A 56,871-nucleotide genomic window follows, 5' to 3' on the forward strand; every position below is an offset into this window, starting at 1 on the left:
GCCCACGGCCCAAAGCCGCCTAATCAGCCCCGGCGAACCTTCGTGGCCAACGCACTAGAGACCGGCGGGACGGCGGTCGGAGGGCGGCCGGAGGCCGGAGCAGTGTGGCGCGCGGGGTCGTCCGATTGGGGCGGGCCCGCGCGCTCTGCGTATCCTCGGGGCGTGCTTCTCTCAGACAAGGACATCCGGGCCGAGATCGACGCCGGACGCGTGCGTATTGATCCGTACGACGAATCCATGGTGCAGCCCTCGAGCATCGACGTGCGGCTCGACCGCTACTTCCGGGTGTTCGAGAACCACCGCTACCCGCACATCGACCCCGCCGTCGAGCAGGCGGACCTCACGCGGCTGGTCGAGCCGGAGGGGGATGAGGCCTTCATCCTGCACCCCGGTGAGTTCGTGCTGGCGTCGACGTACGAGACGATCACGCTGCCGGACAACCTCGCCTCGCGGCTGGAGGGCAAGAGCTCCCTCGGGCGGCTCGGGCTCGTGACGCACTCGACCGCCGGATTCATCGACCCCGGATTCTCCGGGCACGTGACGCTGGAGCTCTCGAATCTGGCGACGCTGCCGATCAAGCTCTGGCCCGGCATGAAGATCGGGCAGCTGTGCATGTTCCAGCTGAGCTCGCCCACGGAGTTCCCGTACGGCTCCGAGCGGTACGGGTCGCGTTATCAGGGCCAGCGCGGGCCGACGGCCTCGCGGTCCTTCCTCAATTTCCATCGGACGCAGGTGTGATGCCGGGTATGGGTGCATGGGTATGAGTGCTGTACGGGAGAATCTGACCTACGAGGGCTTCGGCAGCGCCGTGCGTGAGCTCGCGCAGACGATCGCCGACGACGGGTACGAGCCCGACATCGTGCTGAGCATCGCGCGCGGCGGCGTCTTCGTCGCCGGCGGCCTGGCCTACGCCCTCGACGTCAAGAACATCCACCTGGTGAACGTCGAGTTCTACACCGGCGTGGGGACGACCCTGGAGATGCCGGTCATGCTGGCGCCGGCGCCGGACGCGATCGACTTCAGTAACAAGAAGGTCCTGATCACGGACGACGTCGCCGACACCGGAAAGACGCTCAAGCTCGTGCACGACTTCTGCCTCGACCACGTGGCGGAGGTCCGCAGCGCGGTCATCTACGAGAAGTCCCACTCGCTCGTGAAGTGCGAGTACGTGTGGAAGCGCACCGACGAGTGGATCAACTTCCCCTGGAGCGTCCAGAAGCCGGTCGTCCGGCGCAGCGGGCAGGTCCTGGACGCCTAGGCGGGCGGCAGCGGAGAGAGCACAGAGGTACGAGAGGGCCCCGGCGCGGATGTCGCGCCGGGGCCCTCTTCGTGGGGTGGTGTCCGCGTCAGATCGTGCCGAGCTTGATCAGGGACAGCAGCGCCACCAGCTGGATCGCGGACGCGCCCAGCGCCTTCTGCCACGGCAGGTCGTGCGACTTGCTCACCATCGAGGTGAACAGGGCGCCCGCCGCCAGCCAGGTCACCCAGCCCAGCACCTGCACGAGACCGTTCTCGCCGCCCAGGAAGATCGCGAAGACCAGGCGCGGGGCGTCCGTCATCGACATGATCAGCATCGACAGCCCGACGGTCGGCTGCCAGGAGCCGTCGCCGCCGAGCTGGCGGGCCAGCGTGTGCGTCACCGCGCCCAGGATGAGGCCGCAGATGATCACCGCGACGCCGGTGGTCAGGACGTACGGGATGGCGTTCGACAGGGTCGCGTTGATGGCCTCCTCGCGCGCCTTGTCGAAGCCGAAGACCGCCAGCAGGCCGTACAGGAAGGTGACGACCAGGGCCGGTCCCCAGACCGGGTAGTCGCGCGTCTGCCAGAACGTCGGGCCGGGGCGCAGCACGATGCCGCTCAGCAGCTGCTTCCAGTGCAGGCGCGGGCCCGCGGGCGGCGCGGGGGTGTTGCCGGAGTGGTAGGTGCTGCCGTCGCCGTACGGGTCCTCGCCGATGCTGAAGGCGGTGGTGTGGCCCGGGTTGTTGTGCGCGGCGTACGGGTCACCGCCCCCGGGGCCGCTGCGCCCGCCCTGGCCTCCGTAGCCGCTCTGCCCGCCCTGGCCGTGGCCCTGGTGGGGGTGCGGCTCGCCGAAGTATTCGGGCTCGCCGTGCTGTCCGCCGTACTGCGGTGCCTGCGGCCACTGCTGCTGGCCGTACGGGGGCTGAGGCGATGGCGCCTGCTGCCCGTACGGCGGTTGCTGCCGTTGCCGCTGCTGTTGCCGCTGCGGTTGTTGTTGCGGGGTGCGGTTGTCCCGGCCGCGTCCGATCCTGAATCCAGCCACGTAATCGAACGTACCTGGTCCGGATGCGCCGTATGCCGGGCCTGCCGCAACAGGCCCGGCTTTGCGGCCGAGCTGTGACATCCCCTAGGGGGTCCCCGACGGGATGTCCCCCCGTGGTCCCCCCGTAGTCCCCCTGTGGGTCGACCTCCGGGCCGTCCTCCGTCGGGATTCCGCGGCCCGGGTGCTCAGTTGGTGGGTCCCGCCCCCGCGCCAGGTGTCGCCCCTCGGGCCGCTGTGCGGGCCGCCGGTGTCCGGTGGATCACGGTCGGTGTCCGCGCGGCGGAGTCCCGGGCAGGGCGTGAGGCCCGCGGGTGCGGGAGGACGGCGTCGTCCGTACGGTGCCTGCCCCCGCACCCGCCTGCTCGCCCGAGGCGCGTCAGCCCGAGATGTTCAGGCCCAGGACCGGGGCGCCCGCCGTCGAGATGCCGACGTCGGCCAGGCCGATGCCGCGGCCCGTCGTCGAGATCTTCGTGCCGTCGGAGCGGAACGCCACGACGTAGCCGTTCTCCGCGTTCTCCCACGGCACGCCGACCGTCATGTCCGCCTTGCCGTCGCCGGTCGTGTCGGAGAGGAAGACCTCGCCGCCGAAGCCGTCGAGCTTCTCGCTCGCGCCGGGGACGCCGGGGGTGTCCTGCTCGATCGCCTGCGCGCCCGAGGTGGAGAAGCCGCTCGGGGTGCCGTACACGACCGTGACCATGCCGGCGTCGGCCACGCCGCCGAGGTCCTCGTTGGGCGCGCCGACGGCCAGGTCCTGGAGGCCGTCGCCGTTGATGTCGCCGAGGGAGAGTTCCCCGCCGAAGAGGTCGCCCTTCTCGGAGCCGCCGGGGACACCGGGGCTGTTCTGGGTGATCGTGTCCGTGCCGCCGGTCGGGCCGCTCGCCGTGCCGTAGACGACGTGCACGGCGCCGCCCACGGAGACGCCCGGCTTCTCGTCCCAGGTGTTGCCGATGACGATGTCGCCGAATCCGTCGCCGTTGGTGTCACCGATGTCGGTGATGATGCCCGCCGGGAGCTTCTTGGCGTTGGTGGCGGTGACGCCGGACGAGCTGCCGGGGAGGTAGTAGTTGGCGTTGTACGAGTACTCGCCGGTGGAGTCGCCCTCGTAGCCGTCGACGACCAGGTCCGTGCGGCCGTCGTTGTTCACGTTGCCGGCGGTGATGTTGAAGATGTCGTGGCCCTGGACGGCGAGCACCGGGGTGGTGACCGTGTAACGGCCGCCGGTGGTCCCCGACTTGCTGATCCCGCCGCGGTAGACGTCGATCTTGTTGTTGTCGGACTTGGCGGCGAGGTCGGGCTTGCCGTCGCCGTTGAAGTCGCCCGCCGCCACGCCCGACCCGAAGTGGTCGTGCTGGGTGGGCGTCGGGTCGGCGACGGTGATGCCGCCGGTCAGGCCGGTGGCGCTGCCGAACACGACTGTGACCGTGCCGCCGTCGACGTCGGACCCGACGTCTTCCAGCAGCGCGCTGATGGCGAGGTCCGCGTAACCGTCGCTGTTGAAGTCGGCGGTGGCGGTGTGGCCGCCGAAACGATCCTGCTTCTCGGCGGAGCCCGGGACGCCCGGGGTCTCCTGGGTGATCGTCTGGATCTTCTGGGCGCCAGCGCCGGCCGGGGAGCCGTACAGGACGGTCACGGCGCCGGCGCCGCCGTAACCCTTGACGGTGGCTCCGGAGGCGGAGACCGCCAGGTCGCGGAAGCCGTCGCCGTTGAAGTCGCCCTGGAGCCCGGCGGGGGCGGCGGCGGCCGCGCCGGCTCCGGCGACGAGCAGCCCGCCGGTGAGGGCGGCCGCGGTCGCGACGGCGAGGGTGGTGCGGAGGGAGCTGTGCATGCGGAGTTCTCCTGCGGCATGCCGGGACACGGGGTGCGCGTCCGAGTCAATGGGGTGCGATCACCCGCGTTTGCCGGGAGTTGTCCTCTGGGACACGTGGTGATCAGCGCACAGGAGACCGCCGAGGGGCGCGGATGGTTGTACGGCGGTACGGATGGTTGTACGGCGGCCTCAGCCCTGCCCGGCGGAGAAGACGGCCGTGGAGAAGGTGATGGTCTTCCCGGCGGCCGAGGAGCGGTACGTGATGACGTCGGTCGTCTCGCCCCGGTGCGTACGCACCACCGTGTCGGGCTTGCTGTCGCCGTCGAAGTCGGCGTATCGCAGTACGTGCGTCACGGGTGCCTCCTCCCCGGCCGGCAGGTCGCCCGGCCGTGCCTTCACCGCCTTGAAGGTGTACGCGCCACCGGGGCGCCCGGGGCCCGCCGGGCCGCCGAGCAGCAGCGTCGCGCGCTCGGCGGTGCCGGGCTCGTGCGGGCGGGTGGCGGAGACCAGGTCGTCGTACCCGTCACCGTTGACGTCGGGCGCCAGGTCGGGGGAGACCAGCACCGGACCGGCGCCCGGGAGCGCTCCCGCGGCCGCGCGCGGGGCGCCGGCGCGGGTGAAGGGGCCGCGCAGGTGGCTGAGGCGGCCGCCGCTCGCCGTCACGGCCAGGTCGTTGGCGCCGTCGCCGTCGAAGTCGCCGCAGACGGGGTGGTCGGGCCACTCGTTGCCGAAGCGGGCGCGGTCGGGGATGCGGAGCTTGACCGCCTTGCCGGTGAGGCCGTCCGACCCGCCGAAGAGGATCTGGAGCGGCACGGGCGGCATGCCGGTCCCGTTGAACGGCGGGTCGGTGGTGACCACCAGGTCCGCGTAGCCGTCCTTGTCGAGGTCGCAGGCCGCCTCGGCGTCGAACGCGGCGGGCAGCACGCCCTCGGTGCGGGCCGCGTTGCGGGCGGGCGTCAGGAGTTGGCGTACGGAGGGGTCGAGGGCGCGCGGGGGCTTGGCGCCGTACACGACGCCGATGCCCGCGTCGTCGCCCAGCCGCTGCTCGGGGCCCTTGACCAGGTCGTTGAGCACGAGGTCACGGTGGCCGTCGCCGTTGAAGTCCTCGGCGACGCGGCTGCCCCTGCCGTGCGGTACGGGGTGGACGGGCGCGGCGGCCTTGGCGGCCTTCGCGGCCAGGGCGGTGGGGGAGGCGCCGGCGGCCGGGGCGTCGCGGTCGGGGGAGGCGCCGCAGCCTGCCAGTAGTACCGCGCAGCTCGCTGTTGCCACCGCGATCGCTCTTCGCATGACCTACCCCGCCCGTATCGCACGTTTCAGTTGCCACATGATGCTCTTTTTTGACCGCCGAGTTAAGCGGGCGTACGAAAGCGGCCGGACCTGCCCCCGAGGCAGATCCGGCCGCTTTCTCTTTGCGCGTACGCGCTACTTCGCCGGTTCGGGCTCCGGAGCGTCCTCGGACTGCGGCTCGTCCTCGGGCTCGGCCGGGGTCTTCACCGAGTCGAGGAGCAACTGCGCCACGTCCACGACCTGGAGGGACTCCTTCGCCTTGCCGTCGTTCTTCTTGCCGTTCACCGAATCGGTGAGCATGACGAGGCAGAAGGGGCAGGCCGTGGAGACGATGTCCGGGTTGAGGGACAGGGCCTCGTCCACGCGCTCGGTGTTGATGCGCTTGCCGATGCGCTCCTCCATCCACATGCGCGCGCCGCCGGCGCCGCAGCAGAAGCCGCGCTCCTTGTGGCGGTGCATCTCCTGCTGGCGCAGGCCCGGGACGGCCGACATGATCTCGCGCGGCGGCGTGTAGACCTTGTTGTGGCGGCCCAGGTAGCACGGGTCGTGGTACGTGATGAGGCCCTCGACCGGGGTCACCGGGATCAGCTTGCCCTCGTCGATGAGGTGCTGGAGCAGCTGCGTGTGGTGGATGACCTCGAACTCGCCGCCCAGCTGCGGGTACTCGTTCGCGATCGTGTTGAAGCAGTGCGGGCAGGTGGCGACGATCTTCTTCGACGCCTTGGGCTTCCTCGTCGACTCGTCCACGCCCCCGTCCTCGTCGAGGGACTCGCCGTACGCCATGTTCAGCATCGCGACGTTCTCCTGGCCGAGCTGCTGGAAAAGCGGCTCGTTGCCCAGGCGGCGGGCGGAGTCACCGGTGCACTTCTCGTCGCCGCCCATGATCGCGAACTTGACGCCCGCGATGTGCAGCAGCTCCGCGAAGGCCTTCGTGGTCTTCTTCGCCCGGTCCTCCAGGGCGCCGGCGCAGCCGACCCAGTAGAGGTACTCGACCTCGGACAGGTCCTCGATGTCCTTGCCGACGATCGGGACCTCGAAGTCGACCTCCTTGGTCCACTCGACGCGCTGCTTCTTGGCGAGACCCCAGGGGTTGCCCTTCTTCTCCAGGTTCTTGAGCATCGTGCCGGCCTCCGAGGGGAAGGCGGACTCGATCATCACCTGGTAGCGGCGCATGTCGACGATGTGGTCGATGTGCTCGATGTCGACCGGGCACTGCTCGACGCACGCGCCGCAGCTGGTGCAGGACCACAGCACGTCCGGGTCGATGACGCCGTTCTCTTCGAGCGTGCCGATCAGCGGGCGCTCGGCCTCGGCGAGCGCGGACGCCGGGACGTCCTTCAGCTGCTCGGGCGTCGCCTTCTCGTTGCCCTCCATGTCCTTGCCGCCGCCTGCGAGCAGGTACGGCGCCTTGGCGTGCGCGTGGTCGCGCAGCGACATGATCAGGAGCTTCGGGGACAGCGGCTTGCCGGTGTTCCAGGCGGGGCACTGCGACTGGCAGCGACCGCACTCGGTGCAGGTGGAGAAGTCGAGAATGCCCTTCCAGCTGAACTGCTCGACCTGGCTGACGCCGAAGACCGCGTCCTCGGCCGGGTCCTCCCAGTCGATCTCCTTGCCGCCGGACGTCATCGGCAGGAGCGCGCCCAGGGCGGTGGAGCCGTCGTCCTCGCGCTTGAACCAGATGTTCGGGAAGCCGAGGAAGCGGTGCCACGCGACACCCATGTTGGTGTTCAGCGAGACAGTGATCATCCAGATCAGCGAGGTGCCGATCTTGATCATCGCGGTGAAGTAGATCAGCGTCTGGAGTGTGGAGACGCTCAGGCCCTCGAAGGCGAGGACGAGCGGGTACGACACGAAGTACGCGGCGTCGTAGCCGTCCACGTGGTGGATCGCGCCTTCGAGGCCGCGCAGCACCAGGATCGCCAGGCCGATCGTGAGGATGATGTACTCGACGAAGTACGCCTGCCAGGCCTTCGAGCCGGCGAAGCGCGACTTGCGGCCGGCCCGGGAGGGCAGGTTGAGCAGGCGGATCGCCATCAGGACGACGATGCCCACGACCGTCATCAGACCGATGAACTCGATGTACATCTCGAACGGCAGGAAGCCGCCGATGACCGGCAGCACCCAGTCCGCCTGGAAGAGCTGGCCGTACGCCTGGGCGAGGGTCGGCGGCAGCGTCAGGAAGCCGATCGCGACGAACCAGTGCGCGACGCCGACGATCCCCCACCGGTTCATCCGGCTGTGGCCGAGGAACTCCTTGGCGAGGGTGATCGTGCGCTGCTTCGGATTGCCGGTGCGGCTGCCCGCGGGCACGGGCTGGCCCAGCTTGACGAACCGGTAGATCTGCGCGACGGCTCGGGCGATGAGCGCAACGCCGACCACGGTCAGGACCAGCGACACGATGATCGCGGCGAGTTGCATTGGGGGCTCCTCGGGCCTGCGAGGTGAGAAATACGGGGGACGGCTGAGCATCTGGATGGGATTACTAAGCGGTAACTTATTCAGCCCGTGCTGAGCGTACCCATTTATGCCGCCGCACTGTAGTTGGGCCGGCGGTGATCTGTGTCGCGTAAGGCTTCCCTCAGCGCCTGCCGGCGAGGGCGGCGGGAACGGTGCGGGCCAGGACGGCCAGGTCCAGGCCGAGCCAGTGCTGCTCGATGTAGTGCTGGTCCAGTACGTCCATCTCCTCCCACGGCAGTCCCGAGCGCCCGCCGACCTGCCACAGCCCGGTGACGCCCGGCCGCACCACCAGTCTCGCCCGGGTCGCCGACGGATGGCCCGGCGCCAGCGGGCACGGCCCGACCAGGGACATCTCGCCGCGCAGGACGTGCAGCAGGCGGGGCAGTACGTCCAGCCGCGTCCGGCGCAGCAGTCGTCCGACCGGGGTGCGGGGGTCGGTGCGCAGCGTCAGCATCGTGAAGGGGCGGCCGCCCAGGCCCGCGCGGGTCCTGCGTACGAACAGCGGGCCCGCCGAGGTTACGGCGGTGGCGGTCGCGGTGAGGAGCAGGAGGGGCGCGGCGAGCGGCAGCAGGGCCGAGGTGGCCACCAGATCGAAGATCCGCTTCGCGTGCATGGGCGTACCATTTCATGGGATTCGCCCCTGAATGGGGCTCCGCCGGTCGTGGGCGTGCCGTGCTCATGCCGTGCTCATGCAGATAAGGGCCGCATAAGAGTTGAGTCGACCCCACTCAGGTCTGTTGACGCGGCGGCCTCCGTCATGCATCCTTGAGCCTGTTCCACTCAAGTCAGCTGGAGGAATCGAAATGGCACGTGCGGTCGGCATCGACCTGGGCACCACCAACTCCGTCGTCAGCGTTCTGGAGGGCGGCGAGCCCACCGTCATCACCAACGCCGAAGGCGCCAGGACCACGCCGTCCGTCGTCGCTTTCGCGAAGAACGGTGAAGTGCTGGTAGGCGAGGTTGCCAAGCGCCAGGCAGTCACCAACGTCGACAGGACGATCCGGTCGGTCAAGCGCCACATGGGCACCGACTGGAACATCGAGCTCGACGGCAAGACCTTCAACCCGCAGCAGATGAGCGCGTTCATCCTGCAGAAGCTGAAGCGCGACGCCGAGGCGTACCTGGGCGAGAAGGTGGCCGACGCGGTCATCACCGTCCCGGCGTACTTCAACGACTCCGAGCGTCAGGCGACGAAGGAGGCCGGTGAGATCGCGGGCCTCAACGTCCTGCGCATCGTCAACGAGCCCACCGCCGCCGCCCTGGCGTACGGCCTCGACAAGGACGACCAGACGATCCTCGTCTTCGACCTCGGTGGCGGCACCTTCGACGTCTCGCTGCTGGAGATCGGCGACGGCGTCGTCGAGGTGAAGGCCACCAACGGTGACAACCACCTCGGTGGTGACGACTGGGACCAGCGGGTCGTCGACTACCTGGTGAAGCAGTTCCACTCCGGCCACGGCGTGGACCTCTCCAAGGACAAGATGGCGCTCCAGCGCCTGCGCGAGGCGGCCGAGAAGGCCAAGATCGAGCTGTCCTCCTCCACCGAGACCTCGATCAACCTGCCGTACATCACGGCGTCGGCCGAGGGCCCGCTGCACCTGGACGAGAAGCTCACGCGCTCGCAGTTCCAGCAGCTCACCGCCGACCTGCTGGAGCGCTGCAAGACGCCGTTCCACAACGTCATCAAGGACGCGGGCATCCAGCTCTCCGAGATCGACCACGTCGTTCTCGTCGGTGGCTCGACCCGTATGCCGGCCGTCGCCGAGCTCGTCAAGGAGCTCACCGGCGGTCAGGACGCCAACAAGGGTGTGAACCCGGACGAGGTCGTCGCCATCGGCGCCTCGCTCCAGGCCGGTGTCCTCAAGGGTGAGGTCAAGGACGTCCTGCTCCTCGACGTCACGCCCCTGTCTCTCGGTATCGAGACCAAGGGCGGCATCATGACGAAGCTCATCGAGCGCAACACCACGATCCCGACCAAGCGCTCCGAGATCTTCACGACGGCCGAGGACAACCAGCCGTCCGTGCAGATCCAGGTCTACCAGGGCGAGCGCGAGATCGCGGCGTACAACAAGAAGCTCGGCATGTTCGAGCTGACCGGTCTGCCGCCGGCCCCGCGCGGGGTCCCGCAGATCGAGGTCGCCTTCGACATCGACGCCAACGGCATCATGCACGTCGCCGCGAAGGACCTCGGCACGGGCAAGGAGCAGAAGATGACCGTCACCGGTGGCTCCTCGCTGCCGAAGGACGAGGTCAACCGGATGCGCGAAGAGGCCGAGAAGTACGCGGACGAGGACCACAAGCGCCGCGAGGCCGCCGAGACCCGCAACCAGGCCGAGCAGCTCGTCTACCAGACGGAGAAGTTCCTCAAGGACAACGAGGACAAGGTTCCGGGTGACGTGAAGACCGAGGTCGAGACCGCCGTCACCGAGCTGAAGGAAAAGCTCGCTGGTGAGGACACGGCCGAGATCCGCACGGCGACCGAGAAGGTCGCGGCCGTCTCGCAGAAGCTCGGCCAGGCCATGTACGCCAACGCCGAGGGCGCTCAGGCCGCGGGCGGCGACGCTCCCGGCGCCGAGCAGGCCAAGGCGGACGACGACGTCGTCGACGCCGAGATCGTCGACGACGAGAAGGACGCCGGCCGCCAGGGAGGCGCCGCATGACGGAGGAGACTCCGGGCTTCGAGGAGAAGCCCGACGTCCCTTCCGGCGCCACTCCCGAAGACGCCGAACCGCAGGCCGCCGCGCCCGACAAGGCGGGGACCGACTCCGTCGAGGAGTCGGGCCCGGCGGCCCCGGCCGGGGACGTACAGGACGTAGCTCTGACAGCGCAGCTGGACCAGGTACGCATGGCGCTCAATGAGCGCACCGCGGACCTCCAGCGGCTCCAGGCGGAGTACCAGAACTACCGTCGCCGCGTGGAGCGGGACCGGGTCACGGTCAAGGAGATCGCTGTGGCGAACCTCCTGAGCGAGCTCCTCCCGACCCTCGACGACATCGGCCGCGCGCGGGAGCACGGCGAGCTGGTGGGCGGGTTCAAGTCGGTGGCCGAATCGCTGGAGACGGTCGCCGCCAAGATGGGCCTGCAGCAGTTCGGCAAGGAGGGCGAGCCCTTCGACCCGACGATCCACGAGGCTCTGATGCACTCGTACGCGCCGGACGTCGACGAGACCACGTGCGTCGCGATCCTTCAGCCGGGTTACCGGATCGGCGAGCGGACCATCCGTCCCGCGCGGGTCGCGGTGGCCGAGCCCCAGCCCGGTGCCACGCCCGCCAAGGCGGACGAGCCCGCGGCCAAGGCCCCGGACGAGGAGAGCGGTGGCCCGGACGAGGGCTGACGTGACCGGTAGCGGTATCAGGTGTGGTAGCGGCAGCAGGAAGGAGGGACGTCGGGGATGAGCACGAAGGACTTCGTCGAGAAGGACTACTACAAGGTTCTCGGCGTCCCGAAGGACGCCACCGAGGCCGAGATCAAGAAGGCGTACCGGAAGCTCGCCCGCGAGTTCCACCCGGACGCCAACAAGGGCGACGCCAAGGCGGAGGACCGCTTCAAGGAGATCTCCGAGGCGAACGACGTCCTCGGTGACCCCAAGCGGCGCAAGGAGTACGACGAAGCGCGTGCTCTGTTCGGGAACGGCGGCTTCAGGCCGGGCCCGGGCGCCGGCGGCGGCACCTTCAACTTCGACCTGGGCGACCTCTTCGGAGGCGCCCAGGGCGGGGCCCAGACCGGCGGTGCCGGCGGGTTCGGCGGCGGCCTCGGGGACGTCTTCGGGGGCCTGTTCAACCGGGGCGCCGGCCCGGGTGCGCGTACGGGTACGCAGCCGCGCCGCGGCCAGGACATCGAGTCCGAGGTGACGCTCAGCTTCACCGAGGCGGTCGACGGGGCCACGGTCCCGCTGCGGATGTCCAGCCAGGCGCCCTGCAAGGCCTGTTCCGGTACGGGCGACAAGAACGGCACACCGCGCGTGTGCCCGACCTGCGTCGGCACCGGCCAGGTGTCGCGCGGCGGCGGTGGCGGGTTCTCGCTCACCGACCCGTGCGTCGACTGCCGGGGCCGCGGGCTCATCGCCCAGGACCCCTGCGAGGTCTGTAAGGGCAGCGGCCGTGCCAAGTCGTCGCGGACCATGCAGGTCCGGATCCCGGCGGGCGTCTCCGACGGCCAGCGGATCCGGCTGCGCGGCAAGGGCAGTCCCGGTGAACGGGGCGGCCCGGCGGGCGACCTGTACGTCGTGGTCCACGTCGGCGCCCACCCGGTCTTCGGCCGCAAGGGCGACAACCTCACCGTCACCGTGCCCGTCACCTTCGTGGAGGCGGCGCTCGGCGGCGAGGTGAAGGTCCCGACGCTGGGCGGCCCTCCCGTCACCCTCAAGCTGCCGGCCGGCACCCCCAACGGCCGCACCATGCGCGCCCGCGGCAAGGGAGCGGTCCGCAAGGACGGCACCCGCGGCGACCTGCTGGTCACCGTGGAGGTCGAGGTGCCCAAGGACCTTGACGACAAGGCCCGTGAGGCGCTGGAGTCCTACCGTGAGGCGACCGCGGGGGAGGATCCGCGGGCGGAGCTGTTCCAGGCCGCGAAGGGAGCATGAGATGGACCCGCGCATGCGTCGTAACCCGTACCAGCTGACCGACGAGACACCGGTGTACGTCATCTCGGTCGCGGCGCAGCTCTCCGGCCTGCACCCGCAGACCCTGCGGCAGTACGACCGACTCGGCCTGGTCTCCCCGGACCGCACGGCCGGGCGCGGCCGGCGCTACTCGGCTCGCGACATCCAACTGCTGCGCCAGGTGCAGCAGTTGTCGCAGGACGAGGGCATCAACCTGGCCGGCATCAAGCGGATCATCGAACTGGAGAACCAGGTGACCGCGCTCCAGCAGCGCGTCGCCGAACTCTCCGCGGCGGTCGACGGCGCGGCGGCCGCGCTCCAGCAGCGCGAGGCCCAGGTGCACGCGTCGTACCGGCGCGACCTCGTCCGGTACGAGGACGTGCAGCAGGCGAGCGCGCTGGTGGTCTGGCGGCCCAAGCGGCCGGCGGAGTAGTCCCGCCAGTACGGCGCGTACGCGAGGAAGGCCCGTCACCCACGACCCGGGGTGCCGGGCTTTCCGCTGTCGTACGGGCGCCCGGCCCGCGGGCGGCCCGGTCCGGCAGCCCGGACGTCAGGGGAGCGGATCGGCCTCGGGCGTCGCCGAGACCTCCGCCGACAGCGGCGCCTCGCCGCCCGCCGCGTCCACGGCCGCGACGGCGTAGTAGTACGTCGTCCCGTTGGTCACTTCCGTGTCCCTGAACTCGTTGTCCGTGGTCAGCGGCAGCGCGGTCGCGTTCTCCTTCGTGACGCCCGGCTCCGTCGCGCGGTACACGCGGTAGCCGGTGATCGCGGGCGCGTCCTCGTCGGCCTCCACGTGGTCCCAGACGAACCACACCATCCCGTCGTGGCCCGACACGTCGTAGATCCGGGTCGCGGCCGGCGGCCGGTGGGCCTGATGGACGGGCTTGAAGGAACCGGACGCGGGGGAGGCGACGCCGTAGCGGGTGACGGCGACGACGGCGTAGAACTGGTCGCGCTCGTCGGCCGGGACGTCGTCGACGCTCAGCGCGGGGTCCTGCGTGACGCGGTAGGGCTGCGCGTCGGGGCCGGTGGGGACGGGGCTGGTGGCGCTCCGGTAGACGCGGTACTCGGTGACCGGGACGTACGGGCCCGCCGCCCACGTGAGCTCCAGCCGTCCGCCGGTGAGCGTGCCGGTCAGCGCCCGGGGAGCGGTGGGAACCGACTCGGGGCCGACCGCGCGCGTGCCGGACACCCACGGCGTCCTGGCCGACTCGTTGCCCGCCGCGTCGACGGCCGCGACCCGGTAGCGGAAGCGCTGCCCCGCCTGACCGGTGGTGTCCTGGAGCGTCAGCCCCGCCGTCGTGCCGGCCTTCGTCTCGACGTCGAGGTCCTCTGGGGCGCGGTAGACGTGGTACGCCGTGGTGTCGGCGGGGGAGCCGCTCTGCCAGGACAGCGTGACGCCCTGGTCGTCCTCGGCGGTGACGGCGGGCGCGGTGGGTGGCGGGGGCGGCGTGGTGTCCGGGACCGCGACGGCCACGTGGGCGGCGTACGGCGACGCGTTCCCGGCCGCGTCGAGTGCCTTCACCGTGTACTTGTACGAGGTCACCGCCGGGTCCAGGGCGGTGTCGCCGTACGCCGGCGTCCCCACCGTCGCGACCTTCGTGTACGTGCGCGAGTCGCCGGCGGCCCGGTACACGTCGTACGTCACCGCGTCCGCGACGGCCGTCCAGGTGAGGGAGTTCGCACCGTCCGCGTGTTTCCCCGCGAGGCCGGTGGCGGCGGCGGGCGGTGTCGCGTCGACGGTGGTGACGGGCATGTCGACGCTGCCGGGGCCCTCGCGGCCCGCCTTGTCGACGGCGCGGACCTCGTAGTACCAGACCTGGCCGGTCGCGGGCGGGACGCCGGTGTACGTCGTGCCGGTGAGGTGGGCGGCGCCCGTGACGTCGACGTACGTGGTGGTGTCCTTGAGGCGGCGGAAGACGCGGTATCCGGCCAGGTCCATCTCGGCGTTCGGCGACCAGGTGACGGTGGCCCTGCGGGTGGCCGTGTCGTACGTCGTCCTCGCCCCGGTGGGGGCCAGGGGCGGCGTGGTGTCGACGTCCGGCGAGGTGCGCGGCGTGTAGGCGAAGGCGACGCTCGCGGAGCCGGTGAAGGCGGCGTAGTCGACGCGCAGGGTGTGGACGCCCTTGGGCACGGTGACGTTCACCGTCTTCTTCTGAATGGTGGTCACGTCCCGCCACAGGTCGATCTTCAGCTCCTCGTCGACGTACACCCTGATCCCGTCGAGTGCCTCGGCGGTGAGCGAGAACGGCCCGCCGGAGCCGAAGTCCCTGGTGAGGGACCAGCGGACGCCGAAGCCGTCGGCGGGGAGGGTCACGCCGGGCGGGTCGCCGGTGCCGTAGTTCTCGCTGACGGCGGCGTCGCACACGGTCGCGGCGGGCGTCCCGGAGAAGGTCGTGTTCGCGAAGAACCGCGCCTGCCACTGCGGCGACGGGCAGGCGGCGGCGAAAGCGGGCGGGGCCCCGAGGGCGCACAGCGTCGCGGTGCCCAGCGCGAGGGCGGTGGCGGCACTGAGGCCGCGCAGGGGGGTTCTGAAGTCCACGTGCACGGCTGGCGGCTCTTTCCGTTGGAGGAGAGGAGTCACAGACGTGGGGGGAGGAACGCTGACTGCAGGACCGAGAGTAGTGGCTGACGCCGGTCTTTTCAGGCCGAGTTGGAGGATTCGTCCGTGGGACGGACGGCCGTGGGCGGCAGTGCGGGGGCCGGGGTGAGGCCGGACTGGACGAGGAGTGCGCCCAGGTGGGTGCGGCCGGAGGCGTTGAGGGCCTGGGTGAGCTTGGCGATGTGGGAGCGGCAGGTCCGGACGCTGATGCCGAGCTTGCGGGCCGCCACCTCGTCGGTGTTCCCCTCGACCAGCAGACGCGCGATGCTGCGCTGCACGGTGGTGACGGGGGTGCCCGGGGACACGGCGGGCAGTTGCTCGGCGAGGGGGGTGGCCTGGGCCCACAGCACCTCGTAGACCTGGACGAGGTAGGTGACCAGGGCGGGGTGCCGGATTTCGAGCGCGACGTCCCGCTCGCGGGTGGCGGGGATGAACGCGACCGTCCGGTCGACGACGATCAGCCGCTCGATGCTCTGTTCCAGGGTGCGCACCTGCGGATGGCCGGGGGGAAAACGCGCCAGGTAGTCCCTCAGGTGGGGGCAGTAGCGCGCCGAGTGCTGGTACAGGTGCCGGACGGTGGCGCCCCGCTCGATGGCGGGCAGGGCGTGGCCGAGGCCCTGCTGGAGGGCCTTCAGCGGCCGGGTGCTGCCCGGCTGCGCGGTCAGGATCTCCCGCGTCGCCAGGGTCATGGCGTCGTCGAGCGTGGCGTTGATGCGGGGCATGCCCTCCAGCACGGTGATGGCGAGATTGGGGTCCTCGCTGGCCACGGCGGTGAGGGGCGCCAGCGAGTCGGCCAGCGCGGTGCTGAGCCGGATGCGCTCGCTGATCTCCCGGGTGATGGGCTGCAGCAGATGCGCGAGGCCGGTGGCCGGCGGCACCGGGCGCATCCACGCGGCGTCCCGCGGGTCGGGGTGGACCAGCGCCATGTCGATGAGGCAGGGGGCGGGCGCGAGGTCGGTCCGGGTGATGCGCCCTTTGCGCAGGGCCTCGGTGTAGAGCCGCAGTCCGGCGTCGCACAGTTCCCGGTCGCCGTGCGAATGCGCCGGTTTCACCTCGTCTCCTCCCATCTGCCCTCCCCCCGATTCTTGCAGTGCAAGAAGATGACGGTGGCGAAAGAGTAGTCAGGCGGGGAGGGTGGGCGGTGACCGGGGACGTGGTCAGTGATCCTGATCCAGAATGCCGGACTGCGCGATGAGGTAGCCCAGTTGGGCGCGGCTTCCGCTGCCGAGGGTGGCGGCGAGCTTGGCGATGTGCGCGCGGGCGGTCCGTACGTTCATCCCGAGCCGCCGGGCGATGGCCTCGTCGACGTACCCCTCGACGAGCAGCTTGGCGATCGAACGCTGGACGCCGGATATGCCGTCGGGGGTGTGGTCGTAGGAGACCCGCTCCTGGAGGGGGACGCCGCGTTGCCAGAACTGCTCGAAGACGGCGGCGAGGTACTCCACCAGGCCGGGGTGGCGCAGTTCCAGGGCCACTTGGCGGTCGTCGCGCGCGGGGATGAAGGCGACGGTGCGGTCGAAGATCATCAGCCGTTCGATGAGCTGTTCCAGGGTGCGGATCTCGACCTTGCCCTCGGCCATGCGTTCCGCGTACGCGAGCGTGCCCTGGCTGTGCCGGACGGTGTGCTGGTAGAGGGTCCGCATGCTGATGCCGCGGTTGATGAGCGCCTGGCCCCGCTCCAGCGCCGAGTTGAGGGCGTGTTCGCTGCGGCCGCCGCCCGGCTGGACCGTGAGCACCTCGGTGTGGCACTCGGCCGTGGCGAGGTCTATGGCCGCGTTGATCCGGTTGATCCCTTCCAGCACGGTGATGGCGTGGGTGGTCGGCGGGTCCTGTGCGCTGATGGCCAGGAACGGCTCGAAAGAATCGGTAAGTTCAATGGAGAAGTGTCTGCGCTCGCGGATCTCGCGTTCGATCGGGTGAAGACGCTGTGCGAGTGCCGCGGACGGCGGAACCGGCCGCAGCCAGTTGGCGTCGTCCGGATCCGGGTGCAACAGGGCGAATTCCATCAGGCAAGGGGCCGGGGCCACCTCGGTACGGGCGATGCGTCCGGTGCGCAGAGCACTGGCGTAGAGACGCCTTCCCTCGTCACAAAAATCGGTGACGGCATGGGGATGTGTCTGATTTGAGTCACTTGCGGTCATAACTCCACCCCCCAGGGTCCTGAACGTGCAGGAACATGATGCATCGGCCCGGTGGTGTTGACGTGGCCGAATAGGCCATGGTCTTGGTGCGGGGAGAGAAGAAACCCTTCAAGTGAGGACGAAGCCGACCATGTACAAGAGAATGCTTCGCTCGGTGCTTGCCACTGCCTTCGCAGCCGGGCTGGCCCTCGGCGCTGCAACGACCATGGACCTCGCCTGGGACAGTAAGCCTGCGGGCGGCGCCGTGGTCGGCGCGCAGTCCGATACGCCGCCAGACCTTGGCTGGGACAGCGCGCCGGCCAAGACAGACGCATGACTGTTCCACCGGACGACCGGACCTTCAGGCGTGAAATGGCCACTGCCTACCGATCGGGCTGGCACTTCATCGACCTCGTCACGGCCATTCCCCACCGTGGCGACTCGCTGATGGTCACCCTGTTCGGCGAGCCGATCCTGGTCGCGCGTGAAGAGGATGAGGACGTCCGTGCCTACCGGTGCCTGCGCAAGCCCCGTGGCGCCCCGCAACCCGTTCGCTGTGCCGTGCGCTACGGCATGGTCTTCGTCAATCTCGACCAGCGTGACCATCAGCTGATCGAGCCGCAAACCAGCACCGCCACCCCCCGCAGCGCCTGACGCGATTCCCCCGTCGTTCCAATCGCCCAGGCGCTCCCCCACACAGCGGCGCCATCGTGGACCTGAACGCGATGGCGCCGCTGTGCTGCGTCCGCTCGCTTCTCAGGCCGAGGCCGGGGCGCGGCCCATCGCCCGGTCCAGGGTGATCTGGATCAGGACCCGGTCCGGGTTGGGCGCGGGCGTGCGCCCGTACCGCTCGGCGTAGCGGCGTACCGCATCCGCGATCGGTTCCGGGTCCGTGACGACGACCGCGCGCCCTTCGAGCGTCGCCCAGTGGCCGCCCTTCACCTGGCAGACGGCGACCCGCGCGCCCGCTTCCCCGGCGGCCAGTACGTTCGCCACCTTGGTGCTGCCCTTGTTGGTGATCACGCGGGCGATTCCCGCCTCCGGGTCGTACGTCACGCCCACCGGCACCACGTGCGGCGAGCCGTCCGGACGCAGGGTTGTCAGCGTGCACAGGTGGTACTCGCGCCAGAAGGCGAGGTAGTCCGGGCTCGGGCTGCGTACGTCGAAGTTGGCCATGACGGCAGCCTAGCCGCTGTCTTCCGCGCCTTGAGTGGAATAGACTCAACTTTGCGCATGCTGCATGTGTCAGAGATGGGCAGGGAAGTACCCACCCGCGAGGAGGAGAGAGCGCAGTGGACGCAGAGCTGACCAACAAGAGCCGGGACGCGATCCAGGCGGCGAGCAACCGGGCCGTCAAGGACGGGCACGCGGATCTCACCCCCGCGCATCTGCTGCTGGCCCTGCTCGCGGGCGAGGACAACGCCAACATCACCGACCTGCTGGCCGCCGTCGAGGCGGACCAGGCGGCCGTACGCGCCGGAACCGAGCGCGTGCTCGCCGCGCTGCCCAGCGTGACGGGGTCCACCGTCGCCCCGCCGCAGCCCAACCGCGAGCTGCTCGCGGTCATCGCCGACGCCTCGCAGCGGGCGAAGGAGCTGGGCGACGACTACCTCTCCACGGAACACCTGCTCATCGGCATCGCGGCCAAGGGCGGCAAGGCCGGGGACGTACTGTCCCAGGAGGGCGCGAGGGCCGCGAAACTGCTGGAGACGTTCGAGAAGATCAGGGGAGGACGCCGGGTGACCACAGCCGACCCGGAGGGTCAGTACAAGGCGCTGGAGAAGTTCGGCACCGACTTCACGGCTGCCGCGCGCGAGGGCAAACTCGACCCGGTCATCGGCCGTGACCAGGAGATCCGGCGGGTCGTCCAGGTCCTGTCGCGGCGCACCAAGAACAACCCCGTGCTGATCGGCGAGCCCGGCGTCGGCAAGACCGCCGTCGTCGAGGGCCTCGCCCAGCGCATCGTCAAGGGCGACGTCCCGGAGAGCCTGAAGAACAAGCGGCTCGTCGCGCTCGACCTCGGCGCGATGGTGGCGGGCGCCAAGTACCGCGGTGAGTTCGAGGAGCGGCTGAAGACCGTCCTGTCCGAGATCAAGGAGAGCGACGGCCAGATCATCACCTTCATCGACGAGCTGCACACCGTCGTCGGTGCGGGCGCCGGCGGCGACTCCGCCATGGACGCCGGGAACATGCTCAAGCCGATGCTGGCCCGCGGCGAGCTGCGCATGGTCGGCGCGACGACCCTCGACGAGTACCGCGAGCGGATCGAGAAGGACCCCGCCCTGGAGCGCCGCTTCCAGCAGGTGCTGGTCGCCGAGCCCACCGTCGAGGACACCATCGCGATCCTGCGCGGACTCAAGGGACGGTACGAGGCCCACCACAAGGTGCAGATCGCGGACTCCGCGCTGGTGGCCGCCGCGGCCCTCTCCGACCGGTACATCACCTCCCGGTTCCTGCCCGACAAGGCCATCGACCTCGTCGACGAGGCCGCCTCGCGGCTGCGCATGGAGATCGACTCCTCGCCCGTCGAGATCGACGAACTCCAGCGCGCCGTCGACCGGCTGAAGATGGAGGAGCTCGCCCTCAAGAACGAGTCCGACCCGGCGAGCAGGCAGCGGCTGGAGAAGCTGCGCCGCGACCTCGCCGACAAGGAGGAGGAGCTGCGCGGCCTCAACGCCCGCTGGGAGAAGGAGAAGCAGGGCCTCAACCGCGTCGGTGAGCTGAAGGAGAGGCTCGACGACCTGCGCGGCCAGGCGGAACGCGCGCAGCGCGACGGCGACTTCGACACCGCCTCCAAGCTGCTGTACGGCGAGATCCCCGGCCTGGAGCGCGAGCTGGAGGAGGCCGCGGCCGCCGAGGCGGAGGTCCGTACCGACACCATGGTCAAGGAGGAGGTCGGTCCCGACGACATCGCCGACGTCGTGGGCTCCTGGACCGGCATCCCCGCCGGACGCCTCCTGGAGGGCGAGACGCAGAAGCTGCTGCGCATGGAGGACGAGCTCGGCAGGCGGCTGATCGGCCAGCACGAGGCGGTGCGCGCCGTCTCCGACGCGGTACGCCGCACCCGCGCGGGCATCGCCGACCCCGACCGCCCGACCGGCTCCTTCCTCTTCCTCGGCCCCACCGGCGTGGGCAAGACCGAGCTGGCCAAGGCGCTCGCGGACTTCCTCTTCGACGACGAGCGGGCCATGGTCCGCATCGACATGAGCGAGTACAGCGAGAAGCACAGCGTCGCGCGGCTCGTCGGCGCCCCGCCCGGTTACGTCGGCTACGAGGAGGGCGGCCAGCTCACGGAGGCGGTCCGCCGCCGCCCGTACAGCGTCGTCCTGCTCGACGAGGTCGAGAAGGCCCACCCCGAGGTCTTCGACATCCTGCTGCAGGTCCTCGACGACGGCCGGCTCACCGACGGGCAGGGGCGGACGGTCGACTTCCGCAACACCATCCTGGTCCTGACCTCGAACCTCGGCAGCCAGTACCTCGTCGAGCCGCTGACCAGCGCGGAGGTCAAGAAGGAGCAGGTCCTGGAGGTCGTGCGGGCGTCCTTCAAGCCGGAGTTCATCAACCGGCTGGACGACCTGGTCGTCTTCTCCGCCCTCTCCGGGGACGAGCTGGCGCACATCGCCGAGCTCCAGATCGGCCGGCTGGCCCAGCGCCTCGCCGACCGCCGCCTGACCCTCGACGTCACTCCCGAGGCCCTGGCCTGGCTGGCGGACGAGGGCAACGACCCGGCCTACGGGGCCCGGCCGCTGCGCCGCCTCATCCAGACGGCGATCGGCGACCGGCTCGCGAAGGAGATCCTCGCGGGCGAGGTGACCGACGGGGACACGGTCCGGGTGGACCGGTCCGGGGACGGCCTGACCGTGGGCCGCGCCGAGTAGGCGGTCCGGGAGCGGGTTCAGCGCAGGGCGAAGGACCCGCACCCGCTTTCGCGACTAGGGTCGATGTCAGGCAGCCACGCGAAGACCGCACACGCGAATCCCAGGAGTACTGAAAATGTCTATCGACCCGTCCTCGATCCCGAACTTCGGGGGCCAGCCCGAACCGCAGCCCGGAGGGCCCGCCGGCCCCGTCGTCCCCGACCAGGACCTCGTCAAGCAGCTGCTGGAGCAGATGGAGCTGAAGTACGTCGTCGACGACGAGGGCGACCTCGCCGCGCCGTGGGAGGAGTTCCGCACGTACTTCATGTTCCGTGGCGAGGACGACCAGCAGGTCTTCTCGGTACGGACCTTCTACGACCGGCCGCACCAGATCGAGGAGAAGGTCCAGCTCCTCGAGCTGATCGACGACTGGAACCGCCGCACGCTGTGGCCCAAGGTCTACAGCCACACCCACGACGACGGCACCGTCCGTCTCATCGGTGAGGCGCAGATGCTGATCGGCACCGGAGTCAGCCTCGAGCACTTCGTGTCCTCGACGGTCGGCTGGGTCCGCGCCTCGATCGAGTTCGACAAGTGGCTCGTCGAGCAGCTCGGCCTGGAGAAGGACGTCGACTCCGCCGAGGGCGAGACCGACGGCGACGGCGAGGCCTGAGCCCCGCCCGTCACAACGGCACCGGGGCGATCGTCACCAGGTACGCCCCGTAGCCCAGCGACAGCCCGGTCAGGGCGGCGGTCACCACGACCGCGGTCCCCGGCCGGGCTTTCGCCATGGCGTGCGCGAGGGGCAGCAGGAGGGGGAAGGCGGGCAGGAGGAAGCGCGCCTTGGACTCGAAGAAGCCGGAGCCGCCGACGGTGATGAGCAGCAGTACGGCCGTGTAGACGAGCAGCGGAAGCGGCGGGCGGTCCTCCAGGAGCAGCAGGGCGAACAGCACCAGCGCCACCGCGACGGTCACCATGACCACCGGGAACGCCAGGACCTCGGCCCTCACCAGCAGGCGCCGTACGAAGTCGGGCGCCCCGGCGCCGAAGTCGAAGCGCGAGCCCCAGCCGTTCTGCACGGCGAGGTACCCGCCCAGCGGATCGCCCCGCCGTACGCCCACCCACAGCACGAAGCCCGCCCAGCCGAGCGGCGCGATCCCCGCCCCGGCCCAGATCCGCCAGGACCCGCGGCCCCGGCGCCGCCACAGTTCGTACGCCGCCGCCGCGCCCACCGCGGCGGCGACCGCGATGCCGCTCGGCCGGGCCAGTCCGGCGAACGCGGCCAGGCCGCCGGCCCACAGCCACCGGCGGCCCAGGGCGGCGTACAGCGACCAGGCGGCCAGGGCGGTCATCACCGGCTCGGTGTACGCCATGGTCAGGACGACGGAGTGCGGCAGCACGCCCCACAGGACGACGAGCGCGGTGGCGGTGCGGCGGCCGTACAGCCGGTCGGCGACCAGGTGGATGCCGCAGGCGGCGGCCGCGGCGGCGCTCCAGGAGACGAGGAGCCCGGCCACCGCGCCGGTGAGCGGGAGGAGGGTGGTGAGCGCCGCGACGAGGCCGGGGTAGAGCGGGAAGAACGCCAGATCGCTCTGGACGGCGCCGTCGGGGAAGGTGAGGGTGCGCTGTCCGTAACCGTGGGCGGCGATGCCCGTGTACCACCGGGCGTCCCAGGTGTCGCCGAGGCGGGCGAGCGGGTTCTCTCCGACGTACCAGGAGCACAGGGCCACGGTCAGGAGGCCGGCCAGCCGGGCGGCGGCGAACAGCGCGAGGGCGGGGGCCGCCCGGCGCAGGGCGCGCACCGCCGAGGACGCGGGCGCGCGGGTGCGCCGGACGGCGGCCCGCTCTGCGGTCTCGGCGGACACGGGCGAGCACCTCCGGACGCGAGTCGGTCACCCCGACCATGGGCGGCGCGCCGCCGCCCCGCCACCGCGCGTCGGCCGATCGGACCACGGCAGCCCGCGCGGCCCTCGGGCGCCCGGTGCCTCACGCACCTGGAGGATCACGCGCCGTACGGTCACGCCCCTCCGGCCAGTGTCTTGAGGCGGGCCGTCGCGTCCTGGATCACCTCGGTCCTCTTGCAGAACGCGAAACGGACGAACGGGGCGCCCTGCTCGCGGTGGTCGTAGAAGACCGCGTTGGGAACGGCCACCACCCCGCACCGCTCCGGCAGCGCCCGGCAGAAGGCGAAACCGTCGCTCTCGCCCAGCGGGCGGATGTCCGTGGTGACGAAGTACGTTCCGGCCGGCCGGTAGACCTCGAAGCCCGCGTCGGCCAGCCCGGCGGACAGCAGGTCCCGCTTGGCGCGCAGGTCGTCCCGCAGGGCGGTGAAGTACGCGGCGGGCAGGCGCAGGGCCTCGGCCACCGCGTACTGGAAGGGCCCGGCCGACACGTACGTCAGGAACTGCTTCGCCCCGCGCACGGCCGCGACCAGGGCGGGGGACGCCGTGATCCAGCCGACCTTCCATCCGGTGAAGGAGAACGTCTTGCCCGCCGACGAGATCGTGACCGTGCGCTCCCGCATACCCGGGAAGGACGCGAGGGGGACGTGCTCGCCGTCGAAGACCAGGTGCTCGTACACCTCGTCGGTGACGACGAGCAGGTCCCGCTCGACCGCCAGCGCGGCGACGGCGGCCAGTTCCGCGCGGCTGAGGACGGTGCCGGTGGGGTTGTGCGGGCTGTTGAGGAGGATGAGGCGGGTGCGGGGGGTGACCGCGGCGCGGAGTTCGTCGAGATCGAGTACGTACCGGCCCTCGTGGGGCCGCAGTGTCACCGGTACGCGGGTGCCGCCCGCGAGCGCGATGCACGCGGCGTAGGAGTCGTAGTACGGCTCCAGGGCGACGACCTCGTCGCCGGGCTCCACCAGGGCGAGGAGGGACGCCGCGATCGCCTCGGTGGCGCCGGCGGTGACGAGGACCTCGGTGTCGGGGTCGAAGGACAGGCCGTAGCGGCCGAGCTGGTGGTCGGCGACGGCGGTGCGCAGCTCGGGGACGCCGGGGCCGGGTGGGTACTGGTTGCCGCGGCCGTCGCGCAGGGCGCGCACCGCCGCCTCCCTGACCTCCTCGGGGCCGTCGGTGTCGGGGAAGCCCTGGCCGAGGTTGATCGCGCCGGTCTTCTGGGCCAGCGCCGACATCTCCGCGAAGATCGTCGTCCCGAACTCCGCCAGCCTGCGGTTCAGGAGGGGGCGGGGGTGCGGGCGGGGGCCGGGGCCCGGGTTGTCGGCCCGGCCCGCGTCGTGCTCTGTCGGCGTCGTCATGGCGGCCATCCTGGGCCGAAGCTCTGGAGTTGCTCAAGTCTGCTTTGACTTTTCCCGGCCGAGGGCATCCCCCAGGCACACAGGAAGCGAGCGCCTCGCTTCGGGGGAACGGAAGGACGGTGGGGGCCGTGGAGATCGTGATATTCGGCCTGGTGGTACTGGTGATCGTGTGGCTGACGGTGCTCGCGGGGAGCCGCGGCGGACGGCGGCCCCGCAAGCGCGGCGGCAGCTGGTGGGAGGGCGGTCACCACGGGTCGTCTGGCGGCGGTTCGTGCGGCGGCGGGTCCTCCTGTGGAGGAGGAGGCGGCGGCTGCGGCGGTGGAGGTGGCGGAGGCGACTGACGCGCGGCCGGGCGCGGGCGGAGGCGACTGACACGGGGCAGTCGGCTCCGCCCGCACGCCGGCTACGACGGCCGTGCGAGGGCGCGTGGAGGCGCCTTCGCACGGCCGTCCCTCTGTCAGGTGTCGGGATCCTGCGTCCGGCGGGTTAACTCCCGTTGGACGCTTCGTTGTTGAACAGATGAACCGTCTGGCCCCCGGGGGGATGGAAACCACTGCAAGTTGGGTAAAAACGCTGTGAGCGCAGCGCACTTCATGATTCCCTCGCTGTCGAGACAACAGCCCTCGGACCTCATGTGGACCCGAGCGGGCGGTCCCCGAACCTCCTCGTACCCCACCTTCCGGGTGACCCCGGTCCACCTTTCTCAACGCCTGTCTGCGGAGCCCACTCATGCTCACGACTCTCAAGACTGCCTACACCGACACGCGCGCCGCCGATCTCGCCTGGGCGCTGGGCCGCGAGCCGCTGCCGGCCCTTGCCGTGCTCGACCTGCAACTCAGCGGCGCCACACTCCAGTTGAGGCTCCTCGGTGCCTCCCATCAAGTGCTTCTGGAGCAGGACGAAGGCTCCTGCTCCGAGACGGTCGCCTGCATGCCGGGCAGCAGCACGCCGCTTCCGCTCGGGGTGGCCAAGAGACTCGGCGAATGGGAGTACGAATTCGCCGCGCGCGTGGAGACGCTCACCCAGGGCCAGTTCGCGGGGCGGGCGCAGGAGCTCCTCGCCCTGGTCGCCGACCACCCCAACAGCCTCGCGGGAACGTTTCCCGGCAGCCCCCACGCGTTCACCGCGATGCTGGCCCAGCGGCACGAGGGGCAGGTGCGGTGGCGTACGTGGCACGCGTACCCGCAGGAGGGGCAGTTGGTGGTGACGAGATCACGGGTGGGCGTGCGTATGCCTGCCGCTCTCTAGTCGCACCCGTGTGGGTGACGGGCGGTCAGTCCTTTGTGACGTAGCGTTCGCATGGTGATCGATTCGCCTGTGTCGCTATCGGTGCCGGAAGCCCCGGCGGCCCTGCCCGTGCGGCCGCGGACCGGCCGGTTCCTGGTGCTCGGCGTGGTCTTCGTCTGCGCCGCGTGCGGACTCGTGTACGAGCTGGAACTGGTCGCCCTCGCCTCGTACTTGATCGGCGACTCGGTCACCCAGGCGTCCGTCGTGCTGTCGGTGATGGTGTTCGCGATGGGCATCGGGTCGCTGCTCGCCAAACGCCTGCGGTGCCGCGCCGCCGTCGGCTTCGGCCTGCTGGAGGCGGCGCTGGCGCTGGTCGGCGGCGGCTCGGCGCTGGTGCTCTACGCGACGTTCGCGTGGGGCGGCGGCGCGCGGTACGCGCTGGTCGGCTTCTCGCTCACGATCGGCGTGCTCATCGGCGCCGAGATCCCCCTGCTGATGACGTTGATCCAGCGGATGTCCCTGCGCGGGGAGCGCCGGGACACCAGCGGCGACGTGGCGGACCTCTTCGCCGCCGACTACGTCGGGGCGCTGGTCGGCGGGCTCGCCTTCCCGTTCCTCCTGCTGCCGCTGCTGGGGCATTTGACGGGGTCGCTCGTCACCGGCGCGGTCAACGCGGTGGCCGGCGGGGCGCTGGTCCTGTGGCTCTTCCGGCGCGAGCTGACGCGCCGCGAGCGCCGGCTGCTGATCGTGGTGAACGCGGTGGTGCTGGCGCTGCTCACCACCGCTACCGCCCTGGTCGGCGACTTCGAACGGGCGGCGCGGCGGGCGGTGTACGGGGAGGGCGTGCGGGTCGCCGTACAGACGGACCTCCAGGAGATCGTGGTCACCGGTGCGCCCGGCGGGCCGCTCGACCTGTTCCTCGACGGGCGGCTGCGGGTGAGCGGCCGCGACGAGCACCGCTACCACGAGGCGCTGGTGCATCCCGCGATGCGCGGACGCCACACGCGGGTGGTGATCCTCGGCGGCGGCGACGGACTCGCGGCGCGCGAGGTGCTCCGCTATCCGGGGGTGGAATCGGTCACCGTGGTCGAGCTGGACTCGGCCGTGGTCGAGCTGGCCCGTACGGATCCGGTCCTGTCCGCGCTGAACGGCGGCGCGCACCGCGATCCCCGGCTGCGGGTCGACACCGCCGACGCGTTCACCTGGCTGCGGGAGCAGGGGCGGCTGCGGCGGCCGTACGACGTGGTGATCTCGGACCTGCCCGACCCCGGCATCACCCCGAGCACGAAGCTGTACTCGCAGGAGTTCTACGGGCTGGCGTCGCGCGTCCTCGCGGACGGCGGGCGCCTGGTCGTCCACGCGGGGCCGCTGGCGACGCGGCCGAGGGCCTACTGGACGGTCGAGGCGACGCTGCGGGCGGCGGGGCTGCGGACGCGTCCGTACCGTGCGACGGGCCGCCTCTCCGGGTTCACGGCGGGCCCCGACCGGGCGTCGGACGCGGTCGGGCCGCCCGGCGACTGGGGCTTCGTCCTGGCGGCGCGGGGCGCGCGCCCCGGTCTCGGCCTGGCCGCCGACGTGCCCCGGCTGCGGTCGCTCTCGCCGGCGGTGCTGCGCACGGGGGAACGGTCGGCCCAGGGTGCGCGGGTGCCGGGCGTGCGGCCCTCGACGCTGGTGCATCCGCGTTACACCCACTGAGCCCCCGGGCCACGGCGTGCCCCGATTCCGCGCAGAGAGGGGTGCGGGGCCGGTGTGCGTGAGTAGGCTCGGTTCCCATGGAGCATGAGGTGTTCGTTCCGGTTCCGGCAGAGGCCCTCCGACAGGCGCTGGAGGACCCCGCCCGGGTGGCGCGCTGCGTCCCCGGGCTCCAGCAGGACGCCGACGAGGAGTCCGGTCCGCTCGCGGGGCGGCTGAAGGTCCGCATCGACGGGCACACGATCACGTACCGGGGCGCCCTGAGCGTCACCAGGCAGCCGGACGGCGCCTTCGCCGTCGAGGGCGAGGGCACCGAGGCGCGCGGTTCGGGCACGGTCGAGATGGCGCTGACGGTGCGCCTGGCGGAGGCCGACGGCGGTACGACGGTGACGTTCGCGGGGACCGCGAGCGGCGAGGGCCGCATCGCGGAGCTCGACGCGCAGGCGACAGAGTCCGCGTGCCACCGGCTGCTGGAGCGTTTCGCCACCCGGCTGGCGGACGCGGCGGCGGAGGGCGGCGCGCCCGAACCCGAGGCCGAAAGCCCCGACGCCGACACGGCGGGTGCGGCGCGGCAGTCGGTCTTCGACGCGGAGGTGCCGCCGCCGTCGCTGGACCCGATGGCCGAGGTGCCGGACATCCCCGACGACCTGGCCGACGTGCCCGAGGTGCCCTCGCCGACGGAACCGCCGGCCGAGGCGGCCCACGCGCGGCGCACGATGATCGGACGCAGCGCCGAGGAGGTCGATCACGCGCCGCCGCGCGGCCGTTACGCCCCCGTTCCGGCTCCGCAGTCGACGTCGACGACTGACACGCTGCGCTGGATCGCCCCGGCGGCGGCGCTCGCGCTGGCGTCGGCGGTGGTGGTGGGCCGGGTACTGCGCCGGCGGCGCTGAGGCCCGGGGGTACAACGCCCGTTGCGCGTGCCCCGGCGGGCGGCGGACCCGTAGGGTCGGGTTGTGAGCACCCAACAGACGCGTCTGGCGGCGGGCGACGCCGAGCTGACCATCGACCAGGGCAACGGCTGCCGCATCTCCGGCCTGAGCATCGGCGGCACCGAACTGCTGCGCCAGGGGGAGCGGTACGGCTGCTTCCCGATGGTGCCGTGGTGCGGCCGGCTGAACCACGGCAGGTTCCTCAACGGCGCGACCATGCACCAGTTGCCGCTCAACTCCCCGCCGCACGCCATCCACGGCACGGGCCGCGACGCCGCCTGGCGCACCGCGCGGGCCGAGAAGAGCGAGGCCGCGTTCACCTACGACCTGGCCGACCCGTGGCCGTACGACGGCAGGGTCACCCAGGCGTTCGGGCTGTCCGAGGACTCGCTGGTCCTGACGATGGGGATCGAGACGTACGGCGACTCCTTCCCGGCCCAGGCCGGCTGGCACCCCTGGTTCCTGCGCAACCTCGGCGGCGAGGACGTCGAGATCGACTTCGCCCCCGCCTGGCAGGAGGAGCGGGGCGACGACCACCTGCCCACCGGGCAGCGCGTCCCTCCCCGCCCGGGCCCCTGGGACGACTGCTTCGGGATGCCGGACGGCGTGGACGTCACGCTCACCTGGCCGGGGCAGCTGGAGCTGAGGGTGACCAGCCGCGCCGAGTGGGTCGTCGTGTACGACGAGCAGGCCGAAGCGGTGTGCGTGGAGCCGCAGTCGGGGCCGCCCAACGGGCTCAACACGCTGCCCCGGTTCGTGACACCCATCGAGCCGCTGGAGATCGAGACCATCTGGACCTGGCGGCGGCTTTAAGCTCATGGCATGACTGACGTACGTGGTGAGCTGCTCCAGCAGATCAAGGACAAGGCCGTGGTGCACGGCAAGGTGACCCTGTCTTCGGGGATCGAGGCCGACTGGTACATCGACCTGCGCCGGATCACGCTGGACGGCGAGGCCGCGCCGATGGTCGGCCAGGTGATGCTCGACGCCACCTCCGAGCTGGACTACGACTGCGTGGGCGGCCTCACGTTGGGCGCCGACCCGGTGGCCACCTCGATGCTGCACGCCTCCGCCGCGCGCGGGCAGCGGCTCGACGCCTTCGTCGTCCGCAAGGCGGGCAAGGCGCATGGTATGCAGCGCCGCATCGAGGGCACCGACGTCAAGGGCCGCCGCTGCCTGGTCGTCGAGGACGTCTCCACCACCGGCGGCTCGCCGCTGACCGCCGTCGAGGCCGTCCGTGAGGCGGGTGGCGAGGTCGTCGGCGTCGCCGTGATCGTGGAGCGGGGCGCGGCTCCGAAGATCGCGGAGGCCGGGCTGACGTACATCAACGCCTACTCGCTGGAGGAGCTCGGCCTCGCCTAGGACGCGCGGTCACCCGGCCTGACCTGTGCCTTTCGTCGAGGGCGGTCTGTTTCACGTGAAACAGACCGCCCTTCGCGCAGGTACGGGCCGTGCGCCCTGTGGAGTCGCGGCGAGAGTCTGGAAAGATAGGGGCGACGATGACGTCGCCCCCAGGTCAGGGCCCAGCACCACACACCCGCACGTCATAAGGAGCGGACAGATGCCCATCGCAACCCCCGAGGTCTACAACGAGATGCTCGACCGGGCGAAGGCAGGCAAGTTCGCCTACCCGGCCATCAACGTGACCTCGACCCAGACCTTGCACGCGGCGCTGCGCGGTTTCGCGGAGGCCGAGAGCGACGGCATCATCCAGATCTCCACCGGCGGTGCCGAGTTCCTCGGCGGCCAGTACGCCAAGGACATGGTGTCCGGCGCGGTCGCCCTGGCCGAGTTCGCCCACATCGTCGCCGAGAAGTACCCGGTGACCGTCGCGCTGCACACGGACCACTGCCCCAAGGACAAGCTGGAGACGTACGTACGTCCGCTGATCGACGTGTCCGCCGAGCGCGTCGCCAAGGGCCAGAACCCGCTCTTCCAGTCCCACATGTGGGACGGCTCCGCCGAGACCCTCGCCGACAACCTGGCCATCGCCCAGGAACTGCTCGAGAAGGCCGCCGCCGCGAAGATCATCCTTGAGGTCGAGATCACTCCGACCGGCGGCGAGGAGGACGGCGTCTCGCACGAGATCAACGACGAGCTCTACACGACCGTCGACGACGCGCTGCGCACCGCCGAGGCCCTCGGCCTGGGCGAGAAGGGCCGCTACCTGCTGGCCGCCTCGTTCGGCAACGTGCACGGTGTCTACAAGCCGGGCAACGTCGTGCTCCGCCCCGAGCTGCTCAAGGACCTCCAGGCGGGCGTCGCCGAGAAGTACGGCAAGGCGTCACCGTTCGACTTCGTCTTCCACGGCGGCTCGGGCTCCACGGCCGAGGAGATCGCCACCGCGCTGGAGAACGGCGTCGTGAAGATGAACCTCGACACCGACACCCAGTACGCCTTCACCCGCCCGATCGCGGACCACATGTTCCGCAACTACGACGGCGTCCTGAAGGTCGACGGCGAGGTCGGCTCGAAGAAGACGTACGACCCCCGCACCTGGGGCAAGCTGGCCGAGGCGTCGATGGCCCAGCGCGTCACCGAGGCGTGCGCGAACCTGCGCTCGACGGGCACCAGGATCAAGTAGCCACACCGCACGCGCCACGCGCCACGCGAACGGGCCCGGCACCGGATCCTCCTCCGGTGCCGGGCCCTTCGCGTGGTGCGTCCGGCTCAACGCTCCGCCGCGCGGGCGGGCCCGCGCGGAAGCTCTCGACTAGCCCGCCGGGGCGCGAGCCGGGAGGATGCCCGCATGGACCTTCGGCTGTCCTCCGCCCGGGGCCGGTGGGTGGTGCTCACCACCGTGCTCGGATCCTCCATGGCGATGCTGGACTCCACCGTCGTCAACGTCGCCCTGCCCCGCATCGGGGAGGACCTGGACGCCGACCTCGCCGCCCTCCAGTGGACCGTCAACGCCTACATGCTCACGCTCGCCGGGCTGATCCTGCTCGGCGGCGCGCTCGGTGACCGGTTCGGGCGGCGGAAGGTCTTCGTGGTCGGCGTGGTGTGGTTCGCGGTCGCCTCGCTGCTGTGCGGGATCGCGCCCGACGCCGGGATCCTGATTGCCGCACGGGCTCTCCAGGGCGTCGGCGGAGCCCTCCTGACACCCGGATCCCTCGCGCTCATCCAGGCGTCCTTCCACCCGGACGACCGGGCCAGGGCGGTCGGGGTGTGGTCCGGGTTCGGCGGCGTCGGCGCGGCCGTCGGGCCCTTCCTGGGCGGCTGGCTGGTGGACGGCCCGGGCTGGCGCTGGGTGTTCCTGCTGAACGTGCCGCTGGCCGCGCTCTGTGTCCCGGTCGCCCTCAAGCACGTACCGGAGTCCAGGGACCCGCAGGCGCACGGCCGTTTCGACGTGTTCGGCGCGGGGCTCGCGGCGTTGTCCCTGGCGCTCGTGACGTACGCGCTGATCGCGGCGCCGGAGCGGGGCCCTTCGGCAGTGGTGATCGGCTCCGCGGTCGTCGGGGTCGTGCTCGGGGCGCTCTTCCTGGCCGTCGAGAAGCGGCGGTCCGACCCGATGATGCCCCTGACCCTCTTCGCTTCCCGGCAGTTCACGGCGATCAACGTCGTGACGCTGTGCGTGTACGCCGCGTTCAGCGGCTTCTTCTTCCTCACCGCCCTCCAGTTGCAGGTCGTGGCGGGTTACTCCGCCCTCCAGGCCGGTACGGCGCTGCTGCCCACCACCGTGCTGATGCTCTTCCTGTCCGCGAAGTCCGGCGAACTGGCCCAGCGCATCGGCCCGCGCGTCCCGCTCACCGTCGGGCCCCTGCTGTGCGCCGGCGGAACGCTGCTGATGCTGCGGGTGGGGGAGGGAGCGTCGTACGTCGCCGACGTGCTGCCCGCGATGATGGTGATGGGCGCCGGCATGGTCACGCTGGTCGCGCCGCTGACGGCGACGGTCCTGGCTTCCGTGGACACCGGGAAGGCGGGGCTGGCCAGCGGCATCAACAACGCGGCGGCGCGCGCGGCGGGCCTGGTCGCGGTGGCGGCGCTGCCCCTGCTGGCGGGCATGGGCCCGGAGGCGTACCGGTCGGCGGCCGAGTTCGGGGCGACGTTCCGGCGGGCCATGCCGATGTGCGCCGGGGTGCTGGTGCTGGGTGCGGCGATCGCCTGGGCGACGGTACGGACGCCGGGACGCGAGTGCGGGGCTCCCGAGTGCAAGGTCCACTGCGGGGTGACCTCGCCGCCGCTGGAGCGGACGAGCGACTAGGGCGACCCGCTCCCGCCGCGTCCGGTTGGTGGGGTCCCGGCCGCCGGAGAGGGCAGACTGGGGCTCATGGCCATTCACAAAGACCTGCTCGGGGGACCGCCCCCGACCCACCTGCCCGACGACCCGGAGCCGCGCGAGCTGCTCGGAAGCGGTTCCGCGCCGACCGACGTCGCCGCGAAGTACCCCGCGTCCTCCCTCGCCTGGGCCCAGCTCGCCGACGAGGCGTACGAGAACGGCCGGGTGATCGAGTCGTACGCCTATGCCCGCACCGGCTACCACCGCGGCCTGGACGCCCTGCGCCGCGCCGGCTGGAAGGGCCACGGCCCCGTGCCGTGGGAGCACGAGCCGAACCGCGGCTTCCTGCGCGCGCTGCACGCGCTCGCCCGCGCCGCGCAGTCGATCGGTGAGCAGGAGGAGTACGAGCGCTGCTCGACGTTCCTGCGGGACTCGTCCCCGGCGGCGGCCGACACCCTCGGCTGAGACCGCGCAGGTCACACGCAGTGGAGGCCCGTGCCACCGGCACGGGCCTCCCGCGTTCCGCGACGACCTCTTATGATGCCGGGAAGGGACCGGGGCTCCATGACCACAAGGAAGGGGCGGACCGCTACCTGCAAGCACGTGTCGAGGAGACAGCGATGTCGCAACACCCCGATGCCCCCGGTGCAGGTTCGGACACCCCGAACCTCGACTTCGCGGGCACCACTCCCTACGAGGACTACGTCCAGGCGGACGTCCTCACCCACCTCCAGCACACCCTCTCCGACGATCCCGGAGAGATGGTCTTCCTGGTGACGACCCAGGTCATGGAGCTGTGGTTCACCGTCATCGTCCATGAGTGGGAAACCGCGGCGAAGGCGCTCGGTGAGGACGACCTGCCGGTCGCGACGGACGCGCTCAAGCGCTCCCTGCGCGAGCTGGAGGCACTGAACGCCTCCTGGCGGCCGCTCGCCCACCTCACCCCGGCCCAGTTCAACTCGTACCGCAGTGCCCTCGGCGAGGGCTCCGGTTTCCAGTCCGCGATGTACCGGCGGATGGAGTTCCTGCTCGGCGACAAGTCCGCCTCGATGCTCGTCCCGCACCGCGGCGCCCCGCGGGTGTACGCCGAGCTGGAGAAGGCGCTGCACGAGCCGAGCCTGTACGACGAGACGCTGCGGCTGCTCGCCCGGCGCGGCCTGCCGGTCCCCGCCTCCGTGCTGAACCGCGACCTGTCGCAGAAATACGAGCCGTCGGCCGAGGTCGAGGCCGTCTGGACCGAGCTCTACCAGGGCGACCAGAACGCCGAGCTGGTGCGCCTGGGCGAGCTGTTGACCGACGTCGGCGAGCTGGTGTGGCGCTGGCGCAACGACCACCTGGTCGCGACCCGGCGCGCCATGGGCTCCAAGGTCGGCACCGGCGGCTCCGCCGGCGTGGCCTGGCTGGAGAAGCGCGCCACCAAGAACGTCTTCCCCGAGCTGTGGACGGCGCGCAGCCATGTCTGAGGCCCTGAACGATCTCCAGCGACACGCCGCGGCGCTCGACTCCGCCGACGCGTTCGCCAAGCACCGCGACCTGTTCGCGCTGGACGACGCCGACACGGTGTACCTGGACGGCAACTCGCTCGGCGCCCTGCCCCGCCACGTGCCGGATCGCATAGCCGATGTCGTCACCCGCCAGTGGGGCGAACTGCGCATCCGCTCCTGGGACGAGAGCGGCTGGTGGACCGCGCCGGAGCGGATCGGCGACCGGATCGCGCCGCTCGTCGGCGCCGCCGCCGGCCAGGTCGTGGTGGGCGACTCGACCAGCGTCAACGTGTTCAAGGCGGTCGTGGGCGCGGCCCGGCTGTCGCCGGAGTCCCGGGACGAGATCCTCGTCGATGCCTCGACCTTCCCGACGGACGGTTACATCGCCGAGTCCGCCGCCCGGATGACCGGCCGCCGGGTCGTCCCCGTCGCCCCCGGCGACCTGCGCGCCGCCCTCGGCCCGCGTACCGCCGTGGCCCTCGTCAACCACGTCGACTACCGCACCGGTCGTCGGCACGACCTGCCCGGACTCACCGCGGCCGCCCACGAGGCGGGCGCGCTGGCCGTCTGGGACCTGTGCCACAGCGCGGGCGCGCTGCCGGTCGGGCTCGACGCCCACGACGTCGACTTCGCCGTCGGCTGTACGTACAAGTACCTGAACGGCGGGCCCGGTTCGCCCGCCTATCTGTACGTCGCCGAGCGCCACCAGGCCGCCTTCGACTCCCCGCTGCCCGGCTGGAACTCGCACAGCGACCCCTTCGGCATGACCCCGGGCTACGCCCCGGCGGACGGCGCGGCCCGGGGCAGGGTCGGCACCCCCGACATCCTGTCGATGCTGGCGCTGGAGGCCGCGCTCGACGTGTGGGACGGGGTGGGGGTCGAAGACGTACGCGAGAAGTCACTCGCTCTGACGGACTTCTTCCTGGAATGTGTGGACACGTACGTCCCCGCGGGGCGGGTCACCTCGGTGACCCCGGCCGCACACGAGGAGCGCGGCAGCCAGGTCTCGCTGCGCTGCGAGGACGGGGCCGACGCGGGCGCCGTCATGCGCGAGCTGATCGCACGCGGTGTGGTGGGCGACTTCCGCCGCCCCGACGTGCTGCGCTTCGGCTTCACCCCGCTGTACGTCGGCTTCTGCGACGCGGAGCGGGCGGCGCGCGTCCTGGGCGAGGTTCTGGCGGGGAGCTGAGCGCGACCCGTACGGGAGCCGGGCCCAAGCCCGCCGGGCCCGGTGCCGCAGTGCGGCGCCGGACCTGGCGGAGCCGCAGGCCCGGGGGCTGGTAGCGTCCCGACCGCTAGATCAATTGGCTGTACGCACCGAAGGGTTGGTCCCCGCATGCCGGACCCCTCAGCCGAACGGGACGCTGTCGAGGCGGAGTCGGCCTTCTCTCACCCGGCCGTCGCCCCCGATGCCACCGCGGCGTACGGCGAACACCCCGACCAGGTCGTCGACTTCTTCGCGCCGCGCGACGGCCGGGACCGGGCCCCGCTGGTCGTCGTGCTGCACGGCGGCGCCTGGCGGGCCCCGTACGACCGGCAGCACATCTCGCCCTTCGCGGACTTCCTGGCCCGCCGGGGCTTCGCCGTCGCCAGCGTCGAGTACCGCCGGGGCGGCGAACTGCCCCGGCAGCGCGGCACCGAGCCGGTCGCGGGCCGCTGGCCGGAGACGTTCGACGACGTGGCGGCGGCGATGGACCTGCTTCCCGGCCTCGCGCGGGAGGCCCTGCCCGGCGCCGACACGCGGCGGATCGTCGTCACCGGCCACTCGGCCGGCGGCCACCTCGCGCTGTGGGCGGCCGCCCGGCACGTACTGACACCCGACTCGCCGTGGCACCTTCCGGCGGCGCCCGCGCTGCGCGGCGTCGTCGCGCTGGCCCCGATCGCCGACTTCACGGCGGCCGAGGAGCTGGGGGTGTGCGGGGGCGCGACCGCCCAGCTGCTCGGCGGCAAGGAGCACTTCGACGAGCGCAGGCCGTACGCCGACCCGGCCGCGCTGCTGCCGACCGGCATCGCCACCGTCCTGGTGCAGGGCCGCACCGACATCGTCGTACCCCGGGCGGTCGCGGAGTCGTACACCGAAGCGGCGGCCAAGGCGGGCGAGCCGGTCTGGCTGACCCTGCTGGTGGACGTCGGCCACTTCCCTCTGATCGACCCGGCGGCGGACGCCTGCGCGGTGGTCGCGGAGGAGATCGAACAGCTCGCGTACTGAGCGTTCCCGCGAGCGCGTCCGCACGGACGAGAAGCATGAGATCGCGGACAGAGACTGTCCGCAAGGGCTCCTACGGTGAGGGAAAAGCCGAGCGAAGGAGCCCGCACATGACCATTCTCGTGACCGGAGCGACAGGGACCGTGGGCCGTCAGGTGGTCGCCGAGCTGGTCCGCAGGGGCGAGCGGGTGCGGGCGCTGACCCGCGACCCGGCGAAGGCGGACTTCCCGGACGGCGTCGAGACGGTACGCGCGGACCTCACCGACCCGACGACGCTGATCCCCGCCCTCGAAGGGGTCACGGGCCTGCACCTGATCACCTTCGGCGGGGTGTACTTCGCCCCGCTGACCACCGGCCCCGAGATCGTCGCGCTGGCGTCGAAGGCGGGCGTGCGGCGGGTCACGGTCCTGGGCGGCGGCGGCCCGAGCGGCGTCCAGGACGCGGTGGAGGCCGGTGACATGGACTGGACGCTGGTGATGCCGGTCGAGTTCATGGCGAACGCGCTGGAGTGGGCGGACGGCATCCGTACGCGGGACAGCGTCGCGGAGCCCTTCGTCGACCGGCTGAGCGCCATGGTCCACGAGGCCGACATCGGCGCGGTCGCCGCGGTCGCGCTGACCGAGGACGGGCACGCGGGGCGCACGTACACGCTCACCGGCCCCGAGACGCTCACCGTCCGCGACAAGGTGCGGGCCCTGACGGCGGCGCGCGGCCGCGAGATCGCCCTGACCGAGCTGACCCCGGCGCAGGCGGTCGAGCGGTGGCAGGGCGCGGGGATGGACCAGGAGACCGTCGACTTCCTGCTGGACGTGTACGGGAACACCCCGGAGATCGGCCGGACCGTGGTGGACACGGTGGAGCGGGCCACCGGGCGCCCGGCGCGCACCTTCGCCGAGTGGGCGGCGGAGCACGCCGACGCGTTCCGGCCGCAGGGCTGACCAGGGGCGGGGCGTAGTACCTGGGACGGACGCGGGAGGATCCGCACCGCGGCTGACGACCGCGGCCGTCCCCTCGCCTACCGTTTCGTACGTGACCGAGAAGACCCGCAGTCCCGAGTTCCATCTGGCCATGGGCGCGCTGAGCGGCCTGCGCCAGGACCTGTTCCACGACGCCTTCACCTACCGGCCGCTGCCGCCGATGCGCACGGACGGGCCGATCACCCGGCGGCTGCCGGGACGGCTGCGCAAGTACGCCGCGTGGACGCCGCACGCCGTGGTGGTGGGGACGGCGATGTTCGTGCTGCTGCTGTCCGCCGTCGTGGCCGACAGCGGAGGGGGCAGCCTCAGCGCGCTCCTGGCGGGCTTCATACCCGCCGCCGCCCTGGTGATGACGCTGGTCAGGCCGGCCGGGGCGTGGTGGGTGTCGCTGCTGTCCACGCCGGTCGTCGGCGTCCTGGGCCACTACTGGGACGGCTGGCCGTGGACGCCGTCCTCCTTCGTGGCGCACCTCGCCGTCATGGTCGTGGTCGCCGCCAGGACCCGGCCGCGCACCGCCGCCTGGATGTGGGCGTGCACGGCCGTGTACGCGCTCCTCGCCGAGGGGTTCCTGGGGGTCGGATACAGCTCCGACAGCCCGCAGATGCTGGTGTTCTCCGCGTTCGCGCTGCTCACCACCGCGTTGGTGAGCATCCGCCGCGAGGCACAGCGCGAGGTCACCGTCCAGAAGACCGTCACCGCCGTCGAGCGCGACCGGCGCACGCTGCTGGAGGAGCGGACGACGATCGCCCGTGAGCTGCACGACGTGGTCGCCCACCACATGTCGGTGGTCGCCATCCAGGCGGAGGCAGCCCCGTACCGGGTCGAGAACCCGCCGCCCGAGCTGGAGCAGGCGTTCGTCACGATCCGCGAGAACGCGGTGGCCGCGCTCACGGAGCTGCGCCGCGTGCTGGGCGTCGTACGGGCGGAGGACTACGAGGCGCCGGACGCGCCGCAGCCGACGCTCGCCGACCTCGACGGGCTGATCGCCAACGTCCGGGACGCGGGCCTGACGGTGGACAGGACGGTGACCGGCTCGGTGCGCGAACTCCCGCAGGGCGTCGAGCTCTCGGCGTACCGGATCATCCAGGAGGCACTGAGCAACACCCTGCGCCACGCACCCGGCTCGACCGCGAAGGTGGAGGTGTCGTACGTGCTCGGGGGCCTGGGCCTGCGGATCGTGAACACCGCGCCGCAGGGCCTGGTCAAGCCGTCGCCCGGGGCCGGGCACGGGATCACGGGGATGCGGGAGCGGGTGACGATGCTGAACGGCGAGATGACGGCGGAGGCGACGGAGGACGGCGGCTACGAGGTGGCGGCGTTCATACCGGTCCCGGCGGCCGCGCCCGCCGTCACGCCGGAGACGGCGTCATGACCATCCGGGTACTGATCGTCGACGACCAGATCATGGTCCGTGAGGGCTTCTCGGTCCTGCTGAACGCGATGCCGGACATCGAGGTCGTCGGCGAGGCGGTGAACGGCCGCGAGGCGATCGCCCAGGTCGCCGCGCTGCGGCCGGACGTCGTGCTGATGGACATCCGCATGCCGGAGCTGAACGGCATCGACGCCACCCGCGAGATCGTGGCCGCCGACGCGGACGCCAAGGTGCTGGTCCTGACGACCTTCGACCTGGACGAGTACGTCTACCAGGCCCTGCGGGCCGGCGCGTCCGGCTTCCTGCTCAAGGACGCCTCGGCGCGGCAGCTCGCCGACGGCGTACGGGTGGTGGCGTCCGGCGAGGCGCTGCTCGCCCCCACCGTCACCAAGCGCCTGATCTCGGAGTTCTCGAAACTGTCCGAGGCCCCGCGCCCGCCCGCGCTCGCCCAGGTCGGCGACCTGACGGAGCGCGAGACGGAGGTGCTGGTGCTGATCGCCCAGGGCCTGTCGAACGCGGAGATCGCCTCGCACCTCGTGGTCGCCGAGTCCACGATCAAGACGCACGTCAGCCGGGTCCTGGTGAAGCTGGGCCTGCGCGACCGCACTCAGGCGGCGGTGTTCGCTTATGAGGCGCGGCTGGTCACACCGGGGTAGGTGATCACTCACGTGGGTGATCGGAGAGGGAAGCCGGTCCGAACGGGCCCGGGCGCGGCCACACTGGTGCGCGCACGGAAGGAGGGGCACCATGACGGTTATGGCAGAGCGCACGGTTCAAATGCCGGTCGAGGAGTTCGAGAGGATCGCCGCACTCATCGAGAGAGAGACCGAATCCGTCAGGTTCGAGTTCATCGACGGACGGATCGGGGTCAAAGGGATGACGGATGGAGCTCACGGGGCGATCACCATGTGGCTGGTACGCCAGTGCATGCAGGCACGGCCCGATCTGGACCTCAACCCGACCCAGGGCTTGAAGGTCGAGGAGTACGGCGAGGGCCGCGCTCGCCCCGACGGAGTGCTCGCTCCCGTCGACCACTTCGATGGGCAGGGTGACTGGGGTGATCCCGAGGGCGTGCTCATGACGGTCGAGATCACGTCGTACGACTCCGACACCGACCGGCGGGACCGGCACGAGAAGCCCCCCGCCTATGCCGCCGCCGGCATCCCGGTCCACCTGCTGATCGACCGTGACGCGTGTACCGTGACTGTGTTCAGCGAGCCGGACCCGGACGGGGGAGGCTACCGCGACAGCCACACCGTGAAGTTCGGGGCGAGGGTCAGTCTCCCGGCTCCTGTGGGCATGGAACTCGATACCGAGCGGCTGAAGAAGTACGTCCGCTAGCGTCTGCACATGGCAGAGACGTTCGATCCCTGGTCGCCCTCCTTCGTCGCCGATCCGTACCCCGCCTACGCCGAGCTGCGCGCCCGGGGCCGGGCCCACTGGTACGAGCCGACGCGCCAGTGGCTGATCCCGCACCACGCCGACGTCTCGGCGCTGCTGCGCGACCGCCGGCTCGGCCGTACGTACCTCCACCGGTTCACGCACGAGGAGTTCGGGCGTACGCCGCCGCCGCCCGGCCACGAGCCCTTCCACGTCCTGAACGACCACGGGCTGCTGGACCTCGAAGCCCCGGACCACACCCGCATCCGCCGCCTCGTCTCCAAGGCGTTCACGCCGCGCACGGTCGAGCGGCTGGCCCCCACCGTGCGGCGGCTGGCGGCGGAGCTGGTCGGGGCGTTCGTCGCCCAGGGCGGCGGGGACCTGCTGTCCGCCGTCGCGGAGCCGCTGCCGGTCGCCGTCATCGCGGAGATGCTCGGCGTCCCGGAGCCGGACCGGGTGCTGTTGCGGCCCTGGTCGGCGGACATCTGCGGGATGTACGAGCTGAACCCGTCGGAGGAGACGGCGCGGCGCGCGGTCCGGGCCTCGGTCGAGTTCTCGGCGTACCTGCGGGAGCTGATCGCCGTACGCCGAGAGAGTCCGGGCGAGGACCTGGTCTCGGCGCTGATCGCCGCGCACGACGAGGGCGGGGACCGGCTCAGCGAGCAGGAGATGATCTCGACGTGCGTGCTGCTGCTGAACGCGGGGCACGAGGCGACGGTGAACACGACCGCCAACGGCTGGCGGACGCTGCTGCGGCATCCCGGGCAGCTGGAGGCCCTGCGCGCGGACCAGGGGCTTCTCCCCACCGCCGTGGAGGAGCTGCTGCGCTACGACACCCCGCTCCAGCTCTTCGAGCGGTGGGTGCTCGACGACATCGAGGTCGCAGGCGTGACGATCCCCCGGGGCTCGGAGGTGGCGCTGCTGTTCGGCTCGGCGAACCGGGACCCGGCGGCCTTCGACCGCCCCGGTGAGCTCGACCTCGGCCGGACCGAGAACCCGCACGTGTCGCTGGGGGCCGGTGTCCACTACTGCCTGGGGGCGCCGCTGGCCCGGCTCGAACTGGCCTCCTCCTTCGGCGAGTTGCTGACCCGCGCGCCGAAGATGCGGCTCGCTGAGGAGCCGGAGTGGAAGCCGGGCTTCGTCATCCGTGGGCTGCGGGAGCTGCGCGTCGAGGTGTGACGGGCGGGCTGACCGGGGCTAGAGGAACTCGACGGCGCCGACCAGGGGCAGGGGTGCGACGGCCAGCGCGAGGGCCGCCATCCCGAGCCCCGGCCGGATGTCCCGCTTGGCCTGGAAGCCCAGGAACGCCGTCAGCGGCGGCAGTACGCAGAACACGAGGAAGCTCCAGTGCCATCCCTCCTCACGGGTGAAGAAGAACAGGAGCGCCAGGTACGCGGGGACGGTCATGAGGGTGCCGAAGCGGACCTTCGACAGGAACGTCTCAAGGCTGTCGATGTTGTCGTACGGGAACATGCGGGCCGGTCCTTCCTAGACCGCTTGGTGGTCGTAGCCGCTGGCGGCCACCTCGGGGAAGCCGTCCGCCGCGGAGAAGCCGTTCACCGCCGCCGACATCGCCAGGCCCAGCGTCGTCAGGGCCATCTGCAGCTGGTTGAAGCTGCCCGCCGCGTCGGACCACATCTTCATGATCCGCAGAGCCTGCGCCGCGGCCAGGGCGAACATGGCGGCCGACGCCACCTGCCCGCCGACCGGGATCAGGTTGGCGGCCTGGGCGGCGGCCAGGTTGACCAGCCAGGTGACCAGGGCATCGCAGAGCGCGACCATGAAGGACTTCAGGAACTCGGCGAACTGGAACGCCAGTTGCGCCGCCTGCTTGTAGCTGGTCCGCAGGGAGTCGAAGGTGTCCTTGAAGTCGGTGAGCTTCCCGGCGAATTCGTCGAAGTACACCCGTGCGGCGTCCGAGGCGTTCCCGTTCCAGGTCAGGGCGACGTTTCCGGTGCCCTTCCGCAGGTTCGCCGCCACCGCGTCGCAGAACCCGCCGAGGCCGCCCCACACGTCGGCGCAGTCGTTGTACTTGTTCCAGTCCCCGAGGATCCAGTTGTTCATCTCGCCGAAGGGGTCGAAGCCGAAGAGCAGCTTGGACGCCTCCACCGCCATCGCCGAGGGGCTGCCCAGGTCGAGGATGCTGCCGAGGGTCTTCTGGACCGGGTTCATGTGGTACTCGTCGACATGCCCCTGGCCGAACTGGACCAGCGGGTTCTTGCTCTCCGACGGCATCTTCAGCAGGTCCGCGGCGCTGCTCTTGTCGGAGAAGTCGCCCGCGCTCCCGCCCTCCGGCGGGGAACCGGCTCCCTTGGAACCCGGGTAGGTGGCGTCCAGCTTCGACGCCTCGCCCCGGTCCGTCTCGCGGTAGTACGTGGCGGACTTGGCGAGTTCCCGCGCCGACGAGTTGAGAACCCTCTGAGCCTTCCGCAGAGCCTTCTTGGCTTCGCTCACGTACCTGTCGTGGTCGCCCGCGACCATGTCCCAGGCGGCGCCGCCCAGCGCCGTGTCGATCTGCGCGTTGCCCGTGAACGCGACCGCCTGCGTGCTGCCGTCGGCGGCGCGTGCGACGAGCTTCGAAAACCCGTCGATCGCGCCCGGCTCCACCCGAAAGCTCACCGTCTGCTCCTGCCCCTGGAAGGTTGGTGGTTCCGGGGCGCGGTCGCACGCCCCCGGCCGGCCTGCCGCCGCTCAGTACAGCGACCAGCCCCGGCCGTCGTGGCGGGACTTCTTGCCGCCGTCGCCCTGCGGCGTACGGCGTTCCTCGTCGATCCGGGCCTGCGCCTCGGCCATGCTCCGCTCACCCTCGGCGGCGAGCGCCTCGCGCTCGGCGTCGGAGAGCGCCGCCCACTTCTCGGCCATCGGCGCGGCCTGCGCGACGAGCTGGTCGGCATAGGCGGACACGCCCACCGCGTCCCGGAGGCTCGCGCGCCCCGACAGGACCTCCTGGGCCATTTCCTTCAGGGCGTCTCCGCCGCGTCCCGAGGCGAGCTCCTCCAGGGATCCGCGCAGCACTCTCGCCTGCGCCGGGTCCTGCCCGCTCATTTCGAGGAATTCGGATTCGTCGACCTTCCTGGTCGACTCCGGGCCCTCGGCCACGTGCCCTCCCGGTGCGCGGATCGCCGTCTTCTGTGCGGTCCGACGCTACCGACTTCCCGGCAACGCTCCCCATGCGCTGCCGTCACAGAAGTGTCACAGGCCCCGCCGCCGCGGCACTCAGGCCGGCAGCGTCAGCGACCACGCGTCCGGCCGCACCGTCCACGTCCGGGTCCGGACCGGGCCCGCGACCAGCGCGTCCGCCCGGTAGCGGAAGTCGGGGCCCGACACCGTCACCGCGAGCGCCCGCACCCGTACGTGCTCACCGCCCTGCTGCCGGATCACCACCTCGGCACGCCCGGCGCGCGAGCACACCGACACGTCCTCCACCGGCCGGTCCAGGTCGTTCAGCAGCACCCCGTCCGCCTCCACGCGCAGCCGGTACGTACGGACGGGCTGCGCGGGCGCGAACTGCGGCGCGGGCCGCACCAGCGTGCGGACCAGCGAGCGGCACGTCCCCCAGACGGACGCGGCGGCCGCCGCCTTCGACGGCGCGGCGGGGATCCGCAGGTCGCCCAGGACCACGCCGTCGCTGTCGTCCACCAGCAGGTCCAGCCGCCGCACCACGCCCTCCAGGACGGCGCGGGCCGCCGCCACCGCCCCTATCGGCACGCCCAGCGCCCGCGCGATGTCCACGGACGCCCCCACGGGGATCAGCGCGAGCGCCCCCGCGCCCAGCTCCCTCTCCCGGTGCAGCAGGGCCACCGCGCGCAGCAGCGCCCGGTCGTCGCCGACGACCACGGGGCGGCGGCTGCCCCGGCGGGCGAGCGCCCGGGCGAACTCCTCGGGCCCTTCGGGCAGGCAGATTCTGGCGTTGGCGCCGGCACACAGGACGTCCTTGGCGATCCGTACGGACTCGCCGTCCGTACGCCGGGCGACCGGGTCGATGACCACCAGCAGCGGGTGCGCGGTGGTCGCGGCGGGCTCTGGAGCCGACACCTCGGTCCTTCCTCGGGTAGCATCTTTGTGCAAGAGCCCCTTGCGCTATTGCGCCAGGGGCTTCGTCTATTCCGGGGCAACCGGTCCGACGGCTCAGTATCGGGTGTACGCCGTACGTACGCCCCCTGACCTTGGACATGCCCCGCCCGGAAGGGGTGTACGCCTGTGCCCGCACTTGTGCTGCTCGGTGCTCAGTGGGGTGACGAAGGCAAGGGAAAGGCCACCGACCTGCTCGGTGGATCCGTTGACTATGTAGTGCGCTATCAGGGCGGCAACAACGCCGGCCACACGGTTGTCGTCGGCGACCAGAAGTACGCGCTGCATCTTCTCCCTTCCGGAATCCTCACGCCAGAGTGCACGCCGGTCATCGGTAACGGCGTCGTCATCGACCCGTCGGTCCTGCTCTCCGAGCTGAGCGGTCTGAACGAGCGAGGCGTCGACACGTCCAAGCTCCTGATCAGCGGCAACGCTCACGTCATCACGACGTACAACGTCACGGTCGACAAGGTGACGGAACGCTTCCTCGGCAAGCGCAAGATCGGCACCACGGGCCGCGGTATCGGCCCGACGTACGCGGACAAGATCAACCGCACCGGTATCCGCGTACAGGACCTCTACGACGAGTCGATCCTGACCCAAAAGGTCGAGGCGGCTCTGGAGATCAAGAACCAGCTGCTCACGAAGCTGTACAACCGCCGCGCCATCGAGGCCGGGCAGATCGTCGAAGAGCTGCTGACGCACGGCGAGAACATCAAGCAGTACGTCGCCGACACGACGCTGATCCTGAACAACGCGCTCGACGAGGACAAGGTCGTCCTGTTCGAGGGCGGCCAGGGCACGCTGCTCGACGTCGACCACGGCACGTACCCCTTCGTCACGTCGTCGAACCCGACCGCCGGCGGTGCCTGCACGGGTACGGGCGTCGGTCCGACGAAGATCAGCCGGGTCATCGGCATCCTCAAGGCGTACACGACGCGCGTCGGCGCCGGTCCGTTCCCGACGGAGCTGTTCGACGAGGACGGCGAGGCGCTGCGCCGCATCGGTGGCGAGCGCGGTGTCACCACCGGCCGCGACCGGCGCTGCGGCTGGTTCGACGCGCCGATCGCGCGGTACGCGACGCGGGTCAACGGTCTGACGGACTTCTTCCTCACGAAGCTGGACGTCCTGACCGGCTGGGAGGAGATCCCGGTGTGCGTGGCGTACGAGATCGACGGCAAGCGCGTCGAGGAGCTCCCGTACAGCCAGACGGACTTCCACCACGCGAAGCCGATCTACGAGACGCTTCCGGGCTGGTCCGAGGACATCACCAAGGCCAAGACCTTCGACGACCTTCCGAAGAACGCGAAGGCGTACGTGAAGGCGCTGGAGGAGATGTCCGGCGCGCCGATCTCCGCGATCGGTGTCGGCCCCGGCCGTACCGAGACGATCGAGATCAACTCGTTCGTCTAGCGGTTGCCGCTCTGTGACGGAGGGCCGTGGCGTGTGCCACGGCCCTTCGTCGTGTCCGGGGGCCTTCAGCTCGACCGGTCGTAGGTGAGGGACTCGCCATTGACGGGGTTCACCCGGCGCAGGCGGCCGTCCGGGAGCAGCGTGATCTCGGTCGCCGCCCCCGGCGAGCAGGAGCTCATCGGCTCGCCCGTGGTGACCCGGGACGGGCCGATGCGCAGCGGGGCGTCGGGGCCGGCGGGCGAGGCGGACAGCTCCGCCTGGAAGACGCAGTGGTACGTGCCGCCGCCCGCGACGGGGCCGTCCGCCGTGAGGGACAGGACGGTGTCGCCGGCCTTGCCCTGCTGGAGGGTCAGCCGGCGGGTGCTGCGGCCGGCCCCGCCCTCCAGACTCCCGGTCCAGGTGCCCAGGTAGGCGGTGGGTATCGCGCCGCCGCCCTGGGGGGTGGGGGAGTCGTCGGTGGGGGCCTTGGGGTCGTCCTGGGTGGCGGGCGTGACGGGCGTGGCGGTCGGGGTCTGGGTGCGGCCCGTCCCGTGCTTCCGCTCGTCGCCCGCGTTCATGAACGCGTACACCGAGCCGCCGGCGCCCAGCGCGACGACCAGCGCCACGGCCACCAGCGCGACGGTCGAGCGCCCGCTGCGGGGCGGCGGTCCGGCCGGCGGCTGGTAGGCGTACTGCGGGGCGGGAAAGCCGTAGCCGCCGGGCGGGGTGTGCGGGGTGTACGCCGCGTTCAGGGTCGGCGGTGGCGGCGGGAGCTGGGGCCGGGCGTACGGGGGCGCGGGGGTGTGCCCCACGACCGTCGGCGTCGCGTGCGGCGCGGGGCCCGGGGCGGGAGCGGCCGGCGCGGTGGGCACCGGGGGCCCGCCGTGCCGGGGCGGCTCCTCGGGCGCCGGGGGTCCGGTGTGGTGGGGCGGTCCGGCGGCGAGCGCCCCGGCGCCCGCCGGCCCGGCACGGCCGTTCACCGGGCCGGGGCCGGGGGCGGGGTCGTCCGGGTCCTCGGTGTCCAGGAGCTCTATCGCGTGGCGGCCCAGCCGGGCCACCAGGGCCGCGGGGAGCCAGGGGTCGCCGCTGTCGCCGCCGCGCGTCTGTTCCAGCAGCTCGTCGAGCGAGGGGCGCGCGGCGGGGTCCTTGCGCAGGCAGGAGCCGATCAGGTCCTGAAGGCCCTCGGGGATGCCGTCCAGGGTCGGGGACTCGGTCGCTATCCGGTACATCAGGGCGTGCACCCCGCTGTCGGCCGTGCCGAACGGGAGGCGGCCCGTCGCCGCGTACGCCAGGACCGAGCCCAGGCAGAAGACGTCGCACGCGGGCGTGATCCGCTCGCCCCTGACCTGCTCCGGGGCCATGAAGCCGGGGGAGCCGACGAGGGCGCCGGTCCGGGTCAGGGCCGCCGCTTCGGTGACGGTTTCCAGGGCGCGCGCGATGCCGAAGTCGATGACGCGCGGGCCGTCGATGGTGATCAGGACGTTGGACGGCTTCAGGTCGCGGTGGATCAGGCCGGCCGCGTGGATGTCGCGCAGGGCCTGGGCCAGACCGGCGCCCAGGATGTGCACCGAGCGCTCCGGCAGCGGCCCGTCGCCGGAGACGACCGTGTGCAGGTCCGGGCCGGCGACGTAACCGGTGGCGACCCACGGGACGGCCGCTTCCGTGTCGGCGTCGAGGACCGGCGCGGTCCACCGGCCGCCGACCCGTCTGGCCGCCGCCACCTCCTGGCGGAAGCGGGCGCGGAACTCCTCCTGCTCGGCCAGTTCCCGGCGTACCAGCTTGACGGCGACCGTACGGCCGCGGCCCGAGCGCGCCAGATAGACCTGTCCCATCCCGCCCGCGCCCAGCCGCGCCAACAGCCGGTACGCACCGATCTGCTGCGGGTCGGCCGGTCCCAGCTTCTCCATGGCAGCGCCACCCCTCCCCCGGAACGTCACCCCAACGTCACCCCGAGGATAGTGCGCCGGTACGACAAGGACGGGCGCCGAGCGGCCTACGGTTCCGTCACGGCCCCCACGGCCCCCACGGCCTCCAGGGCCGCCGAGAGCCGCTCCAGCACGCGTACGGTCTCGGCGAACTCCGCCTCGCCCAGTTCGGCCGCGAGCCGCGCCGCGAGCGCCGCGTGCCCCGGCTCGATCCTGCGCACCGCCTCCCGGCCCGCCTCGGTGGGCCGCAGCAGCTTGGCCCTGCGGTGCGCGGGGTTGGCGGCGTACTCCGCGAGGCCCTTGGTCACGAGCAGGTCGGCGATGCGCTGCACGCTCTGCCGGGTGATCCCCATGGTGCGGGCGATGCCGGCGACGGGCAGGGGCTCGTGCAGGACTGCGCCGACGACCTGCCACCAGGCGGCGGTCAGTCCGGCGGGGCGGGCCAGCTCCTCGGAGACCGCGAGGAACTGGCCGTTGAGACGGAAGGTGCCGAGCGCGGTACGGCTCAGCAGCTCCTGCTCCGGCGTACCGCTCACGACTCCAGGACTTCCAGGGCGGAGGCGTCCGAGTCGTGGAACAGCCGGTACCAGGCGTCGAGCTTCTCGCCCTCGTACACGCCGAGCCGCGCGAAGACCTCGCGGGCCAGCGCGACCGGCTCGGTCGGCCCCGCGGTGATCAGCAGGCCGTCCTCGTCGGTGACCGCGTCCGCGTCGCGGTAGTGGTCGCCGCCCTTGTAGCCGGTGGCGGCGAGGTAGAAGGAGACGGCACTGGTGTGCGCCCGGGTGTCGAGCAGGCCCTCGCGCGCCAGGCCGGCCGTGGCGCCGCAGATGGCCGCCACCGGCACGCCCACGTCGAGGAAGGAGCGGGCCGTGCGGGCGAAGGGGGCGAGGTCGTCGGAGGTGTCCCACAGGCTCGCGCCGGTGAGGATCAGCAGCGCGCTGTCCTCGGGGCGTACGTCGTCGAGCGCGAGGTCGGGCTGGACGCGGACGCCGCCCATCGTCGTCACCGGGGCCAGGGAGGCGGCGACGGTCCTGACGGTGTAGCCGTTCTGGGTGAGGAACGCCGTGGTGTGGCCCGTCTCCCAGTCGGCGAAGGTGTCGTAAACGGCGAGGTGCACGGTCTTGACTGTCATGACGTCTCCTCAAGTCGATGACAATATGCTGTCATCATGACAGGCTGCTGTCAATGGGTCGGGCGGTCGACATCCTGCCCACCAAAGTGGCGCAGGACATACAAGGTGGCCATGTCGGCCCCCGCCGGCGCGTCTCTACGCTGGGGCCATGACCCCTCATGTCGACCCTTCCCCAAGCTCTCAGCTTCGTTCGAGCAGGGGAGGCCCCACTGCCGGCGCGGCCGTCAAGGCCGCGGACCGCGCGCACGTGTTCCACTCCTGGTCCGCCCAGGGACTGATCGATCCGCTCGCCGTCGCCGGCGCCGAGGGTTCGTACTTCTGGGACTACGAGGGCAACCGCTACCTCGACTTCACCAGCGGCCTCGTCTTCACCAACATCGGTTACCAGCACCCGAAGGTCGTCGCGGCGATCCAGGAGCAGGCCGCGAAGCTCTCCACCTTCGCGCCCGCCTTCGCCGTCGAGCCGCGCTCCGAGGCCGCACGCCTCATCGCCGAGCGCACCCCCGGCGACCTCGACAAGATCTTCTTCACCAACGGCGGCGCCGAGGCCGTCGAGAACGCCGTCCGCATGGCCCGTCTGCACACGGGCCGCCACAAGGTCCTGGCCGCGTACCGCTCGTACCACGGCGGCACCACCACCGCGATCAACCTCACCGGCGACCCGCGTCGCTGGGCCTCCGACAACGGCACCTCGGGCACCGTCCACTTCTGGGCGCCGTTCCTCTACCGCTCGGCCTTCTACGCCGAGAACGAGGCCGAGGAGTGCGCCCGCGCGCTCCAGCACCTGGAGGACACCATCGCCTTCGAGGGGCCGGCCGCGATCGCCGCGATCGTGCTGGAGACCATCCCCGGCACGGCGGGCATCATGACGCCGCCCCCCGGCTACCTGGCCGGTGTGCGCGAGATCTGCGACCGGTACGGCATCGTCTTCGTCCTCGACGAGGTCATGGCGGGCTTCGGCCGTACGGGCAAGTGGTTCGCCGCCGAGCACTTCGACGTCGTACCGGACCTGATGACCTTCGCGAAGGGCGTCAACTCCGGCTACGTGCCGCTGGGTGGCGTCGCGATCTCCGGCGCCATCGCCGAGACCTTCGAGAAGCGCCCCTACCCGGGCGGTCTCACGTACTCCGGGCACCCGCTGGCGTGCGCCGCCGCCGTCGCCACCATCCAGGTGATGGAGGAGGAGCGCGTCGTCGAGAACGCGGCGGTCATCGGCGAGACGGTGATCGCCCCCGGTCTGCGCGCGCTGGCGGAGCGCCACCCGAGCATCGGCGAGATCCGCGGCACGGGCATGTTCTGGGCCCTGGACCTGGTCAAGGACCGCGAGACGCGCGAGCCGCTCGTCCCGTACAACGCCTCGGGCGAGGCCAACGCCCCGATGGCGGCGTTCGGAGCGGCCTGCAAGAAGAACGGCCTGTGGCCCTTCATCAACATGAACCGCACGCACGTCGTGCCGCCGTGCAACGTCACCGAGGCCGAGGCGAAGGAGGGCCTGGCGGCCCTGGACATCGCCCTGTCGGCTGCGGACGAGCACACCACCGCCGCCTGACGGCAGCAGTGACCGCGCGGGCGGGAGGCGACCTCCCCGCCGCCGCCCGCGCGGGAGTCTCCGGCGGGCTCCCGGCCGCACCGCCTATGGTGTCCGGAGCCATCCGAAGGGGAAAGACGCCATGCCCGCGAGCGGACCTGTGACCCGCAACACCCTGCGGCAGCAGATAGCCGACGCGCTGCGTGACGAAGTGCTCGCGGGGCGTCTGCGGCCGGGGCAGGAATTCACCGTCAAGCAGATCGCCGACCAGTACGGGGTCTCCGCGACGCCCGTCAGGGAAGCGCTCGTCGACCTCACGGCGCAGAGCCTGCTCGACTCCGACCAGCACCGCGGCTTCCGCGTCTGCCGGATCTCCGTGGCCGACTTCCGCGGCATGGTCGAGGCGCGCTCCCTGATCACCGACGGCGTCTTCCGCAAGCTGGCCGAGAGCGGCTGGAGCGGCGCGCGCACGGACGTGCTCCTGGCCGTCCGGCGCCGCGCGGAGGAGGCGGCGCGCGCCGCCCGCGCGGGCGACCTCGACATCTTCATCGGGTACGACCTGCGCTTCTGGCACGAGCTCGGCGCCCTCGTGGACAACCCGCACATCTGCGGCTTCCTGCACCGGCTGCGGTTGCGCTGCTGGGTCTTCTCCGTGCCGTACCTGCGGGGGGACCCCTCGCTCAAGGACCGGCTGTGGCAGGACCACGCCGAGGTCGTGGACGCGGTGACGCGCGCGGACGCCGAGGCGGTACGGGCGGTCATCGCGGCCCACCACGCGCAGATGCTCGCCTGGGCCGAGCACCTGGCGAGCGGTGAGCGGCTGGAGCGGCCGCAGCAGTGAGAGCCGATCTGACGGTCGTCGTCCCCGCCTACAACGAGGAACGGCGCCTGGGCCCCACCCTGGACGCGATCCGCGCCCACCTGAACGCCAACCCCGGCCGTTGGGGCCGCTGGGAGCTGATCGTCGTCGACGACGGCTCCACGGACGGCACGGCCGACGCGGTACGGGCGGCCGCCGCCCGGGAGCCGCGCATCCTGCTGGTGGAGGCCGACGAGCGGGGCAACCGCGGCAAGGGCCATGCCCTGCGGCGCGGCGTCGCCTCGCGCGGCGCCCGGGTGCTCGTCACGGACGCGGACCTGGCCACCCCCATCGAGGAGCTCGACCGCCTCGACAAGGAGCTCTCCCAGGACGAGGAGGGCCTCGCCGCCGCCATAGGGTCGCGCGCGCACCCCGAGTCGTCCATCGACGTGCACCAGCGCCGCGTCCGCGAATGGCTCGGCCGGCTCGGCAACCGGCTCATACGGGCCGTCGCCGTGCCCGGCATACGGGACACCCAGTGCGGCTTCAAGCTCTTCGACGGCGCCAAGGCGCGGGCCGCCTTCGCCGACGCCCGGCTCGACGGGTGGGGGACGGACGTGGAGATCCTGCAGTTCTTCCGGCGGGCGGGCTGGCAGGTGGCCGAGGTCCCGGTCCGGTGGGCCCACCAGGCGGGCTCCAAGGTGAGACCGGTCGACTACTTCAAGGTGCTCGGCGAGCTGGTGAGGCTCAAGGCCCGCCGGGTGCGGCGCGTCGACCTGGCCGTCGCCGCCCTCTTCCTCCTCGCCTCCGTACTGCTCTACAAGGGCCTGTGGGCGGACCTGGACCACCGCTACCTCGCCGACTCGGGGCAGGACCAGAACCAGTGGGAGTGGTTCTTCGCGGTCACCGCCGACAACGTGACCCACCTGCGCAACCCGTTCTTCACGACCGCGCAGAACCATCCCGACGGCGTGAACCTCATGGCGAACACCGTCATGCTCGGCCTGTCCGTGCCGTTCGTCCCCGTGACGCTGGCCTTCGGGCCGACCACGACCTGGGCGCTCGTCCTGACCTGCGGCCTCGCCGCCACCGCCGTCGCCTGGTACTGGCTGCTCGCGAAGCGGCTGGTGAGGAGCCGCTGGGCGGCGGCCACCGGGGCCGCGCTGTGCGCCTTCGCGCCGCCGATGATCTCGCACGCCACCGCCCACCCGAACTTCGCCGTGCTCTTCATGATCCCGGTGATCCTCGACCGGGCCCTGCGGCTCTGCGAGGGCGGCGGCGGGGGCGGGGGCGAGGGCCACAGCGCGGGCCGGGGCGCGGGCGACGGGAAGCGGGTCGTACGGGACGGGGTGCTGCTGGGCCTGTTCGCGACGTACCAGATCTTCCTCGGCGAGGAGCCGCTCCTCCTCGCCGCGATGGGCATGCTGCTCTTCGCCGGGTTCTACGCCCTCGCGCACCGCGAAGCGGCCCGCGCGGCGTGGCGGCCCCTGCTCAAGGGGCTCGGGGTGGCGGCCGCCGTGTGCGTGCCGCTGGTCGCCTTCCCGCTGTACTGGCAGTTCTTCGGTCCGCAGAGCTACCACAGCGTCCTGCACGGCGACAACGCCGGCAACAGCCCGCTCGCCTTCCTGGAGTTCTCCGGCCGCGCGCTGCTCGGCGACGAGGCGCGGGCCGATCCGCTCGCCATGAACCGCACCGAGCAGAACGCCTTCTTCGGCTGGCCGCTGGCGGGGCTGGCGTTCGCCCTCGCGCTGGCGCTGTGGCGGCGTCCCCTGGTCAAGGCGCTCACCTTCACGGGCCTCGCGGCGGCGCTGCTGTCGCTCGGCCCGAGGTTCCGCGTCCCGTACACCGAGGTGATCCTGCCGGGACCGTGGCGGGCGCTCGCGCACCAGCCGCTCTTCGAGTCGGTCATCGAATCGCGGGTGGCGATGATCTGCGCCCCGGTGCTCGGGATCCTGGTGGCCCTGGGGGTGGACGGCGTCCGTACCTCCCCCGACCGCCTCGCGCGCACCCTCGGACTCACCGCGGTCGGCCTCGCGCTGCTGCCGATCGTCCCCACGCCGATGCCGGTGCGGGAGCGCCCCGACGTTCCCGCCTTCATCACCGAGGGGACGTGGAGGCGGTACGTCGCCGAGGGCGAATCGGTGGTTCCCGTACCGCTCCCGGACGCCGGCAACGCGGAGGCGCTGCACTGGCAGTCCGCCACGAAGCCCGATTTCGCGGTCCCCGGCGGATACTTCAACGGCCCCTGGGGCCCGGACCGCATCGGCATCTACGGCGCCTCCCCCCGCCACACCTCGAACCTCCTGCGCGACATCCGCTACGGCGCCGCGATCCCCGCGATCGGCCCCGAGTGGCGGGCCCAGGCACGCGCCGACCTGGCGTTCTGGCGGGCGGGCGTGGTGGTGCTCGCCCCGCAGGACAACGCCGAGGCGCTGCGCGACGCCGTGTCGCGGCTGCTCGGGCAGCCGGGCGAGCGGGCCGGCGGGGCCTGGGTCTGGGACGTCGGCGACGCGCGGTGACGAAACCGGGGCGTGTACGCCAACTGTGCGCGGCGACTTGGTAGCACTACGCTTCCTGGACTGTCGCACGAACCCAGTGGAGAGCGAGCCGTACGTGGCCTGTGACCTGTGGCTGGTCCCCCTCGTCGATGTGCTGTGCCACAGCCCCGACAATCCCTTCGCCGAAGAGATCGCGTCGTACGACAAGGCCCTCACCGAGGCGGGCCTGCCGACCGTCCCCGTCTTCGCCTACATGCCGGGCCTGTCGGGCGATGTCGCGCCGGTGGCCGGCTTCGACTACGACGCGCTGCACTTCCTGCGGCGCGCGTACCTCCTCCAGCTCTGCGGCCTGGAGGTGACGCCGGTCGACGCCCTCGGCGGCGACTACGAGCAGCTCCTGGAGATGTTCGAGTCGACGGCCCAGCAGTCGCACCTGGTCTGGCACTACGACCACGCGGGCGCGTACGTGCCCGTGGACTACGCGGCGCCCCTGTCCAACGAGGAACTCCTCGCGGGCGGCGGCCCGCTGGGCTCCACGCAGGGCCTGCTGCGGGAGCTGGAGTTCGTCGCCCCCTCGATCGGCATCGACCCGGCGAACCCGCCCTCGGCGCCCCGCCCGCCCGAGCGTCCGACCACCCTGGAGGAGCCGGCCGACGCTCTTCCGTACGACGAGAATCCCTTCGCCCGCGAACGCCACGTCTGGCTGGGCCTGCACGCGGCGGCGACCCGGAGCCTCGGCCAAGGCTCCATGATCATCTTCAGCTGACCGCGGCCGTGCCCCACCGGCCCGGCGCGCCACCGCCTCAGCGGGGCGACTCGGGTGGCCGCTGCCGAGGCATGCTCGGCCGTGCTCCCGGATGCGGCGGATACCGTCCGGACGGCGACGCGCCGCCGTCCGGACGGGCCGAACCCGGCCCGCCCGCCGACTGCATCACCAGCGGCGCGGGCCCCGCCCGGAACTCGACCATCCAGTCCGCCGTCTCCGACCGCACCAGCTCCGAGATGTCCTCCGAGAACCGCCGGAGGATGCCCAGGCAGCGCTCGGCCGCCTCGCTGGCCGTGCCCTCGGTGGGCCCGAGCATCTCCCGTACGCTCTCCGACGCCCAGTCGAACTGGAGCGCCTGCAGCCGCCGCTGCACCGCCTGCGCCGCGGCCACGTCCCGCATCCAGCCCGACGTGAGCCCGAAGTACCGGTCGCAGGCCAGGCACGCGGCCCCCAGCAGCAGCGGCAGGTAGCCCCAGCCCGCGGCGCCGTCCACCGCCCCCGCCAGGTCGACGAGCGGCAGCGCGGCCCCGACGATCACGCCGCCGGCCGTGCCCGCGCGCAGGACGCGGGCAGCGCGGCGCTTGCGGGCCCGGTCGGCGAGGTACCAGTCGGCGGTGTGCAGCGCGCCCGCCTCGACCCAGCGGTAGAGCTCGTCGAGACGCTCCGCCGGCTCGCCCCAGTCGCCGAGCGGAAACGGCCTCCCGGTCAGATCGTCCTCGTCCGGCGACTGCTCGGTCGCACCCCCGCCCTCCTTCCGGGCGGGCCCCTCGGGCTGCATCTCCGGCTGGCTCACCGGGCACTCCTCTGCGCTTGCGCTCTGAACGTGACATTGCGAGTACTGGTGCGACGTGGTGCGACGTGCTGTGACGCAGTGCATACGCATGCCCTTCCTACCGCCGAATGGTGGGCCGTGGGGCCGCAGTCCCGGCATTTACGGCCACAAGCGCGCCGTGGTCAGGTAGAGGCGGCCGTAGGTCTCACTCGAAAGAGTCGCTCCGTACGCCGTGGGCGCGGCGCCCGGCGAACACGTAGGCTCGGCATACCGAAACAATCGTCGTCGAAGTGCCAGGAGTGACCGTGATTCCCGGTGGTGGCCAGCCCAACATGCAGCAGCTGCTTCAGCAGGCCCAGAAGATGCAGCAGGACCTCGCCAAGGCGCAGGAGGAACTCGCCAGGACCGACGTCGACGGCCAGGCCGGCGGCGGCCTGGTGAAGGCGACCGTCAACGGCTCCGGCGAGCTCCGCGGACTGGTGATCGACCCGAAGGCGGTCGACCCGGAGGACACCGAGACGCTCGCGGACCTGATCGTCGCCGCCGTCCAGGCCGCGAACGAGAACGCGCAGCAGCTCCAGCAGGAGAAGCTCGGCCCGCTCGCCCAGGGGCTCGGCGGCATGCCGGGGCTGCCCTTCTAAGGCGGCCCCGCAGCAACTACCGTACGTACCAGGCAGGACCGGCAGGGCAAGGAAGGCAATCCGTTGTACGAAGGCGTGGTCCAGGACCTCATCGACGAGTTGGGCAGGCTGCCCGGCGTCGGTCCCAAGAGCGCGCAGCGGATCGCCTTCCACATCCTCCAGGCCGAGCCGACCGATGTACGCCGCCTCGCCCATGCCCTCCTGGAGGTCAAGGACAAGGTCCGCTTCTGCGCGGTGTGCGGCAACGTCGCGCAGGAGGAGCAGTGCGGGATCTGCCGTGACCCGCGCCGCGACCTGGCGGTCATCTGCGTCGTCGAAGAGCCCAAGGATGTCGTCGCGGTCGAGCGGACACGGGAGTTCCGTGGCCGCTACCACGTGCTCGGCGGGGCCATCAGCCCCATCGAGGGCGTCGGCCCCGACGACCTGCGGATCCGCGAGCTGCTCGCGCGCCTCGCGGACGGTGCCGTCACCGAACTGATCCTGGCCACTGATCCGAACCTCGAGGGCGAGGCCACCGCCACGTACCTCGCCCGGATGATCAAGCCGATGGGTCTGCGGGTGACACGCCTGGCCAGTGGACTCCCCGTCGGGGGAGATCTTGAGTACGCCGACGAGGTCACGCTGGGCCGTGCCTTCGAGGGGAGACGATTGCTCGATGTCTGACGCCAACGCAAAGCTGCTGCACGCGGTCGCGCAGGATCCGGACGATTTCGCGGTCCAGATCGCCGACCAGATCGAGAGCTTCATCGTCGCCGTCACGGAAGTGGCCAAGGGGGACGAGCCGGACAGCGCCGTCCCGTTCCTGCTCCTGGAGGTCTCCCAGCTGCTCCTCGCGGGAGGCAGGCTCGGCGCGCACGAGGACATCATTCCCGACGAGCGCTACGAGCCGGACCTCGGCGCGGAGCCCGACCCGGACGACCTGCGGCAACGTTTCGCCGTCATGCTCGACCCCATCGACGTGTACTCCGAGGTGTTCGACCCGTACGAGCCGCGCAAGGCGCCCGTCCCCTGCCGCATCTCGGACGACCTGGCCGACGTCATCACGGACCTGCGCCACGGCCTGGCCCACTACCGGGCGGGCCGCACCACCGAAGCGCTGTGGTGGTGGCAGTTCTCGTACTTCTCCAACTGGGGCTCCACCGCCTCGGCCTGCCTGCGCGCCCTCCAGTCCCTGGTGGCGCACGTCCGCCTCGACCAGCCGCTCCAGGAGCTGGACGGCCTCGACACGGACGAGGACCTCGGCGAGGAGGACCTGGAGGCGGAGGCCGGCAGGGTCATGGCCGAGGAACTGGCGGGCCCGCTGGGCCTGCGCACGGCCACCTGAGCGGCCCGCGCCCCGAGCCGGCCAGGTGCTCCCGGCCGGCTCGGGGACCGGGCCCGAGCGCGGTCTAGTTCTTCGACAGGGCCCGCGTCACCCCGGCGAGCACGGCGGTGGTCAGCACCCAGCCGATCGCCACGAAGGCGTACGCCAGCCACTGGGCGTCCCCGCCCGCCCAGTGCCAGGCGCCGCGCTGCCCGAGGCCGCCGACGGGGATCAGCAGGTCGAGCGAGTACACGAAGGCGTTGAACGGCGGCCCTTCGCCGGGCTTG

At 71.7% G+C, this 56,871-nt stretch carries 54 protein-coding genes (1 of these 54 only partly in view); 34 read left to right on the forward strand and 20 right to left on the reverse strand.

The annotated features are described in order from the left end of the window. The first annotated feature begins 162 nt into the window (after positions 1–162). Both dcd and IE185_RS25635 read left to right on the forward strand, forming a co-directional pair. A complete protein-coding gene (gene dcd / locus IE185_RS25630; protein ID WP_028810513.1) occupies positions 163–738 on the forward strand; it encodes a dCTP deaminase in 576 nt (191 codons plus the stop codon). 22 nt (positions 739–760) lie between these two features. Then, the gene (locus tag IE185_RS25635; RefSeq protein WP_138899198.1) at positions 761–1,258 is read left to right on the forward strand and encodes a phosphoribosyltransferase; all 498 of its coding nucleotides are present in this window, start codon (positions 761–763) and stop codon (positions 1,256–1,258) included. Between the two features lie 88 nt (positions 1,259–1,346). Here IE185_RS25635 and IE185_RS25640 read toward each other — a convergent pair whose 3' ends face one another. The 5 genes from IE185_RS25640 to IE185_RS25660 all read right to left on the reverse strand — a co-directional run bounded on the left by IE185_RS25640 (position 1,347) and on the right by IE185_RS25660 (position 8,446). After that, complete coding sequence (locus IE185_RS25640) at positions 1,347–2,282, reverse strand: Yip1 family protein (protein WP_138899197.1); 936 nt, start codon at positions 2,280–2,282, stop codon at positions 1,347–1,349. 376 nt (positions 2,283–2,658) lie between these two features. Further along, a complete protein-coding gene (locus IE185_RS25645; RefSeq protein WP_138899031.1) occupies positions 2,659–4,107 on the reverse strand; it encodes an FG-GAP-like repeat-containing protein in 1,449 nt (482 codons plus the stop codon). 171 nt (positions 4,108–4,278) lie between these two features. Further along, a complete protein-coding gene (locus IE185_RS25650; protein WP_229843691.1) occupies positions 4,279–5,358 on the reverse strand; it encodes an FG-GAP repeat domain-containing protein in 1,080 nt (359 codons plus the stop codon). Positions 5,359–5,511: 153 nt separating this feature from the next. After that, a complete protein-coding gene (locus tag IE185_RS25655) occupies positions 5,512–7,794 on the reverse strand; it encodes a (Fe-S)-binding protein (RefSeq protein ID WP_138897231.1) in 2,283 nt (760 codons plus the stop codon). Positions 7,795–7,954: 160 nt separating this feature from the next. Then, positions 7,955–8,446, reverse strand: a complete 492-nt coding sequence (locus IE185_RS25660; RefSeq protein ID WP_138897232.1) for a sugar transferase — start codon at positions 8,444–8,446, stop codon at positions 7,955–7,957. Between the two features lie 190 nt (positions 8,447–8,636). Between IE185_RS25660 and dnaK the strand changes: the two genes are divergently transcribed. Genes dnaK through IE185_RS25680 form a run of 4 tightly spaced genes read left to right on the forward strand, consistent with a single transcriptional unit; the run spans position 8,637 to position 12,866 of the window. Further along, the gene (gene dnaK / locus IE185_RS25665; protein ID WP_138897233.1) at positions 8,637–10,493 is read left to right on the forward strand and encodes a molecular chaperone DnaK; all 1,857 of its coding nucleotides are present in this window, start codon (positions 8,637–8,639) and stop codon (positions 10,491–10,493) included. Beyond that, on the forward strand, positions 10,490–11,167 hold the full coding sequence (grpE, locus tag IE185_RS25670; protein WP_138897234.1) for a nucleotide exchange factor GrpE: 678 nt from the start codon (positions 10,490–10,492) through the stop codon (positions 11,165–11,167). Before dnaK ends, grpE begins: the two co-directional genes overlap by 4 nt. A gap of 57 nt (positions 11,168–11,224) precedes the next feature. Beyond that, positions 11,225–12,415, forward strand: coding sequence for a molecular chaperone DnaJ (gene dnaJ / locus IE185_RS25675; protein WP_138897235.1), 1,191 nt, complete (start codon positions 11,225–11,227; stop codon positions 12,413–12,415). A 1-nt stretch (position 12,416) separates the two neighbouring features. Then, a complete protein-coding gene (locus IE185_RS25680; protein ID WP_138897236.1) occupies positions 12,417–12,866 on the forward strand; it encodes a heat shock protein transcriptional repressor HspR in 450 nt (149 codons plus the stop codon). A gap of 117 nt (positions 12,867–12,983) precedes the next feature. On the opposite strand, the gene IE185_RS25685 is transcribed toward IE185_RS25680, so the two are convergent. From IE185_RS25685 to IE185_RS25695, 3 genes are all read right to left on the reverse strand, one after another. Next, the gene (locus IE185_RS25685; RefSeq protein ID WP_189716085.1) at positions 12,984–14,981 is read right to left on the reverse strand and encodes a fibronectin type III domain-containing protein; all 1,998 of its coding nucleotides are present in this window, start codon (positions 14,979–14,981) and stop codon (positions 12,984–12,986) included. Positions 14,982–15,076: 95 nt separating this feature from the next. Further along, positions 15,077–16,102 carry a helix-turn-helix transcriptional regulator gene (locus IE185_RS25690; RefSeq protein WP_138907761.1) on the reverse strand — a complete coding sequence of 342 codons (1,026 nt, stop codon included), beginning with the start codon at positions 16,100–16,102 and terminating at the stop codon, positions 15,077–15,079. A 90-nt stretch (positions 16,103–16,192) separates the two neighbouring features. Then, on the reverse strand, positions 16,193–17,176 hold the full coding sequence (locus IE185_RS25695; RefSeq protein ID WP_138897924.1) for a helix-turn-helix transcriptional regulator: 984 nt from the start codon (positions 17,174–17,176) through the stop codon (positions 16,193–16,195). A gap of 130 nt (positions 17,177–17,306) precedes the next feature. Here IE185_RS25695 and IE185_RS25700 point away from each other — a divergent pair, with 130 nt between their 5' ends. Then, positions 17,307–17,492, forward strand: coding sequence for a hypothetical protein (locus IE185_RS25700; protein ID WP_138897923.1), 186 nt, complete (start codon positions 17,307–17,309; stop codon positions 17,490–17,492). Next, the gene (locus IE185_RS25705; RefSeq protein ID WP_138897922.1) at positions 17,489–17,809 is read left to right on the forward strand and encodes a Rieske (2Fe-2S) protein; all 321 of its coding nucleotides are present in this window, start codon (positions 17,489–17,491) and stop codon (positions 17,807–17,809) included. Before IE185_RS25700 ends, IE185_RS25705 begins: the two co-directional genes overlap by 4 nt. Positions 17,810–17,911: 102 nt before the next feature. On the opposite strand, the gene IE185_RS25710 is transcribed toward IE185_RS25705, so the two are convergent. After that, positions 17,912–18,331, reverse strand: a complete 420-nt coding sequence (locus IE185_RS25710; protein ID WP_138897921.1) for a pyridoxamine 5'-phosphate oxidase family protein — start codon at positions 18,329–18,331, stop codon at positions 17,912–17,914. Between the two features lie 116 nt (positions 18,332–18,447). On the opposite strand from IE185_RS25710, the gene clpB reads away from it, so the two are divergent. Together clpB and IE185_RS25720 are read left to right on the forward strand one after the other, a co-directional pair. Beyond that, the gene (gene clpB, locus IE185_RS25715) at positions 18,448–21,033 is read left to right on the forward strand and encodes an ATP-dependent chaperone ClpB (protein ID WP_138897920.1); all 2,586 of its coding nucleotides are present in this window, start codon (positions 18,448–18,450) and stop codon (positions 21,031–21,033) included. A 115-nt stretch (positions 21,034–21,148) separates the two neighbouring features. Next, positions 21,149–21,685 carry a type III secretion system chaperone family protein gene (locus IE185_RS25720; protein ID WP_138897919.1) on the forward strand — a complete coding sequence of 179 codons (537 nt, stop codon included), beginning with the start codon at positions 21,149–21,151 and terminating at the stop codon, positions 21,683–21,685. A gap of 10 nt (positions 21,686–21,695) precedes the next feature. Here IE185_RS25720 and IE185_RS25725 read toward each other — a convergent pair whose 3' ends face one another. Next, positions 21,696–22,877, reverse strand: coding sequence for a putative hexosyltransferase (locus IE185_RS25725; protein ID WP_373303758.1), 1,182 nt, complete (start codon positions 22,875–22,877; stop codon positions 21,696–21,698). Between the two features lie 152 nt (positions 22,878–23,029). Continuing rightward, on the reverse strand, positions 23,030–24,145 hold the full coding sequence (locus tag IE185_RS25730) for a pyridoxal phosphate-dependent aminotransferase (RefSeq protein WP_229843700.1): 1,116 nt from the start codon (positions 24,143–24,145) through the stop codon (positions 23,030–23,032). Positions 24,146–24,997: 852 nt separating this feature from the next. Here IE185_RS25730 and IE185_RS25735 point away from each other — a divergent pair. The 16 genes from IE185_RS25735 to IE185_RS25810 all read left to right on the forward strand — a co-directional run bounded on the left by IE185_RS25735 (position 24,998) and on the right by IE185_RS25810 (position 40,936). Beyond that, positions 24,998–25,516, forward strand: a complete 519-nt coding sequence (locus IE185_RS25735; protein ID WP_138898498.1) for a DUF2617 family protein — start codon at positions 24,998–25,000, stop codon at positions 25,514–25,516. Positions 25,517–25,567: 51 nt separating this feature from the next. Next, a complete protein-coding gene (locus IE185_RS25740; protein ID WP_138898499.1) occupies positions 25,568–27,190 on the forward strand; it encodes a polyamine aminopropyltransferase in 1,623 nt (540 codons plus the stop codon). Between the two features lie 77 nt (positions 27,191–27,267). Beyond that, positions 27,268–28,080 carry an SRPBCC domain-containing protein gene (locus IE185_RS25745; protein ID WP_138898500.1) on the forward strand — a complete coding sequence of 271 codons (813 nt, stop codon included), beginning with the start codon at positions 27,268–27,270 and terminating at the stop codon, positions 28,078–28,080. Between the two features lie 63 nt (positions 28,081–28,143). After that, the gene (locus IE185_RS25750; RefSeq protein ID WP_189716088.1) at positions 28,144–28,932 is read left to right on the forward strand and encodes an aldose epimerase family protein; all 789 of its coding nucleotides are present in this window, start codon (positions 28,144–28,146) and stop codon (positions 28,930–28,932) included. Between the two features lie 9 nt (positions 28,933–28,941). Beyond that, positions 28,942–29,481 (forward strand): orotate phosphoribosyltransferase, encoded by a 540-nt coding sequence (gene pyrE, locus IE185_RS25755; protein WP_138895261.1) that lies wholly within the window; start codon positions 28,942–28,944, stop codon positions 29,479–29,481. 199 nt (positions 29,482–29,680) lie between these two features. Further along, complete coding sequence (gene fbaA / locus IE185_RS25760) at positions 29,681–30,703, forward strand: class II fructose-bisphosphate aldolase (RefSeq protein ID WP_138895262.1); 1,023 nt, start codon at positions 29,681–29,683, stop codon at positions 30,701–30,703. Between the two features lie 165 nt (positions 30,704–30,868). Then, positions 30,869–32,323, forward strand: coding sequence for an MFS transporter (locus IE185_RS25765; protein WP_138895263.1), 1,455 nt, complete (start codon positions 30,869–30,871; stop codon positions 32,321–32,323). Between the two features lie 66 nt (positions 32,324–32,389). Next, entirely contained in the window at positions 32,390–32,803 is a 414-nt protein-coding gene (locus IE185_RS25770; RefSeq protein WP_138895264.1) for a DUF3151 domain-containing protein, read from the forward strand. 155 nt (positions 32,804–32,958) lie between these two features. Beyond that, on the forward strand, positions 32,959–33,801 hold the full coding sequence (locus IE185_RS25775) for a tryptophan 2,3-dioxygenase family protein (protein ID WP_138895265.1): 843 nt from the start codon (positions 32,959–32,961) through the stop codon (positions 33,799–33,801). Continuing rightward, positions 33,794–35,011, forward strand: a complete 1,218-nt coding sequence (gene kynU, locus IE185_RS25780; protein ID WP_189716090.1) for a kynureninase — start codon at positions 33,794–33,796, stop codon at positions 35,009–35,011. Before IE185_RS25775 ends, kynU begins: the two co-directional genes overlap by 8 nt. Before the next feature lie 147 nt (positions 35,012–35,158). After that, positions 35,159–36,031 (forward strand): alpha/beta hydrolase, encoded by an 873-nt coding sequence (locus IE185_RS25785; RefSeq protein WP_138895266.1) that lies wholly within the window; start codon positions 35,159–35,161, stop codon positions 36,029–36,031. A 107-nt stretch (positions 36,032–36,138) separates the two neighbouring features. Beyond that, the gene (locus IE185_RS25790) at positions 36,139–36,966 is read left to right on the forward strand and encodes an NAD(P)H-binding protein (RefSeq protein ID WP_138895267.1); all 828 of its coding nucleotides are present in this window, start codon (positions 36,139–36,141) and stop codon (positions 36,964–36,966) included. A gap of 91 nt (positions 36,967–37,057) precedes the next feature. Next, positions 37,058–38,377 carry a sensor histidine kinase gene (locus tag IE185_RS25795; RefSeq protein ID WP_373303759.1) on the forward strand — a complete coding sequence of 440 codons (1,320 nt, stop codon included), beginning with the start codon at positions 37,058–37,060 and terminating at the stop codon, positions 38,375–38,377. Next, positions 38,374–39,033 (forward strand): response regulator, encoded by a 660-nt coding sequence (locus tag IE185_RS25800; RefSeq protein WP_138895268.1) that lies wholly within the window; start codon positions 38,374–38,376, stop codon positions 39,031–39,033. The genes IE185_RS25795 and IE185_RS25800 overlap by 4 nt, the downstream gene beginning before the upstream one ends. Before the next feature lie 91 nt (positions 39,034–39,124). Then, positions 39,125–39,718, forward strand: a complete 594-nt coding sequence (locus IE185_RS25805) for a Uma2 family endonuclease (RefSeq protein WP_138895269.1) — start codon at positions 39,125–39,127, stop codon at positions 39,716–39,718. Between the two features lie 9 nt (positions 39,719–39,727). Further along, positions 39,728–40,936 (forward strand): cytochrome P450, encoded by a 1,209-nt coding sequence (locus IE185_RS25810; protein ID WP_138895270.1) that lies wholly within the window; start codon positions 39,728–39,730, stop codon positions 40,934–40,936. An 18-nt stretch (positions 40,937–40,954) separates the two neighbouring features. On the opposite strand, the gene IE185_RS25815 is transcribed toward IE185_RS25810, so the two are convergent. The 4 genes from IE185_RS25815 to IE185_RS25830 form a co-directional block, all read right to left on the reverse strand. Continuing rightward, complete coding sequence (locus IE185_RS25815; RefSeq protein WP_138895271.1) at positions 40,955–41,230, reverse strand: hypothetical protein; 276 nt, start codon at positions 41,228–41,230, stop codon at positions 40,955–40,957. Between the two features lie 15 nt (positions 41,231–41,245). Then, on the reverse strand, positions 41,246–42,376 hold the full coding sequence (locus IE185_RS25820; protein WP_229843692.1) for a WXG100 family type VII secretion target: 1,131 nt from the start codon (positions 42,374–42,376) through the stop codon (positions 41,246–41,248). A gap of 72 nt (positions 42,377–42,448) precedes the next feature. Continuing rightward, positions 42,449–42,856, reverse strand: coding sequence for a hypothetical protein (locus IE185_RS25825; RefSeq protein ID WP_138895272.1), 408 nt, complete (start codon positions 42,854–42,856; stop codon positions 42,449–42,451). A 117-nt stretch (positions 42,857–42,973) separates the two neighbouring features. Continuing rightward, a complete protein-coding gene (locus IE185_RS25830; RefSeq protein WP_167518967.1) occupies positions 42,974–43,792 on the reverse strand; it encodes a diacylglycerol kinase catalytic domain-containing protein in 819 nt (272 codons plus the stop codon). 165 nt (positions 43,793–43,957) lie between these two features. Between IE185_RS25830 and IE185_RS25835 the strand changes: the two genes are divergently transcribed. After that, positions 43,958–45,241 carry an adenylosuccinate synthase gene (locus tag IE185_RS25835; protein ID WP_138895273.1) on the forward strand — a complete coding sequence of 428 codons (1,284 nt, stop codon included), beginning with the start codon at positions 43,958–43,960 and terminating at the stop codon, positions 45,239–45,241. Between the two features lie 65 nt (positions 45,242–45,306). On the opposite strand, the gene IE185_RS25840 is transcribed toward IE185_RS25835, so the two are convergent. The 3 genes from IE185_RS25840 to IE185_RS25850 form a co-directional block, all read right to left on the reverse strand. After that, positions 45,307–47,127 (reverse strand): serine/threonine-protein kinase, encoded by a 1,821-nt coding sequence (locus IE185_RS25840; protein WP_189716091.1) that lies wholly within the window; start codon positions 47,125–47,127, stop codon positions 45,307–45,309. Positions 47,128–47,213: 86 nt separating this feature from the next. Then, entirely contained in the window at positions 47,214–47,681 is a 468-nt protein-coding gene (locus tag IE185_RS25845) for a MarR family winged helix-turn-helix transcriptional regulator (RefSeq protein WP_189716093.1), read from the reverse strand. Then, on the reverse strand, positions 47,678–48,277 hold the full coding sequence (locus IE185_RS25850) for a DJ-1/PfpI family protein (protein ID WP_138898102.1): 600 nt from the start codon (positions 48,275–48,277) through the stop codon (positions 47,678–47,680). Before IE185_RS25850 ends, IE185_RS25845 begins: the two co-directional genes overlap by 4 nt. A 148-nt stretch (positions 48,278–48,425) precedes the next feature. On the opposite strand from IE185_RS25850, the gene IE185_RS25855 reads away from it, so the two are divergent. The 4 genes from IE185_RS25855 (at position 48,426) to IE185_RS25870 (ending at position 53,868) form a co-directional block, all read left to right on the forward strand. Further along, complete coding sequence (locus IE185_RS25855) at positions 48,426–49,826, forward strand: aspartate aminotransferase family protein (protein WP_138898103.1); 1,401 nt, start codon at positions 48,426–48,428, stop codon at positions 49,824–49,826. Between the two features lie 121 nt (positions 49,827–49,947). Beyond that, positions 49,948–50,646 (forward strand): GntR family transcriptional regulator, encoded by a 699-nt coding sequence (locus tag IE185_RS25860; RefSeq protein ID WP_138898104.1) that lies wholly within the window; start codon positions 49,948–49,950, stop codon positions 50,644–50,646. Next, positions 50,643–53,123, forward strand: a complete 2,481-nt coding sequence (locus tag IE185_RS25865; protein WP_189716095.1) for a dolichyl-phosphate beta-glucosyltransferase — start codon at positions 50,643–50,645, stop codon at positions 53,121–53,123. Before IE185_RS25860 ends, IE185_RS25865 begins: the two co-directional genes overlap by 4 nt. Before the next feature lie 94 nt (positions 53,124–53,217). Next, positions 53,218–53,868 carry a putative DNA-mimic protein gene (locus IE185_RS25870; protein WP_138896390.1) on the forward strand — a complete coding sequence of 217 codons (651 nt, stop codon included), beginning with the start codon at positions 53,218–53,220 and terminating at the stop codon, positions 53,866–53,868. 37 nt (positions 53,869–53,905) lie between these two features. Here the strand turns inward: IE185_RS25870 and IE185_RS25875 are convergent, their stop codons facing one another. Further along, complete coding sequence (locus IE185_RS25875; protein ID WP_138896382.1) at positions 53,906–54,661, reverse strand: SLATT domain-containing protein; 756 nt, start codon at positions 54,659–54,661, stop codon at positions 53,906–53,908. 284 nt (positions 54,662–54,945) lie between these two features. Here IE185_RS25875 and IE185_RS25880 point away from each other — a divergent pair, with 284 nt between their 5' ends. From IE185_RS25880 to IE185_RS25890, 3 genes are all read left to right on the forward strand, one after another. Then, positions 54,946–55,281 carry a YbaB/EbfC family nucleoid-associated protein gene (locus tag IE185_RS25880; protein ID WP_138896391.1) on the forward strand — a complete coding sequence of 112 codons (336 nt, stop codon included), beginning with the start codon at positions 54,946–54,948 and terminating at the stop codon, positions 55,279–55,281. A 63-nt stretch (positions 55,282–55,344) separates the two neighbouring features. Next, positions 55,345–55,944, forward strand: a complete 600-nt coding sequence (gene recR, locus IE185_RS25885; RefSeq protein WP_138896383.1) for a recombination mediator RecR — start codon at positions 55,345–55,347, stop codon at positions 55,942–55,944. After that, on the forward strand, positions 55,937–56,605 hold the full coding sequence (locus IE185_RS25890) for a DUF5063 domain-containing protein (RefSeq protein ID WP_138896384.1): 669 nt from the start codon (positions 55,937–55,939) through the stop codon (positions 56,603–56,605). Before recR ends, IE185_RS25890 begins: the two co-directional genes overlap by 8 nt. Before the next feature lie 64 nt (positions 56,606–56,669). On the opposite strand, the gene IE185_RS25895 is transcribed toward IE185_RS25890, so the two are convergent. Beyond that, positions 56,670–56,871 carry the 3' portion of an oxidoreductase gene (locus IE185_RS25895; RefSeq protein WP_138896385.1) on the reverse strand. 1,268 nt of this gene lie beyond the right edge of the window, so the window shows 202 of its 1,470 coding nt (coding positions 1,269–1,470); its start codon lies beyond the right edge, outside the window; the stop codon is at positions 56,670–56,672.

It is taken from the genome of Streptomyces chryseus, assembly GCF_014650755.1.
Taxonomy (GTDB): domain Bacteria; phylum Actinomycetota; class Actinomycetes; order Streptomycetales; family Streptomycetaceae; genus Streptomyces; species Streptomyces chryseus.

Excerpts from the sequence above, each read along its gene's own strand:
- IE185_RS25655 (WP_138897231.1), bottom strand. The coding sequence starts at position 7,794 with ATGCAACTCGCCGCGATCATCGTGTCGCTGGTCCTGACCGTGGTCGGC.
- kynU (WP_189716090.1), top strand. The coding sequence starts at position 33,794 with ATGTCTGAGGCCCTGAACGATCTCCAGCGACACGCCGCGGCGCTCGAC.
- IE185_RS25730 (WP_229843700.1), bottom strand. The coding sequence starts at position 24,145 with ATGTCGGCGCTGGCCCAGAAGACCGGCGCGATCAACCTCGGCCAGGGC.
- IE185_RS25695 (WP_138897924.1), bottom strand. The coding sequence starts at position 17,176 with ATGACCGCAAGTGACTCAAATCAGACACATCCCCATGCCGTCACCGAT.
- dnaK (WP_138897233.1), top strand. The coding sequence starts at position 8,637 with ATGGCACGTGCGGTCGGCATCGACCTGGGCACCACCAACTCCGTCGTC.
- pyrE (WP_138895261.1), top strand. The coding sequence starts at position 28,942 with ATGACTGACGTACGTGGTGAGCTGCTCCAGCAGATCAAGGACAAGGCC.
- IE185_RS25800 (WP_138895268.1), top strand. The coding sequence starts at position 38,374 with ATGACCATCCGGGTACTGATCGTCGACGACCAGATCATGGTCCGTGAG.
- grpE (WP_138897234.1), top strand. The coding sequence starts at position 10,490 with ATGACGGAGGAGACTCCGGGCTTCGAGGAGAAGCCCGACGTCCCTTCC.
- IE185_RS25785 (WP_138895266.1), top strand. The coding sequence starts at position 35,159 with ATGCCGGACCCCTCAGCCGAACGGGACGCTGTCGAGGCGGAGTCGGCC.
- IE185_RS25850 (WP_138898102.1), bottom strand. The coding sequence starts at position 48,277 with ATGACAGTCAAGACCGTGCACCTCGCCGTTTACGACACCTTCGCCGAC.
- fbaA (WP_138895262.1), top strand. The coding sequence starts at position 29,681 with ATGCCCATCGCAACCCCCGAGGTCTACAACGAGATGCTCGACCGGGCG.
- IE185_RS25890 (WP_138896384.1), top strand. The coding sequence starts at position 55,937 with ATGTCTGACGCCAACGCAAAGCTGCTGCACGCGGTCGCGCAGGATCCG.
- IE185_RS25680 (WP_138897236.1), top strand. The coding sequence starts at position 12,417 with ATGGACCCGCGCATGCGTCGTAACCCGTACCAGCTGACCGACGAGACA.
- IE185_RS25790 (WP_138895267.1), top strand. The coding sequence starts at position 36,139 with ATGACCATTCTCGTGACCGGAGCGACAGGGACCGTGGGCCGTCAGGTG.
- IE185_RS25740 (WP_138898499.1), top strand. The coding sequence starts at position 25,568 with ATGGTGATCGATTCGCCTGTGTCGCTATCGGTGCCGGAAGCCCCGGCG.
- IE185_RS25635 (WP_138899198.1), top strand. The coding sequence starts at position 761 with ATGAGTGCTGTACGGGAGAATCTGACCTACGAGGGCTTCGGCAGCGCC.
- IE185_RS25690 (WP_138907761.1), bottom strand. The coding sequence starts at position 16,102 with ATGGGAGGAGACGAGGTGAAACCGGCGCATTCGCACGGCGACCGGGAA.
- IE185_RS25705 (WP_138897922.1), top strand. The coding sequence starts at position 17,489 with ATGACTGTTCCACCGGACGACCGGACCTTCAGGCGTGAAATGGCCACT.
- IE185_RS25815 (WP_138895271.1), bottom strand. The coding sequence starts at position 41,230 with ATGTTCCCGTACGACAACATCGACAGCCTTGAGACGTTCCTGTCGAAG.
- IE185_RS25810 (WP_138895270.1), top strand. The coding sequence starts at position 39,728 with ATGGCAGAGACGTTCGATCCCTGGTCGCCCTCCTTCGTCGCCGATCCG.
- IE185_RS25805 (WP_138895269.1), top strand. The coding sequence starts at position 39,125 with ATGACGGTTATGGCAGAGCGCACGGTTCAAATGCCGGTCGAGGAGTTC.
- IE185_RS25645 (WP_138899031.1), bottom strand. The coding sequence starts at position 4,107 with ATGCACAGCTCCCTCCGCACCACCCTCGCCGTCGCGACCGCGGCCGCC.
- IE185_RS25770 (WP_138895264.1), top strand. The coding sequence starts at position 32,390 with ATGGCCATTCACAAAGACCTGCTCGGGGGACCGCCCCCGACCCACCTG.
- IE185_RS25710 (WP_138897921.1), bottom strand. The coding sequence starts at position 18,331 with ATGGCCAACTTCGACGTACGCAGCCCGAGCCCGGACTACCTCGCCTTC.
- IE185_RS25775 (WP_138895265.1), top strand. The coding sequence starts at position 32,959 with ATGTCGCAACACCCCGATGCCCCCGGTGCAGGTTCGGACACCCCGAAC.
- IE185_RS25860 (WP_138898104.1), top strand. The coding sequence starts at position 49,948 with ATGCCCGCGAGCGGACCTGTGACCCGCAACACCCTGCGGCAGCAGATA.
- IE185_RS25745 (WP_138898500.1), top strand. The coding sequence starts at position 27,268 with ATGGAGCATGAGGTGTTCGTTCCGGTTCCGGCAGAGGCCCTCCGACAG.
- IE185_RS25700 (WP_138897923.1), top strand. The coding sequence starts at position 17,307 with ATGTACAAGAGAATGCTTCGCTCGGTGCTTGCCACTGCCTTCGCAGCC.
- IE185_RS25720 (WP_138897919.1), top strand. The coding sequence starts at position 21,149 with ATGTCTATCGACCCGTCCTCGATCCCGAACTTCGGGGGCCAGCCCGAA.
- dnaJ (WP_138897235.1), top strand. The coding sequence starts at position 11,225 with ATGAGCACGAAGGACTTCGTCGAGAAGGACTACTACAAGGTTCTCGGC.
- IE185_RS25660 (WP_138897232.1), bottom strand. The coding sequence starts at position 8,446 with ATGCACGCGAAGCGGATCTTCGATCTGGTGGCCACCTCGGCCCTGCTG.
- IE185_RS25735 (WP_138898498.1), top strand. The coding sequence starts at position 24,998 with ATGCTCACGACTCTCAAGACTGCCTACACCGACACGCGCGCCGCCGAT.
- IE185_RS25765 (WP_138895263.1), top strand. The coding sequence starts at position 30,869 with ATGGACCTTCGGCTGTCCTCCGCCCGGGGCCGGTGGGTGGTGCTCACC.
- IE185_RS25840 (WP_189716091.1), bottom strand. The coding sequence starts at position 47,127 with ATGGAGAAGCTGGGACCGGCCGACCCGCAGCAGATCGGTGCGTACCGG.
- IE185_RS25855 (WP_138898103.1), top strand. The coding sequence starts at position 48,426 with ATGACCCCTCATGTCGACCCTTCCCCAAGCTCTCAGCTTCGTTCGAGC.